Source organism: Psychrobacter sp. TWR1-1-1 (genome assembly GCF_049895865.1).
Lineage (GTDB): Bacteria > Pseudomonadota > Gammaproteobacteria > Pseudomonadales > Moraxellaceae > Psychrobacter > Psychrobacter immobilis_A.
This window is the reverse complement of sequence record NZ_JAFCTE010000006.1, coordinates 115,344-173,014: the sequence shown is the minus strand read 5'-3', so window position 1 is coordinate 173,014 and position 57,671 is coordinate 115,344. Positions and strand designations below refer to the sequence as shown.

The 57,671-nt window shown below is 43.7% G+C and carries 46 protein-coding genes and 1 pseudogene (1 of these 47 only partly in view); 27 read left to right on the top strand and 20 right to left on the bottom strand.

Going from position 1 to position 57,671, the window contains the following annotated elements; genetic code table 11:
• Positions 1-7: 7 nt before the first annotated feature.
• Positions 8-1,030 carry a GlxA family transcriptional regulator gene (locus tag ACP69U_RS08130; RefSeq protein WP_087813783.1) on the top strand — a complete coding sequence of 341 codons (1,023 nt, stop codon included), beginning with the start codon at positions 8-10 and terminating at the stop codon, positions 1,028-1,030.
• Between the two features lie 47 nt (positions 1,031-1,077).
• On the opposite strand, the gene ACP69U_RS08125 is transcribed toward ACP69U_RS08130, so the two are convergent.
• On the bottom strand, positions 1,078-2,355 hold the full coding sequence (locus tag ACP69U_RS08125; RefSeq protein WP_087813782.1) for an LD-carboxypeptidase: 1,278 nt from the start codon (positions 2,353-2,355) through the stop codon (positions 1,078-1,080).
• Positions 2,356-2,609: 254 nt separating this feature from the next.
• Between ACP69U_RS08125 and ACP69U_RS08120 the strand changes: the two genes are divergently transcribed.
• Positions 2,610-3,008, top strand: a complete 399-nt coding sequence (locus ACP69U_RS08120) for a YkvA family protein (RefSeq protein WP_087813781.1) — start codon at positions 2,610-2,612, stop codon at positions 3,006-3,008.
• Between the two features lie 123 nt (positions 3,009-3,131).
• Here ACP69U_RS08120 and ACP69U_RS08115 read toward each other — a convergent pair whose 3' ends face one another.
• Positions 3,132-3,437 (bottom strand): hypothetical protein, encoded by a 306-nt coding sequence (locus tag ACP69U_RS08115; protein ID WP_045445540.1) that lies wholly within the window; start codon positions 3,435-3,437, stop codon positions 3,132-3,134.
• A 91-nt stretch (positions 3,438-3,528) separates the two neighbouring features.
• On the bottom strand, positions 3,529-4,083 hold the full coding sequence (locus ACP69U_RS08110; protein WP_087813780.1) for a hypothetical protein: 555 nt from the start codon (positions 4,081-4,083) through the stop codon (positions 3,529-3,531).
• Between the two features lie 423 nt (positions 4,084-4,506).
• Here ACP69U_RS08110 and dnaQ point away from each other — a divergent pair, with 423 nt between their 5' ends.
• The 9 genes from dnaQ to ACP69U_RS08065 all read left to right on the top strand — a co-directional run bounded on the left by dnaQ (position 4,507) and on the right by ACP69U_RS08065 (position 14,339).
• On the top strand, positions 4,507-6,123 hold the full coding sequence (gene dnaQ, locus ACP69U_RS08105) for a DNA polymerase III subunit epsilon (RefSeq protein WP_314884683.1): 1,617 nt from the start codon (positions 4,507-4,509) through the stop codon (positions 6,121-6,123).
• Between the two features lie 160 nt (positions 6,124-6,283).
• Entirely contained in the window at positions 6,284-7,966 is a 1,683-nt protein-coding gene (locus ACP69U_RS08100; protein ID WP_045451453.1) for a hypothetical protein, read from the top strand.
• Positions 7,967-8,218: 252 nt separating this feature from the next.
• Positions 8,219-9,226 (top strand): NAD(+) diphosphatase, encoded by a 1,008-nt coding sequence (gene nudC / locus ACP69U_RS08095; RefSeq protein WP_314884685.1) that lies wholly within the window; start codon positions 8,219-8,221, stop codon positions 9,224-9,226.
• A gap of 109 nt (positions 9,227-9,335) precedes the next feature.
• Complete coding sequence (locus ACP69U_RS08090) at positions 9,336-10,184, top strand: RnfABCDGE type electron transport complex subunit B (protein WP_314884687.1); 849 nt, start codon at positions 9,336-9,338, stop codon at positions 10,182-10,184.
• Between the two features lie 111 nt (positions 10,185-10,295).
• Positions 10,296-10,991, top strand: coding sequence for an endonuclease III (gene nth, locus ACP69U_RS08085; RefSeq protein WP_314884688.1), 696 nt, complete (start codon positions 10,296-10,298; stop codon positions 10,989-10,991).
• Positions 10,992-11,317: 326 nt separating this feature from the next.
• Positions 11,318-11,914, top strand: coding sequence for a DJ-1/PfpI family protein (locus ACP69U_RS08080; RefSeq protein ID WP_314884690.1), 597 nt, complete (start codon positions 11,318-11,320; stop codon positions 11,912-11,914).
• Between the two features lie 162 nt (positions 11,915-12,076).
• Entirely contained in the window at positions 12,077-13,243 is a 1,167-nt protein-coding gene (gene metK / locus ACP69U_RS08075; RefSeq protein WP_045451444.1) for a methionine adenosyltransferase, read from the top strand.
• A gap of 72 nt (positions 13,244-13,315) precedes the next feature.
• Positions 13,316-13,687 carry a DUF3144 domain-containing protein gene (locus tag ACP69U_RS08070; RefSeq protein WP_390890570.1) on the top strand — a complete coding sequence of 124 codons (372 nt, stop codon included), beginning with the start codon at positions 13,316-13,318 and terminating at the stop codon, positions 13,685-13,687.
• A gap of 319 nt (positions 13,688-14,006) precedes the next feature.
• The gene (locus ACP69U_RS08065) at positions 14,007-14,339 is read left to right on the top strand and encodes a hypothetical protein (protein ID WP_314884692.1); all 333 of its coding nucleotides are present in this window, start codon (positions 14,007-14,009) and stop codon (positions 14,337-14,339) included.
• Positions 14,340-14,462: 123 nt separating this feature from the next.
• Here the strand turns inward: ACP69U_RS08065 and ACP69U_RS08060 are convergent.
• The 8 genes and pseudogenes from ACP69U_RS08060 to ACP69U_RS08025 all read right to left on the bottom strand — a co-directional run bounded on the left by ACP69U_RS08060 (position 14,463) and on the right by ACP69U_RS08025 (position 27,498).
• Positions 14,463-16,126 (bottom strand): annotated as a pseudogene (locus tag ACP69U_RS08060) (BCCT family transporter).
• Between the two features lie 236 nt (positions 16,127-16,362).
• A complete protein-coding gene (locus tag ACP69U_RS08055) occupies positions 16,363-17,991 on the bottom strand; it encodes a BCCT family transporter (RefSeq protein WP_426138257.1) in 1,629 nt (542 codons plus the stop codon).
• A 176-nt stretch (positions 17,992-18,167) separates the two neighbouring features.
• Positions 18,168-19,421 (bottom strand): PQQ-dependent sugar dehydrogenase, encoded by a 1,254-nt coding sequence (locus ACP69U_RS08050; protein WP_314884694.1) that lies wholly within the window; start codon positions 19,419-19,421, stop codon positions 18,168-18,170.
• 189 nt (positions 19,422-19,610) lie between these two features.
• Complete coding sequence (clpB, locus tag ACP69U_RS08045) at positions 19,611-22,208, bottom strand: ATP-dependent chaperone ClpB (RefSeq protein ID WP_045445524.1); 2,598 nt, start codon at positions 22,206-22,208, stop codon at positions 19,611-19,613.
• A gap of 433 nt (positions 22,209-22,641) precedes the next feature.
• A complete protein-coding gene (locus ACP69U_RS08040) occupies positions 22,642-23,232 on the bottom strand; it encodes a L,D-transpeptidase family protein (protein WP_201539871.1) in 591 nt (196 codons plus the stop codon).
• Positions 23,233-23,547: 315 nt separating this feature from the next.
• Positions 23,548-24,339: an SDR family NAD(P)-dependent oxidoreductase gene (locus ACP69U_RS08035; protein WP_372862318.1), complete on the bottom strand. Its 792-nt coding sequence runs from the start codon at positions 24,337-24,339 to the stop codon at positions 23,548-23,550.
• Positions 24,340-24,428: 89 nt separating this feature from the next.
• Entirely contained in the window at positions 24,429-26,153 is a 1,725-nt protein-coding gene (locus tag ACP69U_RS08030; protein WP_426138256.1) for an AMP-binding protein, read from the bottom strand.
• A gap of 214 nt (positions 26,154-26,367) precedes the next feature.
• Positions 26,368-27,498 carry a DNA topoisomerase IB gene (locus ACP69U_RS08025; protein ID WP_314884696.1) on the bottom strand — a complete coding sequence of 377 codons (1,131 nt, stop codon included), beginning with the start codon at positions 27,496-27,498 and terminating at the stop codon, positions 26,368-26,370.
• A 181-nt stretch (positions 27,499-27,679) separates the two neighbouring features.
• Here ACP69U_RS08025 and ACP69U_RS08020 point away from each other — a divergent pair, with 181 nt between their 5' ends.
• A complete protein-coding gene (locus ACP69U_RS08020) occupies positions 27,680-28,132 on the top strand; it encodes a GNAT family N-acetyltransferase (RefSeq protein ID WP_087813767.1) in 453 nt (150 codons plus the stop codon).
• Between the two features lie 100 nt (positions 28,133-28,232).
• Here the strand turns inward: ACP69U_RS08020 and ACP69U_RS08015 are convergent, their stop codons facing one another.
• The 3 genes from ACP69U_RS08015 to ACP69U_RS08005 form a co-directional block, all read right to left on the bottom strand.
• Positions 28,233-28,517 (bottom strand): pyrimidine/purine nucleoside phosphorylase, encoded by a 285-nt coding sequence (locus ACP69U_RS08015; RefSeq protein WP_087813766.1) that lies wholly within the window; start codon positions 28,515-28,517, stop codon positions 28,233-28,235.
• A 66-nt stretch (positions 28,518-28,583) separates the two neighbouring features.
• Positions 28,584-29,679 (bottom strand): peptide chain release factor 2 gene (gene prfB / locus ACP69U_RS08010; protein WP_314884699.1). Its coding sequence is split into 2 segments (ribosomal slippage): positions 28,584-29,606 and positions 29,608-29,679, totalling 1,095 coding nucleotides; the frame shifts between segments, so codons are not numbered across the junction.
• A 116-nt stretch (positions 29,680-29,795) separates the two neighbouring features.
• Positions 29,796-30,497 (bottom strand): HAD family hydrolase, encoded by a 702-nt coding sequence (locus tag ACP69U_RS08005; protein ID WP_087813764.1) that lies wholly within the window; start codon positions 30,495-30,497, stop codon positions 29,796-29,798.
• Positions 30,498-30,765: 268 nt separating this feature from the next.
• Between ACP69U_RS08005 and ACP69U_RS08000 the strand changes: the two genes are divergently transcribed.
• Positions 30,766-31,215: a hypothetical protein gene (locus ACP69U_RS08000; RefSeq protein WP_087813763.1), complete on the top strand. Its 450-nt coding sequence runs from the start codon at positions 30,766-30,768 to the stop codon at positions 31,213-31,215.
• 102 nt (positions 31,216-31,317) lie between these two features.
• Here the strand turns inward: ACP69U_RS08000 and ACP69U_RS07995 are convergent, their stop codons facing one another.
• Entirely contained in the window at positions 31,318-31,854 is a 537-nt protein-coding gene (locus tag ACP69U_RS07995; RefSeq protein WP_087813762.1) for a gamma carbonic anhydrase family protein, read from the bottom strand.
• 437 nt (positions 31,855-32,291) lie between these two features.
• Here ACP69U_RS07995 and carA point away from each other — a divergent pair, with 437 nt between their 5' ends.
• From carA to ACP69U_RS07955, 8 genes are all read left to right on the top strand, one after another.
• A complete protein-coding gene (gene carA, locus ACP69U_RS07990) occupies positions 32,292-33,524 on the top strand; it encodes a glutamine-hydrolyzing carbamoyl-phosphate synthase small subunit (protein WP_087813761.1) in 1,233 nt (410 codons plus the stop codon).
• Positions 33,525-33,730: 206 nt separating this feature from the next.
• Positions 33,731-36,985, top strand: a complete 3,255-nt coding sequence (gene carB, locus ACP69U_RS07985; protein ID WP_426138255.1) for a carbamoyl-phosphate synthase large subunit — start codon at positions 33,731-33,733, stop codon at positions 36,983-36,985.
• Between the two features lie 395 nt (positions 36,986-37,380).
• Positions 37,381-37,857: a transcription elongation factor GreA gene (gene greA, locus ACP69U_RS07980; RefSeq protein ID WP_045445504.1), complete on the top strand. Its 477-nt coding sequence runs from the start codon at positions 37,381-37,383 to the stop codon at positions 37,855-37,857.
• A gap of 494 nt (positions 37,858-38,351) precedes the next feature.
• A complete protein-coding gene (locus ACP69U_RS07975; RefSeq protein ID WP_314884703.1) occupies positions 38,352-39,320 on the top strand; it encodes a hypothetical protein in 969 nt (322 codons plus the stop codon).
• 184 nt (positions 39,321-39,504) lie between these two features.
• Positions 39,505-40,119, top strand: a complete 615-nt coding sequence (locus ACP69U_RS07970) for a hypothetical protein (protein ID WP_140412957.1) — start codon at positions 39,505-39,507, stop codon at positions 40,117-40,119.
• Positions 40,120-40,237: 118 nt separating this feature from the next.
• Positions 40,238-41,506: a putative DNA modification/repair radical SAM protein gene (locus ACP69U_RS07965; RefSeq protein WP_087813757.1), complete on the top strand. Its 1,269-nt coding sequence runs from the start codon at positions 40,238-40,240 to the stop codon at positions 41,504-41,506.
• Positions 41,507-41,563: 57 nt separating this feature from the next.
• Entirely contained in the window at positions 41,564-42,436 is an 873-nt protein-coding gene (locus tag ACP69U_RS07960) for a TIGR03915 family putative DNA repair protein (protein WP_314884705.1), read from the top strand.
• A gap of 149 nt (positions 42,437-42,585) precedes the next feature.
• Entirely contained in the window at positions 42,586-43,935 is a 1,350-nt protein-coding gene (locus ACP69U_RS07955; protein ID WP_426138254.1) for a glycosyltransferase, read from the top strand.
• A 164-nt stretch (positions 43,936-44,099) separates the two neighbouring features.
• Here the strand turns inward: ACP69U_RS07955 and ACP69U_RS07950 are convergent, their stop codons facing one another.
• A complete protein-coding gene (locus ACP69U_RS07950; protein WP_087813755.1) occupies positions 44,100-44,858 on the bottom strand; it encodes a cupin domain-containing protein in 759 nt (252 codons plus the stop codon).
• A complete protein-coding gene (locus tag ACP69U_RS07945) occupies positions 44,833-45,573 on the bottom strand; it encodes a gamma-glutamyl-gamma-aminobutyrate hydrolase family protein (protein ID WP_087813754.1) in 741 nt (246 codons plus the stop codon). Before ACP69U_RS07945 ends, ACP69U_RS07950 begins: the two co-directional genes overlap by 26 nt.
• Positions 45,574-46,052: 479 nt before the next feature.
• On the opposite strand from ACP69U_RS07945, the gene ACP69U_RS07940 reads away from it, so the two are divergent.
• The 6 genes from ACP69U_RS07940 (at position 46,053) to ACP69U_RS07915 (ending at position 54,099) form a co-directional block, all read left to right on the top strand.
• Complete coding sequence (locus tag ACP69U_RS07940; protein ID WP_087813753.1) at positions 46,053-47,396, top strand: glutamine synthetase family protein; 1,344 nt, start codon at positions 46,053-46,055, stop codon at positions 47,394-47,396.
• 1 nt (position 47,397) lies between these two features.
• Positions 47,398-48,774: an NAD(P)/FAD-dependent oxidoreductase gene (locus tag ACP69U_RS07935; protein WP_426138253.1), complete on the top strand. Its 1,377-nt coding sequence runs from the start codon at positions 47,398-47,400 to the stop codon at positions 48,772-48,774.
• A gap of 195 nt (positions 48,775-48,969) precedes the next feature.
• Positions 48,970-50,463, top strand: a complete 1,494-nt coding sequence (locus tag ACP69U_RS07930; RefSeq protein ID WP_020443104.1) for a Na+/H+ antiporter NhaC family protein — start codon at positions 48,970-48,972, stop codon at positions 50,461-50,463.
• Between the two features lie 119 nt (positions 50,464-50,582).
• Complete coding sequence (gene aguB, locus ACP69U_RS07925) at positions 50,583-51,452, top strand: N-carbamoylputrescine amidase (protein WP_087813752.1); 870 nt, start codon at positions 50,583-50,585, stop codon at positions 51,450-51,452.
• Positions 51,453-51,520: 68 nt separating this feature from the next.
• Positions 51,521-52,636, top strand: coding sequence for an agmatine deiminase (gene aguA, locus ACP69U_RS07920; RefSeq protein ID WP_087813751.1), 1,116 nt, complete (start codon positions 51,521-51,523; stop codon positions 52,634-52,636).
• Between the two features lie 83 nt (positions 52,637-52,719).
• A complete protein-coding gene (locus ACP69U_RS07915; protein ID WP_314884711.1) occupies positions 52,720-54,099 on the top strand; it encodes an NAD-dependent succinate-semialdehyde dehydrogenase in 1,380 nt (459 codons plus the stop codon).
• A 95-nt stretch (positions 54,100-54,194) separates the two neighbouring features.
• Here the strand turns inward: ACP69U_RS07915 and ACP69U_RS07910 are convergent, their stop codons facing one another.
• From ACP69U_RS07910 to ACP69U_RS07900, 3 genes are all read right to left on the bottom strand, one after another.
• Positions 54,195-55,637, bottom strand: a complete 1,443-nt coding sequence (locus ACP69U_RS07910) for an APC family permease (RefSeq protein ID WP_045445480.1) — start codon at positions 55,635-55,637, stop codon at positions 54,195-54,197.
• Between the two features lie 310 nt (positions 55,638-55,947).
• Positions 55,948-57,210 (bottom strand): 4-aminobutyrate--2-oxoglutarate transaminase, encoded by a 1,263-nt coding sequence (gene gabT / locus ACP69U_RS07905; protein WP_426138252.1) that lies wholly within the window; start codon positions 57,208-57,210, stop codon positions 55,948-55,950.
• A gap of 190 nt (positions 57,211-57,400) precedes the next feature.
• A protein-coding gene (locus ACP69U_RS07900; protein WP_314884712.1) for an NAD-dependent succinate-semialdehyde dehydrogenase crosses the window boundary here: on the bottom strand, positions 57,401-57,671 show its end. Its footprint extends 1,205 nt past the window's final position; only the last 271 of its 1,476 coding nucleotides appear in the window; its start codon lies beyond the right edge, outside the window; its stop codon occupies positions 57,401-57,403.

Sequence of the window (57,671 nt, the reverse complement as noted above, 5' to 3'; positions counted from 1 at the left end):
AACATCTATGCCTTATTTCAAACCCTTTAAAGTCATCATTATCGGATTCGATGGTGTGCTCGGTAGCGCATTGACAGGTGCGTTAGATTTATTCTCATTTACGGGTGTCAGTTGGCAGCGATTTTTAGATGAGCCAGTAGAGCCACGGTTCAATGTGCAGATAGCAAGCGTTGGTGGCGTAGATATCAGATGTAGCAACCGCTTAATCATGCAAGCGCACTGCGATATTCAGGACGTGGCCGAGTGCGACTTGCTATTGATTCCGACGATTGGTGATTCAATTGATAAGGCACTGAGCCAAAATGCAGATTTGATACCCCATCTAACGCGGTTGGCAGACACCAAGTCAGATATAGCCAGCAACTGTAGCGGTGCTTTCTTTTTGGCAAAAGCAGGATTATTAGATAATAGAATCGCCACCACGCACTGGGGTTACGCCAGTAAATTCAAAGCGGATTTTCCGCTCGTTGATTTACAAGAAGACCAGTTTGTCACTCACTCAAGGAGCAAGTCAGATAGCCAGTCGGGTAATATATTTTGTGCGGCGGGCGGTAGTGCATTTTATGATTTGGGATTGTTATTAATAGAGCGTTACTGCGGACGTGAGATTTCTACTCAAGTAGCCAAAACCCAAATCATCGATAGTAAACGAGGCAATCAAAACAGCTATACCAACGTAACGTTGCACAAACCGCATTCAGACCAATTGGTAAAGCAGGTACAAGAGTTCATTGAAGAAAATTTTTATCAGACTATTCAGGTGAGTGGGTTGGCTGCCATGGTCAATATCACCCCGCGGACATTAAACAGACGCTTTCAGTCTGCTGTTGCTATGCGCCCGATTGAGTATATTCAAGCAGTCAGAATTGAGCAGGCAAAACGCCTACTAGAGTTAGGCAATGTGACCATAAAATCGCTTGCCGAACAAGTGGGCTATGATGATATTTCATCGTTCACACGCCTATTCAAACGTGCAACAGAGCTAACCCCCAAAGAGTATCAGGATAAGTTTTCGCGGTTAGCGATTTAGTCATGGCAATGCATAGTAGTTAGAGATTAGTGCTTAATGTTTAACGTTTAAGCAGTTTGCCATAACCCTTCTACTTGGATAGCATCAGCCTTGATGGTTGGGTAATCGCTAAATGCCAACTGATAGCCACCAGCTGTATTGGAACTAATTTGACACTTTGTGCCTAGTGGAAAGCTGTGTTTTTGTCCAATATGACCAAAACGCATGCCGCTATAAATCGGTAATCTTGTCAGCTGATGCAATTGACGAATCACCGTAGCCACATCATAACGCTTGTCATAACTGTCCTCACCTGCACCTGACAATGCCCCAAATACAATCGCTTGCTGACCTTTAAACGCACCAGCCAAATACAAATCATATAACATGCGCTCGATACGATAAGGTTGCTCACCCACGTCTTCTAAGAATACAATACCGCCATCCATGCGCGGCAAATACTCACTACCTGCCAGCGCTGACACCACGCTTAGATTACCACCCCAAATCGTGCCCGTTATTGCTTTGGGCTCAGCACTTGTTAGAATACTGGGTAAATTGGGACTGGTTAAAGACGCGTCTGATATATCAATAACCAGATTGGGATTGGTTAGTGCTTCAACAAACTGTCGACAGCTGACTTGATCAGGGACAGTTTTTCCAAATTCACTATAGAGCATCGGTGCTGCAAGCGAACTCATATCACCTTCTGCCAATAGCGCACACTGAATAGCAGTCACATCACTAAAGCCCGCCAGTATCGTGCCGCGCTCCTGCATAATACGTCCTAGCGTCAACCAATCAATCATCGGTAATATGCGCATTGCACCATAGCCGCCGCGCACGCCGAGTAACAATTTTGGGGCGGCTATTGCACCAGTAGCGAGGTTTTGCAGGTCACTCGCTCGCTGCGAATCCGTACCAGCAAAACGCAGATACTGCCGATTGGTAATCGTAGGATTATTGACGTTAAAACCCGCACAGGCCATACGCTCCAATGCCAATTGATTGCGGTCATCGCTACCCCCAACATTGGAGCTGGCAAACAGCCGCGTCTCAATCGTTGGCGTAATACAGCGTGTTTGCGTGAGTGACGGCTGTGATGATGAACGCTCATCCAATAACGCGGTTGGCAGATCATCCTTGGTAAGTTGCATACTATGATTTTTCTCAATGGCATCGGAGGCCAGCGACTGAGTCATATTTTGGGTTATTAATAACCCTGCCCCTGCGCTGAGACCTACTCGACGTAAAAACTGGCGACGATTCAAGTCGGCTGCCGCTTCAATCGCTGTATGCTCATTGTTGTTTCTATCATCTGTTAATAACTGACTCTTGAAAACCATCTCTCTCTGCCACCTTATCATTTTTATTTTGATATACTTTTGCATCATATTTATTTTTGCAGTCTACTTGCTTAAACCACACAGCAGCATATTGTAAACGCTTTTTTGGCTATGATAGTTGCCCAACCCTTGCCACTATTTAATTTTTCGCCATGCTAGCCATGAGACATACCAAAAACCTAGCCCTATTGGCACATTCCGCGACTTTGTTGTAGTATGAGAATACCGATTTCGGTTAAATAAGGATAATAATAATGGCTGAGAAAACGACTGATAAACAGAAAAAAGAGGACATATTGGATACTGATTTAGAGTACCTCATCAACGAAGAAGAAAAACTGCAAGAAAAGCTAAAAGACAGTAGCCATCTTGAGCGTTTTGCCAAAGATTTGATGCTATTCATGAGCTTGATTAAAGACTATTATCAAGGAAACTATCGCGATATTCCTTACAAGACCATTTCAGCAGGTGTGGTTGGACTGCTCTATACTCTCAACCCAATCGATATCATTCCAGATTTCATACCCTTTATCGGTCATATTGACGATGCGCTAGTCCTCACCTTTTGCTTGAAGTTGGTCGAAAAAGATTTGCAAAAATATCAAACTTGGAAGAAAAAACAAACCGCTACTGACTTAAAGAAAAACAGGTAACTTTGTACAAGCTATCATCCTGAAATGATCATTATAAAAAATAATCGTTATAAAAAACCACGACTGACAATCAATGTATCAGCCGTGGCTTTTTTATTCATTAATAGCAATTATTTATGTGAGTTAATCTGGAACATCATAACGCGCTTTTTCTGGATTGAGACCGAACGAATAGACAAAGGTTGCAACGAGGCTATTGATAATAATAAACGGCAAATCGATAGCAGCATGCCCAAGCGCATAGCGACCAATCAGCCACGAAACAATCAGCATAATAATAAAGAAACCGCCTAAATACGCCAAAATTGCAGGATGCTTTAGATTGTAAGGTTGCTCAGGTTCAGGCTTCTTATCAAGCACATAGGTTCTGATTGCCCAACCAGCCGCATAAGAAAATCCGCCCAATACCACGTAACTAAAAAAATTCATATTGCTTAACTCTAATGACATACGGTTTATAGCAAAACACTGTTTAAAACAAAACTATCGATCATAAATTCTGTTTATGAGCCGTGCTTGCTTAGAGGCTCTCATTAACATTATCAATCACAATATTGGCATGTGGATTGGCTAAAATATCGGTATTAACATCATCACACTCGACACGATAGATGGTATTGGCACCGCGATAAATATAGGATAAGTATTCACTGTCTAAGAGTGGATCGATATTGGCATAGGCAGGCTTCACATGAGCCAGTACTAGCACTCGATCAGGACGCCCAATGACCGCATCGACATTGTCAGGGTCAATAGAGAAAAACTGCGGAATGTCGCTATTTTTAATCACTTCTAGCGGCTCAGCGTCATCCCAAACGCGCTTCGCACTTGCCGGCTCTTTCATCTGCATCACCCACGAGCCATCCTGTTGACTCACTTTTATTTGGGCAGGCTCGTCATGACTAACCGTGTAACAACCTTCAAAAACCGATAAGTCTGTCACCGCTTCGACCATTCCAGTATCAGCTTGAATGTTGCTATCGTTGCAAGCACTTAAAAATAGTGCGCTGCTCACCGCTATGCCGACTGGTAAGCGCATCAGCCTTTTATAAAAAATGTTTGAGCGTAAGGACATAATAGGGTTATCCTGCATTCATGCATTAAACTTTTATGAAAATTGTCTTAAAAAAACTATCTTTAAACAGTGATGACGACAATCTTAATATTAACGTGATTTTCTAGGGCATGTTTTCATCAACTATTGGCACTGTCGAATGATTTGCGCTACTAATTGACGCCAGCAAACTGCTGTTTTTTCTGCTGCGTAGTCAATACCGTTTGATACTGTGTCGCAACACAGCTCATTTTAACAGAAAATAGCAAGGTTACTATTATGATCTGTGCTTTTGGCGACTTTGTGCATTACGATTGCCCACATCAACGATAGATTTGTTATACTCATTCCCAAAATATAACGGAAGCGCTGGTGTAAAAACAACGCGAGCAAAATCCCTCCAACCCTCCCTATGTTTATCAATTTTTAGGTCAATAATTTTTTATGTCAGACAATCGCACCTCAGCGCAGCCATTCAACACCAGTAACGCGATGAATCCGTTGGCCGCCAAATCAAACACCACCGTCGCCTATACGGATGGTGCCTGTAAAGGCAATCCGGGCGCTGGTGGCTGGGGCGCACATCTCATTTTTAGTGATGGACGTACACAAGATTTGTACGGCGGGGATAAAGAGACGACCAATAATCGCATGGAGTTGATGGGCGCGATACAAGCATTGACCCATAGTCCGCATGAGCACAATCTCGAGATTTGGACAGACTCAAGCTATGTCAAAAAAGGCATCACCGAATGGATAGAGGGTTGGAAAAAAAGAGGCTGGAAAACGGCAAGTAAAAAACCCGTCGCCAATCAAGACCTTTGGCAGCAATTAGACAAGCTATGCCAGCAGCGCGATGTTGACTGGCATTGGGTAAAAGGTCACGCAGGACATGCAGGCAATGAAAAAGCGGACGAGCTGGCAAACTTGGGCGTGACGTCCAGCAGTGAAGAATTATCGAGCATAGAGCCGCAAGACACAGCTAAAAAAAAAGGGCAAATAATGCCTAATACAGCGCAAAATGCTGCTCACGATGACTGGCTAAGTTTCGATCCACTGGGTCTGGATATGACAGATGATGAGCTTGACGAAGATGTCATAGACACTGATAACGATACAAACCCTGCCGATGATATGATGAGTAAAGATGCTGTAACAGAAGCCGATCGCTATCAACATAATGCTAGCAAACCAATGAGTAAAATAGAGATGCCGGAAACCCAAACGTCTATGACTGATGCGACGATAAATGATCATGTGCCCGCTACCGTTACTGGCATAGAAGAAGCTAATACACCAAAATTCGACGGCGACACCAGCCGTGCCAATCCGTATTTCATACCGCTGCTACCCAAACCTATCCATCGTCATGAGTCTGATCGCCAGCTCATTATGGATACTGAAACCACAGGTCTTGATCCGTTAAAAGGCGACCGTATTATCGAAGTCGGTATCGTGGAGATGATCGGGCGTAAATTTACGGGTGAAAAGCTCCACGTTTATATCAATCCACAGCGCGGCATGGATGATGAAGTCATTCGTATCCATGGTATTTCTGAGGCATTTTTGACCGACAAGCCTACCTTTGATCAAGTTGCTCAGTCGCTCTATGATTTTATGGACGGCGCAGAAATCATCGCTCATAACGCCACCTTTGATATGAACTTCTTAAACATGGAGTTTGCCAAAGTTGGTATGAACGACTTTGCTGAGCGCGTACAAGTGACTGACTCGCTGGTCATGGCAAAGCAGCAATATCCGGGGCAAAAAAACACCCTAGATGCTTTAGTGCGTCGCCTAAATGTGGGAAAGCAAGATCGTACTTTTCATGGCGCCTTACTTGATTCAGAGATTTTAGCAGAAGTTTATCTGGCGATGACAGGTGGGCAGGTTACACTCGCTATCGAAGAAGACACGCAAACAGATGGTGGGCAGACAGCACACGCCAGTTTTGCCAATTTAGCATCTTTATTGCTAGAATCCTCTATGGATGAAAATACCAATCAAGAGTGGTATGCCGCGCTCGCAGAAGCGTATCCTGAGCTAAAAGCCAATATGTAGTCGCCGTATAAGCTGATGATATCAATCTTTGAGCAATAACATTTGTATAATATAGGCTTGATTATTGTTATATTAAGCGTTAAAACATCACCAGCAAGTGCTTTTTCGATCATCATTTAAACCATCGCCATTCTCATCAGTACATTATGGAAAAACACCTATGAACCAGTCTGCGCAAATGAAGTTAACGGCCCCAACGCTTAGTGTTACTGATTTCAATCTACCATCGCTACATTTGTTGCATGATGAGATCATCGTAACCTTAAAAGATACTGAGATTCATCTGAGTGAATTTAATGATGATAATAGTCAAGCCCCTTTATTATTAGATTCTATCACTGTGCTAAAGCAGCTGTCTTGCATCTTTGAGCTGATATCTTTGGTTGGTGCAGAGGCTTTGAATACCGCTATTGTCAATGGTTTACAGCGCCTCTATGATAATGGTGATAATAACGATACCAGCTTGATTATGGACTTATCAGAAGCCATTATGACATTGGATCGCTATATCGAGTTTGTGCTTTTGACAGAGTCGGTAGAGCCAACCTTGTTACTACCTGTCATCAATAAACTCAACGCTCACGGGCAAGAAACCCCTATCACAGCAGACTATTTTGCAGCCTTTGGTAGCAGTAGTGTCATCATTGCCAACCCTGAACAAAACTTCCAACCACTTGACGAGCTTAACCTAGACACTGAACTACTAACTTATGCTTATCGTAGTGGTCTTGGAGTCGCTCTGCTCAATCAAGATGGCAACGTTAGCCCAGACGATCAGCAGAAACTTGACGCCATGAGTGCAGCGTGTGCTTTGATAGCATCAAACACCAGCAGTCTATTTTGGCAAGCGGCCACCGCAGCTGTCACTGACATTGCCACGATATTACCGCTAAATCTGAGTCAAAAACACACACTGATTTATTTAGAGCAGCAATTCCAAAGCTACTTGCCTGTGATGGACAAACGTTTTGCTGATTTGGTCAGTTTTGCTTGCCAGCGTGACAGTGATGCCGCGCAACGACTGCGTGAGCAATACGCCAGCAACCACTTGGAAAGCGCACAACTTGAGCAAATGAAACGTTTCTTATTCGGTCCTAATCGCGCCCTGACCGATACGCTGAACACCATCATTCAGACCCAAATTAATACCATCAAAGAAAATGTTGATAGCTACGCACGCGGTGATTCATTGAACCCTGTCGATATGCAAACCGCACAGATTATCGAAGAGCTAACAGAATTGAGCTCAGCGTTACGCTTGCTTGGTTTATCAAATGCAGCCAATAGTCTCAGCGTAGCAGCAGAAGCTGTTAGTCATTGGCAAACGCCCTCGCCTGATGATTTCGATCACTTGCTGTTGGCATTAATGCATGCGGAAAACGCCACCATTGCAATGGCAGAAATGCACACACCAGGGGCCATCTATTTGCCACTGAATAACCCGCATATCTCTTTACATCAGCTCAATACGGCTAATGATACTTTAATACAAGAAAGTCGTTCCGCTATTGCCAGTGCAGAACAAGCCATTAACGATTATTTGGCTGAGCCAGAGCGCGATATGCTCAATATCCAGAACATACCTGAGATGATGCGCCAAGTGGCAGGGGCTGTGCGCTTCTTACAGCTGCCAACACCTGCCAGCATGCTCAGTCAATTGGCCAATTATCTTCAGCAACGTATCGAAGGTGGACAACGTATTGAAGACAATACGCTTGCCTGTATCGCTGATGTCATTATGGCCGTCGATCATCATCTAGATGGTTTTGAACACAATCGTCCGGTCAGCAAACAAGCATTAGATGTGGGACAGCAGAGCTTGAGTCATCTACTGGCAGCCTAATTTCTATCACGCTTAAGTACTAAAATGATATTTAAATGGCGGCTTTGCTGCCATAGCCCTTCATTTATATATAGTCAATCCCATATAATCTGGATATAAACAAGGTGAGTGAAAGCACTACAAAAAATAGTAGTGCTGAGCGAGCCTGACTGACACCGTATCCGAATGATATAGGATTGACTTTACTTCAATTAAAAAAAGTCTGTATCAACACTGATGCGTACTGACCGTAACCGGTTTGGAATTTTACCTATGACCAGCGCTTTTGTATTTAGTGATGATACTGTTTTATGCCGCCAGCTACCTAATGGATGGTGGCCAGTGCAGCTTGAATTACCCCCATCTGCTACACATTCAGACGAGGAGACCCAGCTTGCTTATCAAGTTGGTCATATCACGCTACTCGAAAGCCTAGCACCGCGTCACTGGTCGCCTGATGTCAATCCTACTAGCACGAGTGTAGATACTCTGAAGTATGCCGATATTCTAGAAAGTGCCGACAGTTCGATTGATACTCCCCACACCTTTACTGCGCAAGCGGCTAGCGCCATTACTTATGACTATGCAATTGCACATCATATTGCATTGCCTATCATCGCTGAGGGCAGTGGCAATGCTTTTGTGCCTTACCGCCAGCTGATTACTCAGTTGCCAGTGGCTTTGTCCGATCAGCTTAGCCAAGCGATACAGTTATTGCGTTGGCAAACAGATACACAGTTTTGTAGTCGCTGTGCTGCCCCAACCATTCATGCCAAACGAGATGAGCGTGCCATGGTCTGTCCAGTGTGCCGATTGCGCCAATACCCACGTGTACAACCCTGTGTCATCACAGCTATTACTCGCCCGAATCCGCAAACCGGTGAAATGCAGATTTTGCTAGCCCATCATCATCGTTATGGACAGCGAAAAACAGCGCCTCATTTATTACAGTCGCCACAACCGTTACTATACGGTTTGATTGCAGGCTTTGTAGAAGTGGGTGAAAGCCTAGAACACGCGGTGGTGCGTGAAGTGGCAGAAGAGGTGAATATCAGCCTATCAGATATTCGTTACGTCAGCAGTCAGCCATGGCCATTTCCGTCTAATTTAATGCTAGGCTTTCGTGCTTCTTACGCAGCTGGCGAAATTGTTATCCAAGAAGATGAGCTGTCGCACGCCGATTTTTTTGATCTATCAAATTTGCCAAAAATACCCTCAAAAGGTAGCATTGCTTACGCGCTGATTGCACAAATTGCCAATGAGCAAGGTATTTTGCTTTAATCTATAATATCAATGCAGCATTTATCAATATCGTTATTATCCTATTATTCTAATGTCAGCGCTCAGAGCACATTTAGCACTTAGCACTGATATTAAGGTTTTAAAGCATATGCAAAGCACCACTAGTAAAAATAGCACCCACATCCGTCTCACCAATTTGCCAATCTTGTTCGAAACTTTGGATATAGAGCGCTTACCTGCGGACATACAAGCGAAAATCTCACATATTGATGCTTGTCTACCGCAAACACAATGTGGACTTTGCGAGCACCCAGACGGCTGCTTGCCCTATGCCGCCGCTATCGTGCTTGACAATGAGCCATACAATAAATGTGTACCCGGTGGTCAACCCGTTACCAACACCATTGCTCAAATTATTAATATAGATAGTCATGAAGCGATACTTAGCGCTGCGCCTTCTCAGTGGCCAATAGATGCGATCTCTGAACGTCCGACTGAGGTACGTGCGGTGATCCGTGAAGATGATTGTATCGGCTGCACCAAATGTATACCTGCCTGCCCAGTCGATGCTATTGTCGGTACTGGTAAGCACATGCATACTATCTTTACGGATTTATGCACGGGCTGCGAGCTTTGTATTGCTCCTTGTCCAGTTGACTGCATCGATTTGGTCACTGTTGAACGGGAGCTGTCTAGCTCTGAACGTACCACAGAGCAAGAAGATTTAAGACAGCGCTATCATACTCATTTAAGACGCGTCACCGAGCAGCTGGCTGATAGTAGCAATAGTAGACCTGTGGTCAGCATGGTTGAAGCAAAACTGAACAATGCCGCTAGTCAATCGTTGAACATCAGCGAAGCGCAGGCAAAAAACACCATTGCCGCAGCGAAGCTTCGTAGTAAAATTAAAAAGCTAGAAAAACAGCTAAGTGTCCGTCCAAATGAGAGCAAACAAGTAGAGCTTGACGCATTGCAAGTGGAGTTAAGTCAGCTTTAACAGCGTAATTATCATTTGTTAGACAGTCTACCCAACATCGCTAAAATGAATTTATTCCGATATCTTGTATCAGTTATTAACTATCAATAGCCAAAAAATAGTAAGAATACTATGAGTAAAACCGTCAAACATAAAACTGCCGATACCCCACCATCACGGCGAATGCCCAATCGTGACGTGCGTCCATTTTTTGAAAAGCTGGCAGCGACGATTGATGAGCCGGTTACGGAATTGAATTATAAGAGTAATTTTGAGCTGCTGATCGCGGTCATCTTGTCTGCGCAGGCGACGGATGTGAGCGTCAATATTGCCACCAAGCAATTATACCCCGTAGCAAATACACCTGAAGCAATATTGGCATTGGGTGAAGACGGTCTAAAATCTTATATCAAAAATATTGGCTTATATAATGCCAAAGCCAAAAACGTCATCAAAACTTGCCATGATTTAATTGAGAAATTTGACAGCACCGTCCCTGATAACCGCAAGGACTTAGAATCTCTTGCTGGCGTCGGGCGCAAAACCGCCAATGTGGTGTTAAATACCGCCTTTGGTCAACCAACCATGGCGGTTGATACTCATATCTTTCGGGTAGGTAATCGTACAGGACTTGCCACGGGCAAGAACGTCTTGATCGTTGAAAATAAGCTGGTCGAGCGTATCCCAGAGGACTTCATCGTGGATGCGCATCATTATCTTATCTTACACGGGCGCTATACCTGCCAAGCCCGTACACCCAAATGCGGGGCGTGTCCTGTTTATGACGAATGTATGTTTAAAGACAAAGCCAAGTTTTTGGAGTTATAGTTTTTAGAACGATCGCTTTTAGAACGATAACTGCTTTAGGGCGTGTCCTCAATTCAATCGATTACTTTCTAAATGGGCTAAAAATAGCTAAATTTTGCCAAACATCGTCAAATAGCTTCTTAATATCTCGATATTATGTGCGCTACTTTCCTTGTTTGACGGCAATTTATCTCATTTTTATCACTATTTTTAAAATGAGGACACGCCCTAGTTATAAAAGGTTTAATTGATCTACTTTATATAAATAAAATATAAATCTCGTGGTTACAAGACGCCATAGACCGCCACTTACTTTTGTAAATATTATTTAAAAATCAGGAAGCCAGATGCAGACACTGACCGCGCTATTATTCGATGATTTTGAGACTTTGGATCTATTTGGACCTATCGAGATGTTTGGCTGCTTACCTGAGCATTATCGTCTGCAATTTGCCTCCTTAAACGGCGGCATTATCCATAGTAAGCATGGCGTTGCGATGCAGACAGTCGCTGTCAGCGAGTTAGCGCATCAGACTGATATCGTATTGATGGTTGGCGGCATGGGTACTCGCCAGCAAATCAATCACCGACCATTTTTGCAGACGTTAACAATCTTGGTTGACCATGCTGATTGGGTACTTAGCGTTTGTACGGGTAGCGCATTGTTGGCTAAGGCTGGCGTCTTAGATGACAAGCGCGCAACGTCTAATAAGCTGTCATGGCAATGGGTGATAGCGCAATCTGACAAAGTCCATTGGGCCGAGCAAGCACGCTGGGTTGTTGATGGCAAATTTTATACGTCCTCAGGTGTCAGTGCAGGTATGGACATGGCGCTTGGTTTTATCGCCGACAGACATGACATCGATACAGCGCGCCAGATCGCTCACTATACTGAATATCGCTGGCAAGAAAATAGCGAGATTGATGACTTTTACCATGGTTAATCCATGCCTAGTTACTTCTTAGTATTATCCATCGCTAGAGTTTTACCTCGATACACGGTAAAATGTGCTAATTTTTTTATTCGTTTTCGCCTTTTATTTTTATATACATTTAATAATGACTGAGTTCGTAGAATACAGTCCCTGCAATTAAGCGATCCCATTATGCGTGAATACAACTTATTTACCTCAGAATCTGTGAGCGAAGGTCATCCTGATAAAATGGCTGACCAAATATCAGATGCCATCCTTGACGCCATCTTACGTGAAGATTTGCATGCACGCGTGGCATGCGAAACCTTGGTTAAGACAGGTGCTGTGATACTAGCGGGTGAAGTCACCACGACGGCAAATATCGATGTTGAGCGTATCGTGCGTGATACCGTAAACGGTATTGGTTACCACCACTCAGACTTAGGCTTTGATGGCGAAACATGCGCGGTCATCAATATGCTCGGCAAACAATCTCCTGAAATCGCTCAAGGTGTCGATCGTAGCGACCCTGAAGAGCAAGGCGCAGGTGACCAAGGTCTTATGTTTGGCTATGCCAGTAATGAAACTGATGTCTTGATGCCAGCCCCTATCGAATTTGCTCACCGCTTGATGGAACGCCAATCTGAGCTGCGCCGCGCAGGCGAGTTGCCGTGGTTGCGTCCAGATGCCAAAGCACAAGTGACCTTAAGATATGATGGTAGCAAGCCTGTTGCCATTGATGCCGTGGTGCTATCAACGCAACACGATCCAAGTATCTCGCAAAAAGATCTGCAAGAAGCAATAATGGAATCTATCATTAAACAAGTATTGCCTGCTGAATTATTGCATGCTGGCACGCGCTATCATATTAACCCAACGGGTAAGTTTGTGATTGGCGGTCCTGTTGGTGATGCTGGATTGACAGGTCGTAAAATCATTGTTGATACGTATGGCGGTATGGCGCGTCATGGCGGCGGTGCATTCAGTGGTAAAGATCCATCGAAAGTCGATCGTAGTGCTGCGTACGCCGTGCGTTATGTGGCTAAGAACATCGTTGCGGCAGGACTTGCTGAGCGCTGTGAAATACAGGTTAGTTATGCCATTGGTGTCGCTGAACCAACCTCTATCTCTGTCAATACTTTTGGTACGAATAAAATCAGCAATGATGAAATCATCCGTCTGATTCGCACCCATTTTGACCTGCGCCCTTATGGCATTACCCGTATGCTAAACTTATTGCAGCCAATGTATCAGCAAACGGCGACTTTTGGTCATTTTGGTCGTCCTGGCTCTGAAACTGCATTTACGTGGGAAAAAACAGACAAAGCTGAGATCTTAAAAGCAGACGCTGGTTTGTAAAAATATCACGTTGCACCCCTTACAAACCTTCTTTATAAATTTAAAATTACCAACACTTATTAGGAGTCGCTTATGTCTCAAGACAATATGCAAGAAAGCAACATTCAAGAAAGCAATGTTGACGCTAACATTGAGATTACCCCTGAAATGCAGGCATTTTACCAACGTGCTGATGCCATTATTGGTATCGCAAACAGTCAGTTGGGTTCTGAAGCGCATTCAGGACAAGTAGGTGCATCACTACTTTATGCAGCCGCACGTTATAGCGCATCTGTTGCCTCTATCGGCTTTGTCAAAGGCGATGACTTTGCCAAAGAAAAAGATGATATCGTTGAATTTTATGTCAAACAGTATCGCCAAATGCTGAGCGACAACCTGACTGATTATGCGCAGAACTTTGATAAATATGTTCAGCTTAATCAAGATGACAAAGCAGCCAAATAGTTCTATCGCCTTTAGCTGGCATTTATAAAACTGCTGGTATAGTCGGTTCAATTTAAAAGTAGTACAAGGCAACCGAGTGTAGACGTATATTTAATACTTCAAGCGAGGTTAACGCAGTAATATTTTTATAGTGGAATGACTATAGTGATGCTCAAACCCAAGCTTAATCATAGGCTTGGGTTTTTTATTAATCATGATTTGGTAGATGACTGCTGATAAATAGGCTACTATCAATTAAAACCACCTTGTTCATCACATGGTTACAACCAGCTATCGATAACAGGGACTTACCGAACACTATTTATAAGGACATATGATTATGAACCACTTATTCAAATCATGGCGATTATACCTGTCATTATTAGGGTTATCAGTCACTATTGCCTTAGCTGGCTGCAATAACATCCAAAGCATCGATACGCCTGACACCGCCCCTATTCATAGCACTGGGCACAGCCAACAGAACAGCGACAACCCTTTCATCAAGTGCCCACCTTACAACCCTGAGCAAACGATGTGTACCGCGCAATATGATCCTGTGTGTGTCAAAGTAAAAACCAGCTCAGGATTTAGTTATCGCACTGCGGGCAACTCATGTTCGGCATGTGGCACAACGGCGGCAGTAGGTTATGTTAAAGGACAGTGCTCATAACTTTGCTTCATAACTTTGTGTAAATACTTTATATCAAACTAAAAAAGGCAATTAAATCATATAAAAAATCACCCGCTTAATCATAGGCGGGTGCTTTTTTATTATTTTTCAGATCAATAAAATCTAACCTTCAGGCTTTTCGATATCAGGTGGGCCTGTCAGTAAATCTTCATCACGAAATTCATTGGCTGAATTATGCTCTGCTGACTCTTCGGTGACAAACCATTGCTGGTTGCGATACAGTATCAAACGATCTCGACTCAAGCCGCGTAATAAGGAGTACATCATAACGACTATCACAATCGCAAAAGGGAAACCTGACACAATGGAAGCCGCTTGTAGCGCACTCAATCCACCTGCTGCTAATAGTACGGCAGCGATGACACCCTCTGTACCCGCCCAAAATAGGCGTTGAATTTTAGGTGGATTGGCATCGCCACCTGAGGTCAACATATCAATGACGAAACTGGCAGAATCCGATGACGTGACAAACCAAAGCACAATCATCACTACGATAAGCAAGTTCAAAGCTGACGTAAATGGATAAGATTCCATCAGTTTAAAGATGGCACTGCCAGTATCTGCTTGGACAGCCTCAATCAAGCCAGGACTAATGAGATTGGGATCAGCGGCTGCCATTAATTCCATATTAACGGCTGAACCACCGAAAGCGGTGAACCATAAGAACAAAATAGTAATAGGAATTAATAACACCCCTAAGATAAACTCACGAATGGTTCGACCACGAGAGATACGAGCCACAAACACACCAACGAAAGGCGACCAGCTTATCCACCATGCCCAATAGAAAATCGTCCATGATGCCTGCCAGTTTTCTTGACCATCATACGATTCTGTCCAAAGACCTAATGGCACAATTTGATGCAAATAATTGCCAATATTTTCTACAAAGCTATTAAAGATAAACTGGGTCGGGCCTAAAATAATCACAAAGCTGAGCAATATCACAGTAAATAATATATTGGTATCACTTAAGCGCTTAATCCCTTTATCTAGCCCCATAAATAGAGACAGACCTGCCAACATAGTGATTAAGGCAATCAAAATAATTTGCACTGTAATATTATTGGGTATGCCAAATAACGTCTCAAGACCTGAGTTAATTTGCAATACCCCAAGACCTAAAGTGGTCACTACTCCAAACATCGTACCAAATACCGCTAGTGTATCGACCGTATGACCCCAGCCACCATAGATTTTTTTGCCCAATATAGGATATAGTGTCGACCGAATAGCCAGCGGTAAGCCCACTCGGTAATGGAAATAAGCCAATGACAACGCGACCATGCCATAGAGCGCCCACACATGCAAACCATAGTGCAAGAACGAGATATTCATCGCTTGCTTGGCGGCAGCTACTGTTTCAGCTTCTCCTAACGGCGGCGCCATAAAATGATACAAGGGTTCAGCCGTACCCCAATAGAGCAGGCCAATACCGATACCCGCGGAAAATAGCATGCCAATCCAAGATACTAGATTGTATTCTGGTTTCTCATTTTGATGACCAAGCCTGATATCGCCATATCGCCATAACGACTAAATATCATGTAAATACTCATCACCAACGTTAAGTTGACCACTACAATAAAGAACCAGCCAAAACGCAAAGACACGAATGCTTTTGCATGACCAAACAACAGTTCTGCTTGCTCATTAAAAAGAGCACCAAAAATAATGAACACAAGAATTAATAACGCTGAAGTTAAAAACACAGGTTTACTTACCCGCGGAAAAGGGCCTAAGCGGCCAACTTTTACATGATCCATTTAGTCATCTCAATTTTTGAAGGGGCTCACCTTAACAAGATACTGCACAACTATCAAATCGAATCAGACACTTTATAGCCTTGCTATTGGTTAGCAAATAAAAAAATCCTAAGATAACGATGCATCTTAGGATTTCAAATCACAATTGTTATATTGTGTTTTTACGTAAAAAAAGAAGAAGCTAACTGCCTGATTCATTTCATAAAAACAGTATTAAGGCTGATATATATAATCTGCTAATCACCTTTCACGATTTTAGGTGGTCCTTTTAACAAATGCTCATCAGTAAACTCATTGGCTGAATTATGATCTGCGGATTCTTCGGTAATAAAATGCTGCTGAGCGCGATACAGTATCAAACGATCTCGGCTCAAACCACGAAGTAACGCATACATCATCGCAAATACTACTAAAACAAATGGCAGTCCTGCAACGATAGCCGCTGCTTGTAACGCACTTAGTCCACCAGCAGCAATGATACCTTCCGTACTTGCCCAGAATAAACGCTGGATTTTTGGTGGGTTGGTATCACCACCTGCGGTCAACATATCAATCACAAAGCTTGCTGAATCGGATGAAGTCACAAACCAAAAGACAATCATAACGACAATCATTAAGGTGATTGGTTGTGCCAATGGATAAAATTCAACCAATTTAAAAATTGCACTACCAAAATCCGTTTGCACGGCTTCTACCAATCCTGGACTGGCCATAGCGGGATCAATAGCAGCTAAGAGCTCCATATGAATAGCAACGCCACCGAAAGTGGTGAACCAAAAGAACAAAATCAGCATGGGAATCAATAAAACACCCAGTATAAACTCACGAATAGTACGACCACGACTGATACGCGCGATAAATACGCCAACGAACGGTGCCCAACTTACCCACCATGCCCAATAAAATATCGTCCATGATGACTGCCAATTTTCTTGACCTTCATACGATTCACCCCACAGACCTAGCGGTACAACTACCGAAAGATAATTGCCAACATTTTCAAGATAGCTATCAAAGATAAAAAGCGTCGGCCCTAAGATGACCATAAACCCGAGTAGGATTGCCGTCAGTCCGATATTAATATCGCTCAAGCGCTTAATACCTTTGTCTAAGCCCATCATGACGGAAAAAGCAGCTAAAATAGTAACGAAAACAATCAGACCGATCTGTATCGTTAGATTATTAGGAACACCAAATAGTCGCTCAAGTCCTGAATTAATCTGCATAACGCCAAGACCAAGCGACGTTACCACACCAAACATCGTACCAAATACCGCTAAGATATCAACGGCGTGTCCCCACGAGCCATAGATTTTTTTGCCCAATAGAGGATAAAGCGTTGAACGAATCGATAACGGCAAGCCACGGCGAAAGTGAAAATAAGCCAAAGACAATGCAACAATCGCGTATAGCGCCCATGCATGTAATCCCCAATGCAAGAATGTAAAATTTATGGCTTGCTTAGCGGCTTCTATCGTTTCCGCTTCTCCGAGTGGTGGTGCCATAAAGTGATACAAGGGCTCAGCCGTCCCCCAATACACCAATCCTATACCAATACCAGCAGAGAACAACATCCCTATCCATGAGAACAAACTGTACTGTGGCGTCTCAGTTTGTGCACCTAGACGAATATCGCCATAACGGCTCATCGCGAGATAAATACAAAGCAACAATGCTAAAATAATAAATAACCAGCCGAACTTATCTGTAATAAAGTTCTGCAAAAAGCTAAATAACACACCAGCGGTTTCAGTAAAGAAAGCACCAAAGATAATAAATCCAATAATAAGTAGCGCTGAAATAATAAACACAGGTTTACTTACCCGTGGAAAAGGGCCTAACCTGCCAACTTTTACATGATCCATTTGTTTGTTAGCCTTAGTTTTTTAGGAAGAATACCTTAACAAGATACCTCTCAACTATCAAATCTAATTAGCTATTTACGTTTTTCTTATTGACAGAAATAGACCAAAACCATTTATCAGCCTAACCTACAATAGTGCAAACGCTTGGAAAGTTGAAGAGCAATGGCTACTAATCACTACTGCGGAATCAATTGTAATAATCCACTATTATCGCCATCTTCTAATACCCAAACTTGTCCATCTACATTTAACACACTACGAATACGCTCGCCCATATCATAGCGATAGCGCTCAGTCGCGTGACTATTTTCATCAAAATCGACGACTATCAGCGCTTTAGATGATAAGCCACTAATGAGCGCATTACCTTGCCACGCTGGGAAATCATTATATTTTCCAGCGTTATAAATACTCATCGAGGACGGCGATATCACTGGCGTCCAACTAATTTTGGGCGACGTAAACTCAGGACGCGTCTCATGGTCAGGAATATCAGTGCCTGTATAGTTACGCCCATTTGAGACGCTTGGCCAGCCGTAGTTATGACCTTTTTCAATGAGATTGAACTCATCACCGCCCCGTGGTCCCATCTCATGCGCCCAAAGCCTACCTTTTTCATCGAACGCCATACCCAATACATTACGATGTCCTATACTCCAAAACTGCGCGGCAATGTCATTGCTATTATCTACAAAAGGATTGTCTGCTGGAACAGAACCGTCAGGGTTTAGGCGTACTATTTTACCCAGATTTACACTCATGTCTTGTGCTGGTGTTTTTTCTTGGCGCTCGCCTGAACTGATATATAAATATTTTCCGTCAGGCGAGAAAAGCAAGCGATGACTATAATGCCCCTGCCCTTTTACTTTCGGTATTTGCTCCCAAATGGGCGTAAGATCCTGCAAACGTGGCGTGGCTGTATCCAATCCTATCAATGTCGCTTTGATGACTTTAGCGCCAAATTTATTATTATCAGTGTCATTCCCTGCTTCAACGTAGCTCATATAGACATGATTAGAAGTAGCAAAATCTGGTGCAAAAACGATATCGCCAAGACCACCTTGCCCACCATAAGCCACTTTCGGGATACCACTGATGGCTGTCTTGGCACCTGTTGCCGTATCAACAATGAATAACTCGCCTGTCTTTTGGGTGACAAGTAATTTAGGGGGCTCATTATTAACGGTAGGTAATGCTGTCATTGCCCAAGGCTCATCAAACGTAGCAGTTTTTTTGGTGATAAAGGTGGGCTTTTCGGTACTTGCTAGCGATTCACTAGCAGAGGCTTGTCCTTCTCTATAGTCTGTCAGGTCTTCATGGGTATTGACGGCAGTTTGATTGGAGCAAGCAGGAGCACTAAACAGCAGTGCGCTGATCATTATCGGTAACATTAATGGCGTGCTTAGGTGCTGCATACTGATGATCGTCATTTTGTCGTCTCCGTAACTGTTGATGTCTTATTCCTAGTGCTTAATTTTTAGTGCTTAGTTTATTTATAACATAGTCAAAGCACTCAAACCGTAAATAATAATGGCGCACAAAAAAACCCCTTACCTGCCTGTAGAAAAAATAGGCAAGTAAGAGGTTGGTTTTAAACCACGGTCAGTTAGGGTTAGATATTAATTCATGCTACGTTTCTCAAACACCAACTTATCATCTGCGCCGACATCGACTTTGATGATATCTCCTGCGCCAAAATCACCAGCCAATAGCTTCAATGACAATGGATTTTCAATTTCCTGTTGGATCGCACGTTTTAGTGGACGTGCGCCATAGACAGGATCATAACCAATCGCAACCAGTTTGTTCATCGCATCAGCTGATAGCTCGATATCCATCTCACGCTCATGCAAGCGCTGGCGCAAGCGATCCAACTGAATCGCAGCAATACCTGACATCTGCGACATACCGAGCGGATGGAATACCACAATCTCGTCGATACGGTTGACAAACTCTGGGCGGAAATGCTGCCCAACTGATTCCATCACCTCAGCTTTGATATCTTCGTAACTTTCACCGACCATCTCTTGGATTTTGTGCGAACCCAAGTTACTGGTCATAATGATGACCGTGTTTTTGAAGTCCACCACGCGACCCTGTGAGTCCGTTAAGCGACCATCGTCCAATACTTGTAGCAAGATATTGAACACATCAGGGTGCGCTTTTTCAACTTCATCAAACAAAATCACACTATAAGGCTTACGGCGTACCGCTTCGGTTAATGCGCCACCTTCTTCGTAGCCCACATAACCTGGAGGCGCACCCACCAAACGACTGACACTGTGCTTCTCCATATACTCACTCATGTCGATACGAACAATCGCATCTTCAGAGTCGAATAAGAAGTTCGCTAGTGACTTGGTTAGCTCCGTTTTACCGACACCCGTTGGTCCTAAGAATAAGAACGAACCTGAAGGGCGATTCGGATCAGACAAACCAGCACGGCTACGGCGTACCGCATTGGCGACCGCTTCGACTGCTTCATCTTGACCGATGACACGTTCATGGAGCTTTTCTTCCATCGCTATCATCTTGTCACGCTCGCCTTGCATCATTTTACTGACTGGAATGCCAGTCGCTGCCGCTACGACTTCGGCAATTTCATTATCCGTGACTTTGTTACGTAGCAGTTTTACACCACTACCTTCGCCTGTCTGCTCTTTTTGTTCTGCCAAGTCAGACTCAGTAATGCGGCGCTCAAGCTGCGGAATCGTTTCATACTGCAGCTTACTCATAGTCTCGTAATCACCTTCACGACTGGCTTTGTCATAGGCGATACGCGCTTTATCCAGCTCGTCTTTTAGCTGCTGACTGCCTTTGACCAAGGCTTTTTCTGCTTGCCAAATCTCATTAAGGTCAGCGTACTCTTTTTCTAGCTCTTCAATTTGTGCATCAAGCACTTTACGCTCGGCTTGCGCACCAGCGTCTTCTTCATTTTTGAGCACTTCGCGCTGCATTTTCAACTGAATCAAGCGACTATCAAGCTTACCTAAGGCTTCAGGCTTGCTGTCCATCTCCATACGTAAACGACTCGCCGCTTCATCAATTAAGTCAATCGCTTTATCTGGCAGCTTGCGATCGGTAATATAACGATGGCTCATCCGCGCAGCAGCAATAATCGCGCTGTCTTGGATATCAACACCGTGATGCAGCTCATAACGCTCTTTTAGACCACGCAAAATCGCAATGGTGTCTTCGACCGTTGGCTCATCGACCAGTACTTTTTGAAAACGACGCTCAAGAGCCGCATCTTTTTCGATGTACTGGCGATACTCATCGAGAGTTGTCGCACCGACACAGTGTAGCTCACCACGCGCAAGCGCAGGCTTTAGCATATTACCGGCATCCATCGCACCATCGGCTTTACCAGCACCTACTAAAGTATGCAACTCATCGATAAATAAGATGACATTGCCTTCTTGCTTTGATAAATCGCTGAGTACCGCTTTGAGTCGCTCTTCAAACTCACCACGGAATTTTGCACCCGCAATCAATGAGCCCAAATCTAACGACAACACTTCTTTGCGGCGTAGTCCTTCTGGTACGTCACCATTGATGATTTTTTGTGCCAAACCTTCAATGATAGCCGTTTTACCAACACCTGGCTCACCAATCAGTACTGGGTTATTTTTGGTACGACGCGACAGTACTTGAATGGTACGACGAATCTCTTCATCGCGACCAATCACAGGGTCAAGCTTACCAAGTTCCGCCTGCTCAGTTAAGTTAATGGTATATTTATTCAGCGCATCACGCTGATCTTCAGCATTTTGATTATTCACGGTATCATCACCTCGCAATTGCTCAATGACTGTTTTTAATTTACTCGCTGTTACGCCTGCACTCTCAAATATCTTTTTGGTTTCACCTTGCTCAGCGAGCGCCAACATCACCCATTCAGTGGCGATAAAATCATCGCCTTCTTTTTGTGCTTGACGGTCTGCCAAGTTCAAAATTTTAACCGAATTTGGGTTTAAATTTACATCACCTGTTGGCTCACTAATCGTTGCTTGATTGTCGAGCGCCTTTGCCACACCATTCTTTAGCGCAGGGATAGACGCGCCTGCTTGTTGGCAGATAGATAAATTAGACTCATCCTGTAGCAATACTGCAAGCAGATGCACAGGATCAATACCTGTATGGTCACGTCCCAATGCTAGGCTCTGTGCTTCTTGAATGGCTGATTGTAGTTTCTGGGTAAATTTTTCGAACCTCATAATTGTGTCCTTTTATAATTAGTATTATCAGTCAGTGGATGCAACATAAAATACCGAACGCGCAGCATTTAAACATAGCGCTTATCGTCAATTTTATCGTGCTTCAATCACCGTTAGTTGTTATATATATAAGGTATAACATACAAGATTTCAACCTACTTGTGCAAGTTGTCAATCAATTTCTATGACTTATTAGTAAATACTGAAAAATAGTAAGATTTTATATAGGTAAAAACCTTACCCATAGCAATGATATTATCACAAACTATCAATAGGCACACTAAGAGAGTATTTCAAGAGGATAAATAAAAAACAACTAAAAGAGAAGCTTGCTCAACAATGAAAGGCAAACAAGAGACAGCTATAGCAGAGATTTTGATGCGCTAGTAACTGCTAGAAATTTACTACACGATAGTCAGCATTAACATAACGCTCATTCTACAATTTCTATCGATGTGCCAACCTTAACTGCCGCCATAATCTCATCCATCTCATTATCAGTGACCGCAATGCAACCATCGGTCCAATCACGTTGTTGGTTAATCCACGCTAGATGACCGAAGCCGTTCATCTGCCCATGAATCATAATATCGCCACCAGGATGGACGCCGCGTGATCGTGCCCGAGCTTTGTCCGCAGCATTGGGGTAGCTTATATGGATGGAGCGATGGGCAATAGAGTTCTCATTCTTATAATCTAAGATGTACGCCCCCACGGGTGTGCGCTCATCGCCTTGCTGCTGTTTATGACCAACCGGACTATCTCCTAGCGCAATACGATAGGACTTAATGACTTTATCACCACTCAATAGCTGCAAAATACGGTCGGATTTATCGACAAAAACTTTATCGATAACCACCGTACTAGAAATAGGCTGACCATTATTGCCTGTACTTTTTGCATCCGAGGAGGCTGTTTTGACATACCCTATCGCACTGGTGCTCATAATGGTTGTCAGTCCCAGTCCTATCACAACGAACAATCGACGCGGCTTTTTGCTGAAATGTAGAGAAAAAAATGACATGGGCTTTAATAACTCCGTTTGGCGTTAAAGAGTGAAATGGCAACATACCACGCTATCAACTTATCAAAGTACCATACCAGTTTTTGTGAAAATTTCATGGATAACATTAGGGCGTGTCCTCAATTCAATCGTTTACTTTCTAAATGGCCTAAAAATAGCTAGATTTTGCCAAACATCGTCAAATAGCTTATTAATATCTCGATATTATTTGCGCTACTTTCCTTGTTTGATAGCAATTTATCTCATTTTTATCACCATTTTTAAAATGAGGACACGCCCTAGGATCTTTTGAACATAAAAACTTCGTTAATACCATTACACCATACGAATCGCGCCATCTAAGCGAATGACTTCTCCATTGAGATAGGCATTATCAATGATATGCATGACCAACTTGGCAAACTCATTGGGATTGCCCAGACGCTTAGGATAAGGTACGCCCGCCTCTAGTTGTTCGCGCGCTTTTTCAGGGATAGTCTCCATCATCGGTGTGGCAAAGACGCCCGGCGCGATAGTCATGACGCGAATACCATGACGTGCCAGCTCACGTGCTAGCGGTAAAGTCAGACCGACGACACCTGCTTTTGACGATGAATAGCTTGCTTGTCCTACTTGCCCATCGAAAGCGGCAATAGAAGCCGTATTAATAATGACGCCATTATCAGCGTTCTTCTCTACAGAGCTGTCTGCGTTATTGGCATTTGCTACACGCTTTGCAATACTGGCTGCGACCAAACGCGCGACATTAAAAGAACCGACAAGATTAATATTGACGCCGCGACTAAAAGCATCGAGATCTGCTGGGTTATTATCACGGTCCAGCAGCTTTTGTACCACAGCGATGCCCGCACAGTTGATAGACCCTTGCAAACCGCCAAATTTTTTTTCAGCTGTATCCACAGCCGCTTGCACCTCATCACCACTGGTCACATCACAGCGTGTAAAGCGAACGTTATCGCCTAGTTCCGCCACCAACGCTTGACCAGCTGATTCATTCAGATCTGCGATGACGACGTTACCACCTTGCTTGACAATAGCACGAACCACTGCCTCTCCCAAACCTGATGCACCGCCTGTGACCAAAAAGCTCTGTTGTTCAATGTGCATAATTATTCCTTTTATTAATGTTTTTACTGTTATTTTTATCAGTCATCGATTTTTATCTTAACCTGACAATATGAGTGCATTGCGCTTTATTAAGCTGCAGATAAACTGCGCAGCAAAAAGCGCTGAATTTTACCACTTGGGGTTTTTGGCAACTCTTTTACAAACTCAACCTCACGTGGATAAGCGTGAGTTGATAAACGTCTGCGCACCAAATCTTGAATCTCTTTAGCAATCTCGTCTGTGCCTTCGATACCGTCTTTTAGCACCACATACGACTTAATGGTATGACCACGCACTTCGTCTGGCACGCCAACTGCCGCTGACTCTGCGACTGCCTCATGCTCCAGCACTGTGTTTTCAACATCGGTTGGTCCAACGCGATAACCTGCGGTAATGATAATGTCGTCATCACGCCCTGAAAACCAATAGCTGCCATCACTGTGACGCTCAACCACATCGCCTGTTAAATAGTAATCATCAGCGAAAGCGTCTTTTTCGTTCCAGCTATAGCCGCGGAAATAGAATGCGGGCGATTGACTGACCACTACGGCAAGCTGTCCTTGTTCGCCATCAGCTAATATATTCATATCATCATCTAATACAACGAGTGTATGCCCCGGTAGCGCCATGCCCATCGAGCCAACTGGACATTCATGTGCCAATGCATGGTGCTCACAGCAAGTCATACCCGTTTCGGTCTGCCCGTACTGATCGCAGACTTTACAGTTTAAATAGGTTTCAACCCAATTGACCACTTCGGTATTCAAGGTCTCGCCTGCTGAATTGGCACAGCGCAATGATAGTTTAGCCTCATTGTCATTATTATTGTCATGGTGAGATTTTTCAAACACGCCACTCGATTTCATCATCCGAAACGCTGTCGGTGATGACGCCAAATTACTAATCTTATGACGTACCATAAAATCACGAGTATTTTGTGCATCAAAGCCAGCTTCATTAAAATACGTGGTTACCCCTAATAACAAAGGTCCTGTAATCGCATAATAAAGACCGTATGCCCAGCCTGGATCAGCCATGTTCCAGTAATTATCATCCGCTCGCAAGTCAATCGCATAGCGCATGTAAAGATAAAACGCTGAGAGCGCGCTTAATGGCACACTAACGCCTTTTGATTTGCCAACCGTACCTGAGGTAAACATTTGCAGAAAGGGTGCATCAGTATCTAATGAAACCGCGTCTACCGTTTGCGACTGCGTTGCGACCTTTTCAGCGTAGCTATCATCACCCCAGCTTTGCGCATCTACCTTGCTACCAACCAGCACCATTTTGGTTTGTTTGGCCAAGTCGTCAAACTTGCCACGATTTTCTTGATTGGTAAAAACCACTTTGGTATTGGCTTTGTCCATACGATACTTAATCGAATCATAGCCAAAAGCAGTAAATAACGGCTGATAAACCGCACCGATCCGCCAAGTCGCGAGTACAATGGTGAGCAGCTCAGGAGTGCGAGGTAGCATGGTCGCCACTTGGTCACCAACTTGTACGCCATAAGACAACAATAAATTGGCGACTTGTGCGCTTGCCTTATCAAGCTCAGCAAAGCTCATGCGCGTTATGTTGCCAGCGGTATCTTCATGAACTAATGCCAAATTATCGCCGCGACCATCACGCACATGACGACCACAACATGCCATATAAGCGTTCAAGCGATCGTCTAAATGCTCGCCAAATATCTCTGTTAATAGCGCGTTCATATCAAAATTATGATAGTAATCGCTGTAGCTCATTAGCGGGTGTGCAGTATAATTTGAAGCGGTATTTACGACTGATAGGTCTGTAGAAGAGGTGTTCATAAGCTAATCCTTTAGCAATAGCAGGTAACGGGCGAAATAAGAGCATTGTCAGCAGAAAAACAGGCATATCCTAGCAACTGTTTTTTCTGCTTGTTCGCACATATCAATGTGCATAGACTCTATTAGTAACGCATTTTAATATTTATTTCAATACATAACGTATCATTTTTATAATTCAATCACAAACTCTTGATGGAACTTTATTTCAAAGCACTCAGCAGCCACTTAAAAATCCCAGCAGCGCCTTTTCTTCATAACTTTGATGCTGTTTAGTACGTCCACGGCGCGCTTGTTTATAAGATTCAAAGAACTGCCCCGCCAAAAAGCGCTCTATAATAATGGGATTAATATAAGATATTCGGCAGACAGCAGGGGTATTGCCCAGCTCATCAGCGACACTTTTTACCATAACAGTCACCAGTTGCTGACGTTCTTTGCTCTCAGGTTCACTGGATAAAATTGCTTTGCCAGACTTGGTTTGTAGCTCATCATAAAGATAGCTTGCTGCCAGCACACTGGCCATCCAAGTACGAAAGTCCTTTGCGCTATATAAATTACCGCTATACATCTCACTGTCACGACCATGACCGCTAGTATGCGTGCGTAGATAGTCGTTGATATCGCTACTGTCGACGACTTGTTTATGACCCTTGTCATCCAAATATTTAAAAATCTGATAACCAGGTAACTCAGAACATGCCTGTACAATCTCAATCAAACGCTCGTCTTGCAGCTCTATATGATGCTCTTTGGCACTTTTACCGACAAAATCAAACGCCAGTCCGTTATCAGTTTCGCTCACGTGCTTACTGCGTAGAGTACTCAAACCATAGCTCTTATTGAGCTTGGCATAGCGGCTGTTGCCGATACGAATCAAGGTCGTTTCTAATAGTTTGACCACTGCTGATAAGACATTTTCACGGGATAATGATTTGGCTTTCAAGTCTTTTTCGACTTGCGCACGCAGGTTTGGCAACGCCTCAGCGAAGCCTATCATGGCATCGAACTTGGCTTGGTCACGTACGCGATCCCACTCAGGGTGATACAGATACTGTTTTCGTGCTTTGTCATCGCGCCCCGTCGATTGCAAGTGCCCTTTATCATCTTGGCATATCCAAACCTCTGACCACATCGGTGGTATCACTAGCGCATCAAAACGCTGTCGCAAGGCTTTGTCTTTGACCGTTTTGCCTGTGGCGTCTTTATAAGTAAACCCGCGCCCCCAACGCCTACGCGTAAACCCAAGCTCATCATCACTGACATAGCGCAGATTAGCAAGGCGAGCGAGTTTTTCATAATCATGGCGTATGTCATGCGTGGTTGTTTGGTCATTTAGCGTCGCCATAATACATACTCGATTGATAAAATAGTCGTTTTAGCATAATGAATTGCAATGGTTTTTGCTGTTTATTTGCCACGAGCAAAGTGTAATCAATGTATAAAAAAACACGCTTAAAAGGGTTCTAAATAATGGGCTTTTGAGCCATAATTTGATAACAATCACAATTTAATTTGAATAAAACACAATGAAAAACACCTCTATAAAGATAGCAGCACTATCTAAAGACGATTACGATGTTTGGCTCAACTTATGGCAAAGCTACCTGACGTTTTATGACACTCAACTGCCATCAAGTACCACCCAAAACACGTGGCACAGTTTACTGGATAGCGATGTACCGATTTATGGTTTTGGTGCTTGGCAGGACGACAAGTTAGTAGGTATCACCCATGTGGTGCTACACCCCAATACTTGGAATACCACTGAATGCTGTTATTTAGAAGATTTATACGTCAATGAACAGGTACGCGGACAAGGCTTAGGACGAGTACTGATTGAAAAGGTGTATGAGTTCGCTCGTAGTAAAAACTGCAACCGTGTGTATTGGACAACACAAGAGGGCAACACCACGGCGCGCAAACTCTATGACGCAATCGCCACTCAAACAGACATGGTGCAGTATCGTAAAAACCTATGATTTGTACTACCTGTCTTATGACTTACAATGAATGAGCAAATAAAAAACGCCAAGCGTTAAACACTTGGCGTTAATCTGTTGACTACTACTCTAAAAATAATTATTTACCATAAATACATAAATAAGCCGTTTCTACTGCCACTTTTACTTGAAACTTCTGATTGGCTTCAACGGTAAATTGCTCACCTGCATTAAAGGTTTGCCACTCATCACTTTCTGGCAATTTGACCGTCAATGCACCACTGACCACGCTCATGGTTTCAAATTCGCTGGTACCAAACTCGTACTCGCCAATTTCCATCACCCCAACTGTTGCAGGCTTAGTTGCCGTTTGAAAGGCAATAGAAGTGACTTTATTATCAAAATAACTGTTAACGCTTGGCATAATTTTCCTTAATTAAGTGTTGGTTGATATTTTAAATTTCTTTAGAGCGGTCGTTATCACTTGGCTTTACAATCCGGCTTTTAAGCTCGCTTCGATAAACTGATCGAGATCACCATCGAGTACCGCACCAGTATTAAAGGTTTCAACGCCAGTACGCAAGTCTTTGATACGTGAATCATCAAGCACATAAGAGCGAATTTGACTGCCCCAACCGACGTCTGACTTGCCATCCTCGACCGCTTGCTGAGATTCCATGCGTTTTTGCATTTCAAGCTCATAAAGCTTAGCACGCAGCAACTTCATCGCCGTCGCTTTGTTCCCATGCTGGCTACGCTCGTTCTGACAAGTGACCACCACGCCACTTGGCTCGTGGGTGATACGTACCGCAGAATCGGTCGTGTTCACATGCTGACCACCCGCACCCGATGAGCGATAAGTATCGATACGCAAATCTGCTGGATTGATGTCAATCTCGATATTATCATCAATTTCAGGCGACACAAAAACGGCAGCAAACGAGGTATGACGACCGTTATTGCTATCAAATGGTGATTTACGGACTAAGCGATGCACGCCGATTTCGGTACGTAACCAACCAAAAGCGTAATCCCCTTTAATCTCAATCGTTGCTGATTTAATACCAGCCACGCTACCAGAAGACACTTCAATAACTTCAACTTTGAAGCCATGCGATTCCGCCCAGCGGGTATACATACGCAACAGCATCTCTGCCCAATCTTGCGCTTCAGTGCCACCACTACCCGACTGGATATCCAAGTAGCAGTTATTAGGATCCACCTCACCACTAAACATCCGGCGGAACTCTAAATCAGCAACGCGTTTCTCCGCATTGTCGAGCTCTGCTTGCACATCCGCCAGCAAGGATTCATCCTCTGCTTCTACCGCCAGCTCCAGCATGGTAGACGCATCTTCCAATGTGCTCTCAAGCGACACCACAACATCGATGACGCCATCAAGCTGGCTTTTTTCTTTATTAATTTTAGTCGCACGCTCTGGATCATTCCATAGCTCGGGGTTTTCTAACTCTAAATTGACTTCTTCTAAGCGTTCTTGCTTACCATCGAAGTCAAAGATACCTCCGCAAGTCCTGCCCACGCTCTGATAAATCTTTGATTCGTTCTTGATACGGATTGATTTCCATAAGGTTTCCTGTCTTTTTAAATAAATATCTCACTGATATGGCGCTATTTTAAATGAGATTGACGATAAATAGTTGGCTAATTATGACTGGCTTTATATTAAATAACGTTAAATAGCCTAAATCGACCAATCCTCAACCGCCCAGCAATGGGCTAACGCATGCGCATGCAGCGCGTCATCAGGTGACACACAAATAGCCACATCCGCCCACTCAAGCAGCGGAATGTCATTTTTGGAATCTGAATAAGCATAAGTTTTATCAAACTCAACACCCGCTGATTTTTGCTTATCTATCCATTTATTAAGATGATAAATCTTACCCTCTTTAAAGTTTGGCTTGTCGGTAAGTTTACCCGTATAGCGCTCATTTTTTATCTCAAGCGGCGTTGATAGCACATTGGCACCTTCGATACCAAAACGCTTGGCAATGGCTGATACTACAAAATCATTGGTCGCAGAAATAATCACCACCTCATGACCTTTTTCAACATGCTGACAAAGCACTTCCATCGCTCTTGGGCGTATGTGCGGCTCAATTTCACTTTTAATATAGTCTTCTCGTAGCTCATGCAATCTATCCATTGGCAAGCTACTTAAAAACTGCGCCACAAATTCATTATATTCCGTCGCATCAAGCGTACCTTCGATATAGTCTTGGTAAAACTTTTGATTGGCCGTTCGATATTGCGCTTCATCGACGAGGTCGTGTTTGACGATATACTCGCCCCATAAATAGTCGCTATCGACGTCGAGCAAAGTATGATCTAAATCAAAAAGTGCCAGCTCTTTTGGAGAAAGTTGTACTTGTGTTGCCTGCATAATGAGACCTTATTATTGTTTGTTGAAAGACAGAAATACAACTGGTTTTTAATAACTTCCGCTTTGGAGATAGATAATGATATGAAAAAATTTCTCAATAATTTTTCGTGAATGCTACTGCTTACCAAACAAAATTATGGTAAATTTATTTATATAACTTGTGGTTAGGGCGTGTCCTCACTCTGAACGAAAGCGCCTAAATGGGCTGAAAATGGTGATGCGCCCTAGTATCTGTTTTGCTTACTTCATCATAAAAATAGAGAATCGCATGGAAGCGCCTGATGTCAAAACTGTCTTGCCAAGTAAAACGCGTCGCCCTGCCCGTTCGATCAGAGAAATCAGACAACGTCAGCTGGGTAAAAGCTATCAATCACCTTTCGACCGTATACTGTATGCGCTCTTAAATGGTGTCATGTACGGAGTTGGTGGTTTACTGATCGATCTTGCTATCGTGGTTATTCGCTCAATAGCTGGTATAGGTAATGGCGACGTTTTTTGGTTATTCACCCCATTTATGTTGGTCGTAGGCGCAATCATGGGTTTTATCGTTGGTAAAAATGCTGGCGCTGAAAGCGTCAATGCGCTCAACATCAACGAAACAACCAATCATAACGCTTACCTTAATGACTACTCTATACGCCACGATATTTTTCGTGGACTGATTATTGGTATTATCATTTTTGCCATTATTTGGCTAGTCATGATGCTCATGGCATAAATTGTTAGCATAAAAAGCCTCTATGTAAGGATGGTTTGCCTGATTCATATAAAAACAACAGATCAATATCAGACAATTCATGGATTCTTTATAAATTTTTGCTTAATCAGGCATGGCTACTTCTGTTAAGCCCGTTTTAAATTTTTGACAACGCTCCGCATAATGCATCGCTGATAATTTCAACATCGCTGCTTGCTCGTCCGTTAAGGTTTTGACCACCTTTGCAGGCGCACCCATGACGAGTGAGTTGTCTGGAATCTCTTTGCCTTCAGTAACCAATGCCTTAGCACCAATAATGCAATTTTTACCAATCTTGGCATTATTCAATACCACTGCCCCAATACCAATCAAGCTATTATCACCAACTTCGCAGCCGTGCAGCATCGCTAAATGACCAATGGTGACATAGTTGCCGATTTTGACCTCAATACCTGCATCAGTATGAATGACACTGTTTTCTTGCACATTGCTATAATCACCGATATGAATGCGCTCATTATCACCGCGAATCACTGCCCCAAACCATACGTTAGCTTGATGACCCAAATAGACATCACCTATCACTCGTGCTGAGTCTGCGACCCAACCATTAAAAGGTACCGCGAATTCGGGCACCTTGTCTAAATATTGATAAATCATAACGGCTCCTTGTTATATATAGTAATGAAATAGGTCAATCATGAAAATTAGTCATGAAAACCAATCATGAAAACCAGATATCTCGATTTGCTGTCCATTGTGGCAAAGCCAAAAGGGAAAATCCAGCGCTATTAATGGCTAATAATTAAAGGCATACTTTTCAATCTAAAAATCGGCTGGCTATCTGCGGGCAGATTGTATATAATGCGCAAAATCTGTGCCTAAGCGAGCGGACATGATGCAAGTTACCTATTCACTATCTAGTGGGTTTTGTAGTTTCCATCAATAATGTCTTCTCGCTTTTTTGTGGAAAAATTTTGGGTTTAGCTGTTTTTTAGTATCCATTAATAGTAATTTTTGCGATACAAAAAACCATTTCTAATCTAACATTTAATCATGAAAATCATGGCACTCACCAATAACAGCGGAGGCAACCCTTGAATTCATCGGCAGAAATACAAGCAATTTTGGCATTAGCAGACGGTACGATTTTTCGCGGTGTGAGTATCGGCAGTCTCGGTCATCGTGTCGGTGAGGTGGTGTTTAATACAGCCATGACAGGGTACCAAGAAATCCTAACCGACCCAAGTTATGCGCGCCAGCTGGTCACCCTAACCTATCCGCACATCGGCAATACTGGTACCAATAGCGAGGACACTGAGTCTGGCAATGGTCATCAAGTATGGGCCGACGGTCTTATCATCCGTGATGCCACCATGGTCACCTCAAACTTCCGTAACTCAGAATCACTGAGCGACTATTTATCACGTAACGATACCGTCGCAATCGCTGAGATTGATACCCGTCAATTGACTCGTCTACTACGTAATAAAGGCGCACAAAATGGCTGTATTATGACCGCCTCAGACGGCGAGACAATCAGCGCTGCTGACGAGCAACAAGCCATCAAATTGGCACAAGAGTTTGCTGGTATCGAAGGCATGGACTTGGCAAAAGAATGCTGTACTAAAGAGACGTTCGAATGGACAGCAGGTACGTGGGATTTATCAGATACCCTACTTAACCGTGATGCCATTGGCAGTCATGATAGCGGTACAGGCGGATTTTTCAAGCAACTAGGTACGCATATCGAAGCAAAATACAATGTCGTCGCTTATGACTTCGGTAGCAAAACCAATATCTTGCGTATGCTGGTTGACCGCGGCTGTCATGTAACCGTCGTTCCTGCACAAACGCCTATCGCAGATGTGCTGGCGATGAACCCAGATGGTATCTTTTTATCAAACGGTCCTGGCGACCCTGCAGCCTGCGACTATGCTATCGATGCCGTACGTCATATCATTGAAAAAACTGATGTGCCAACCTTTGGTATCTGTTTAGGTCATCAGTTGATTGGTCTAGCTAGCGGTGCAAACACCATTAAAATGAAAACCGGTCATCACGGTGCCAACCATCCAGTTCAAGATTTAGCGACTGGCACAGTTATGATTACCAGTCAAAATCATGGCTTTGCGGTTGATGAAGACACGCTGCCTGCTAATGTTAAATCGACCCATCGCTCACTATTTGACGGTACCAACCAAGGTATCGAGCTAACTAATAAGCCGGTCTTTAGCTTCCAAGGTCACCCAGAAGCCAGCCCAGGTCCGCATGACTGCGCGCCACTGTTTGATAAGTTTGCAGATATGATGGCAAAGTCTAAAGCTTAAGCAGTTAATCAGCTTTTAAGTATCAGTCATTAGCAAGCAGTAAGTATTCGTTATACAGCTTAGATCACGCATGATGGTTTAAGCTGAGCCACGCAAAATATCGTTTTATTAAAGTGTTGCTTTATTAAAATATAGCACTGTTCAAATACGATTTTAGCCGAATATAAATCAATTAAAATATCATACTAACGAAGGTAGCCCTAACTATGCCAAAACGTATCGACATAAAAAGCATTCTTATCATAGGCGCAGGTCCTATCGTCATCGGTCAAGCATGTGAGTTTGATTATTCGGGCGCACAGGCCTGTAAAGCGCTAAAAGAAGAAGGCTACCGCGTCATCTTGGTCAACTCAAACCCTGCGACTATCATGACTGACCCTACCATGGCGGACGCGACTTATATTGAGCCAATTACTTGGCAGACCGTTGAGCAAATCATTGCCAAAGAACGCCCTGACGCAATCTTGCCAACCATGGGTGGTCAGACGGCGCTGAACTGTGCCTTAGAATTAGACAAACACGGCGTCTTGACCAAGTACAACTGCGAATTGATTGGCGCGACCAAAGACTCTATCGAGATGGCAGAAGATCGCAACTTGTTCGATAAAGCAATGAAGCGTATCGGTCTTGAATGTCCACGCGCTGAAACCGCTGAGACCATGGAAGAAGCATTTGCGACCCAAGAAAAAATGGGCTATCCGTGTATTATTCGTCCGTCGTTCACCATGGGTGGTTCAGGTGGCGGTATCGCTTATAACCGCGATGAGTTTATTGAAATCTGTGAGCGCGGCTTCGACTTATCACCAAACCATCAGTTGCTTATCGATGAATCGTTAATCGGTTGGAAAGAATACGAGATGGAAGTGGTTCGTGACAAAAACGACAACTGCATCATCATTTGTGCGATTGAGAACTTTGATCCAATGGGTGTACATACCGGCGACTCAATCACGGTTGCACCAGCACAAACTTTGACCGACAAAGAATACCAAATCATGCGTAATGCCTCATTGGCAGTACTGCGTGAAATCGGCGTTGAAACAGGCGGCTCAAACGTTCAGTTCGGTATTAACCCTGATACGGGTCGCATGGTTGTCATCGAAATGAACCCACGCGTATCACGCTCATCAGCATTGGCGTCAAAAGCCACTGGCTTCCCGATTGCTAAAATCGCGGCGAAATTAGCCATTGGTTACACGCTAGATGAATTGCAAAATGACATTACAGGTGGCAAAACGCCAGCCAGCTTTGAGCCTGCGCTTGATTATGTGGTCACAAAAATTCCACGTTTTAACTTTGAAAAGTTCCCACAAGCAGATAGTGTTTTATCAACCCAAATGAAATCGGTTGGTGAAGTGATGGCGATTGGTCGTAACTTCCAAGAGTCGATGCAAAAAGCATTACGTGGTATGGAAACTGGCAATGATGGTTTTGATGAGCAAATTGACTTATCGAAAGTTAGCATTGAAAAGGCACGTAGCGAAATCACCAATCGCTTAACCATTCCAACGCCTGAACGTATTTATTATATTGCCGATGCTTTCCGTATCGGTATGAGCGTCGATGAAGTATTTAACCTAACCAAAATCGACCCATGGTTCTTGGTACAAATCGAAGATATCGTGAAAACTGAAGCAACGGTGAAAGCATTGGGTTTTGGTGGTTTAACTGAGAAGAACTTACGCAGCTTTAAGCGTAAAGGTTTATCAGATTTGCGTTTAGCAAAACTCCTTGGTGTCTCACAAAAGCAACTACGTAAAAAGCGTTGGGACTTAAACGTCTATCCAGTCTATAAGCGCGTCGATACCTGCGCGGCAGAATTTGCCACCAGCACCGCCTATATGTACTCAACCTACGATAGCGAATGTGAAGCCAACCCAACGAATAACAAGAAAATCATGGTTATCGGTGGCGGGCCTAACCGTATCGGTCAAGGTATCGAGTTTGACTATTGCTGTGTACACGCAGCCCTTGCTATGCGCGAAGACGGCTACGAGACCATCATGGTCAACTGTAACCCTGAAACCGTTTCAACCGACTATGACACCTCAGACCGTCTGTATTTTGAGCCAATTACGCTAGAAGACGTCCTTGAAATCGTCCGTATCGAAAATCCTGATGGTGTGATTGTGCAGTTTGGTGGTCAAACACCATTAAAACTGGCCCGTGCCCTTGAAGCTGCTGGTGTCAAAATCATCGGTACTAGCCCTGATGCGATTGACCGTGCTGAAGATCGCGAGCGCTTCCAACATATGATTCAGCAATTGAACCTTATTCAACCAACCAATGCTTTAGCGACTAGCTTAGAAGATGGTTTGGTCAAGGCAAAAGACGTTGGCTATCCGCTAGTTGTACGCCCATCATATGTACTTGGTGGTCGCGCGATGGAAATTGTCTATAACGAAGACGAGCTAAGACACTACTTGCGTACGGCGGTACAAGCATCGAACGAAGCGCCCGTACTATTAGACCGCTTCTTAGACGATGCGATCGAAGTCGATGTCGATTGTGTTAGCGACGGTACAGACGTCGTGATTGGCGGTATCATGCAGCATATCGAACAAGCAGGCGTGCACTCTGGCGACTCAGCCTGTTCATTGCCACCTTACTCGCTATCTGATGAGCTGTGCGATGTGATGCGCGCGCAAACGGTCGCCATGGCAAAAGAGCTTGGTGTTGTCGGCTTAATGAACGTACAGTTTGCCGTAAAAGGTGAAACGATTTATATCTTAGAAGTGAACCCTCGCGCTGCCCGTACCGTGCCGTTTGTCTCTAAATGTATCGGTACTTCTTTAGCGCAAATCGCGGCACGCTGCATGGCTGGCACCTCACTAAAAGACCAAGGCTTTACCACTGAAATCGTTCCGGCATTTTTCGCGGTCAAAGAAGCGGTATTCCCGTTTGCTAAGTTCCCTGGAGTTGATCCAATCTTGAGCCCTGAGATGAAATCAACAGGTGAAGTAATGGGCGTCGGTAAAACATTTGGCGAAGCATTTTATAAAGCCATTATCGGTAGTAATGAGCGTCTGCCAGGTCTACCGACCGAAGGCGAAACCAAAACTGTTTTTATCTCAGTACGTGATAGTGACAAAGCACAAATCGCCCCTATCGCTCGCCAGCTTGTTGACTTTGGTTTTAACATTGTATCAACCACTGGTACGCAAAAAATATTGAGCGACGCCGGTATTGAGTGCAAGCAAATCAATAAAGTTACCGAAGGTCGACCGCACATCGTCGATGCCTTGAAAAATGGTAAAATCGACCTTATTATCAATACCACTGAAGGCAAACAGGCACAAGAGGATTCATTCTCTATCCGCCGTAGTGCCCTGCAAGGTAAAGTGTTTTATGTGACGACTTTAGGGGCGGCAGACGCGGTTTGTAAATCTTATGCCATTGACCTACCGTTTGAGGTCTATAAGCTACAAGATTTGCATGAACAAGCAAAGACTATTGCTTAGCTCTATTGACTTAGCAGCATAATTTCAGTAGATTAAGCATAACGGCAACGCTCGTTTAACAGCGGATGCAAAACTTGTTATCGATTTTTATATAACAATAGGGCTTTAAAAAAACGTACGGCTTAAAAAAGCAGTACTTTAAAAAAATAAAGTTTTAAAAAGATAGACCTAAAAAGCATAGTGGCTAAACTGCGACTATGCTTTTTATTACGTAAGGTTAAAGTGCTTTGTTTGTCAGTGTATCCATGCTCACAGATAAGCGCGTGTTTAGTTGTTACGCAGTCTAAACCTCATTCTTTTTATATCTTCACATACTCATTGCAACAACACTGACACCATCTCACTATTCACTAAGAGTAGGAGATGGTGTGGTGTTATTGGTTTAAGGAAAAAACATGCAACGTTATCCCATGACTCCGCAAGGACATGCGGCTCTAGAAGCCGAATTAAAACAGTTAAAAAGTATCGACCGTCCACGCATCACTGCTTCTATCGCTGAAGCTCGTGAACACGGCGATTTAAAAGAAAATGCTGAATATCATGCTGCTCGCGAACAGCAAGGTTTTTGTGAAGCGCGTATCCGCGATATCGAAGCCAAACTTGGCGGCGCGCAAGTGATTGATCCTGCAACATTGCCAAAAGATGGTCGTGTGATATTCGGCGTGAGCGTCGTTATCGAAAACATGGACACCGGAGAAGAAAAACAATACAAAATCGTTGGTGATGACGAAGCAGACTTTAAAGCGGGTAAAATCTCAGTCAATTCACCGATCGCACGTGGTTTGATTGGTAAGTCTGAAGGCGATGAAGCACGTATTGAAACGCCAAAAGGCGTGGTCGAATACGAAATTATGAAAGTGATTTACGACTAATTTTCCTGATTTGATAAATATCTGGATAGAAAGCCTTTGATAGTAATTCTTTGATAAAAAGCTTTTGATGACAGCAGTATTTTAACGCGAACAAGCTAGAAATTTGCTTAGCAAATGAGCGTAGAAAGTAGTACACAACCTCATTATGAATAGAGCAGAAGTTACACAACGCTGCTTTTTTAGTCTGTTTGTTTTAGCGCATAATTGCTCGAGTATAGATACTGAGCCTTGTGACTATTACAAATGTCTTATTACAAGTATCTCATTATAAGCATTAGACATCAGTGCTTAGCAACTGACTAAAATAATGATGGAGAGATAGCGAACGTTGGCTATCATTAGTATCTTTACCCTCGTTATTTGACATGGTTTACATGCTCATTTGACGGGGGTTTTTCTTTTCTAGGTTTTGTTTTCTAAGCGTTATTTTTTACGCTTTGCTTTCTGCTACTACATTAGCGGCTTTATTTACTGTTATTTTAAAGGAATCTATTATGACCATATACATCGATATGCCAGCGTTACTGACTATAAATAAGAAGGCGTTTACCCAGCAGAGCCTCGTCAAAAAAAGCGTGTTAAGCACTGCTATTCCAACAATCTTAGCAGGCGCTTTATTGACGGTATCTACCGCACATGCTGCGCCTGAGATCGCCATCACTTCGTCTGCTGGTAGTAGCACTACCGTCGTTGAGCAGTATTCTGACGGTAAAACCGCGACCATTACAGCGACACCTCACGGCATCACTATGCAAGACGGCATGCCTTATGCGGTGACTCAAGTAACTAACGTTCCACGCTATACGGTTCGCCAAGTCGCCAGTAATGGTGCGAACAATACGGTCGTCACCCAAGGCAGCACCACAGTTACGAGCGTACCTGTGACTAACCAGATGACCAATCAAACCAGCAACGTTGATGTCATAGCCGTGCCGACGACTAGCGTGACACAAGTATTGCCTGTGACGACGGCTACCCAATTGCCAGTCATCAATACGCCAACGACAACCATCGTGACGAACCAACCTGCAACGACGCAAATAGTATCTACGTCTTTAGATGCTCTGCAACTTACACCGACCTTTAGTACGCCTGACGTGGTGAATGCACAAACCAAAGTGATGAAAATATTAAAAAACAAAGATGGTCGCGAAGTGGCTGTACCTGCGAACCATATCGCACCTGGCGACATCATCGAATACCACACCACTTATACCAATACCACGGCACAACCCGTCACTGACATCAATGCCATGGTGTCACTGCCAAATGGCGTGCAATTGGTATCATTGAATAGCCCACTACCAACGCTTGCGACAACAGGCGGCGACAGTTATCAGACTATCCAACAAGTTGGCAACACTGTAGTTATCAAAGAAAATTACTCTGGACTCAAATGGAACTTGGTTGACCTTCCTGCTAATGCACCGCAAACGGTTGTTATACGTGCGAAAGTTCAGTGAAAATTAGATTTTAAAGTTTAGATTTGAAAGTATTGTTATTTAATAAATCTTAAAATTAATAAAAGGTCTTGCCGGCTAATTTCTTAGTCAGCAAGACCTTTTTGATGAGCGTACCTCATTCCTTAACAACCAACCTTTTGCTATAGTGCTATTAACTCAAAACAAATATCCGGTCATTATTTCCATGTATAAATTTACTCCTCTCTCTACATTGGTTTTTATTATTTACGGTTGTATTTTGAGTTCTATATCTTGGGCTGAAGCTGCCGAACCAGAATTTGATGCTAGCTTTTATATGTCGAAAATTTGTACTGCATATATAACTAAGAACGATAATGAATATTGTGATGATGGTTACATCCTTAAAAGCGAAACATTAAATAATGGCGAAGTGATAGAAACCGTGCTTATGGATGACATGGGTGGCTACGGCTGGAACCATACTTCGCTCAAAAGAATCGATAAAGATACTTATCATGTCTATATCGGCTGTGGTAGTCCATGCGGCACTAATATACTATTTGGTCGTGGGGATAAAAAACAAAATTTTGACCTATACTTTGACTTTGATACAAAAAGTCAGTGTAGTGTTGAGTATAACAATGACCAAAAGCTCTGGGTTGCCCGTCATTTTTTCTCCGATAAAGAGGTAGCTTTACCTTCAACTCATGGCAATAGTGAATCTGCGATTTATCCCAAGTACGATGCTGAGTTCGATGAAAAAGGACGTCTGATTATCAAAAACCACTTCTCAGAGGAAGTGGTTCAAACGTTGCCTAATCCCTGCTCTCATAATTAAAAAATCTCATAAATAGCACGACAACAGTTGTCGCATTAAATCAATATTTCTTCAATAATTCCAGTGACTTACAAGCCAATTTGCTAAAATAATAGCTAATAAATGAATTGGTAATCTTATGGCCACCATCAATTATGAACGACTACAAGGCAAGCTCAATATTTTAGCGGATGCTGCTAAATATGATGTTTCTTGCTCATCATCGAGTGGCACGCGCAAAAACCAAGGCGGTGGCCTGGGCGATGCTTCTGCAACTGGTATTTGTCACAGCTACACTGAAGATGGTCGCTGCGTCAGCTTGTTAAAAATCCTCTTAACCAATCATTGTATTTACGACTGCGCTTATTGCACCTCGCGTAAAAGCAATGACACTCCGCGCGCGGCTTTTAGTGTTGAGGAAGTCGTTGATTTAACCATGCATTTTTATCGTCGTAATTATATCGAAGGGTTGTTTCTGAGCTCAGGTATCTTTAAAAGTGGCGATTATACGATAGAGCGACTGGTTGAGGTCGCTAAGATATTGCGGACACGTGAATGCTTTAATGGCTATATCCATTTAAAGACCATTCCGGGTGCATCTAAAGAGCTGCTATTAGAAGCTGGTCTGTATGCTGACCGCTTAAGCGTTAATATCGAGATTCCGACCAAATCAGGTCTAGCACTGCTCGCCCCAGAAAAATCACATGATGAATTAAAAGCACCGATGGAAACGGTTAAAACTGAAATTATTACGATCAAAGAGAGCCGTAAAACGCATAAAAAAGCGCCGAAATTTGTACCAGCAGGTCAAACCAGTCAGATGATTGTTGGCGCGAGTAACGAGACTGACTTGCAAGTAATTCAGTTATCGAGTCATTTTTATAAACAGTATGATTTAAAACGCGTTTACTACTCTGGCTATGTACCGATGTTGTCCGACAGTCGCTTGCCAGCGATTGGAACGCCAGTGCCGATGATACGTGAAAACCGTCTGTATCAAGCGGATTGGCTGATGCGTTTTTATGGTTTTGGTGCGCATGAAATCGTTGAACCAGACTCGCCATTTTTGGATTTGGACTGCGACCCAAAACTGGCTTGGGCAATCCGACACCGTGAGCATTTTCCGGTCAATATTCAAACCGCAAGCTATGAGATGATTGTGCGTATCCCGGGCATTGGTACTAAGACGGCTAAAAAAATAGTAAAGGCGCGCAAGTTTAATCAGTTGACGCTTTATCATCTGAAAAAGATGGGCGCGGCGGTCAATCGCGCCAAATACTTTATCGCAACGACTGGTAAAAACGAACATTTAGCGCATTTAACGCGTGATAACTTCCGGCAATATGTATTGGCACAGACTCAGACCAAGTATAAAGACCAGCGTAATGGGCAAATGGCGCTGTTTTGATAAGTGCGGTTTTAATGAGTACGGTTTTAATTGGAGCTATTTTAAATAGGAATATAGATGTCACAACTGCTGCAAAATAATGACTTCGTTGTCGGTCACTTAACGCCCAGCATCGTGCTTTATGAGCCAATTTTTGAGGGTTGGCTGAGTGCGGTATTTTATGTCTATGCCAATAAACTGCAAAACGATGATTCTCTACAGTTAATCGCTCAAGACTGCTATGTACCTTCATTAATCGCACAAGCGACTAGCGTTACTACTGATGAAGACAATGCCGAACGCGTACTCACCAAGCTGCATAAGTTATTAGGTCGTTCAGGTATGCGCAATATTCTCTGGGGATTTTTATCCGAAAAAGACAATATCGGTACGACTCTATTTCAAGTGGTCAAATATGCCATCGATTATCCTAGCCGCCATATTATGGAAGACTTGGGTAATCTCAATGTCTTAGAGCTGGTGCAAACGGTCAAGTCTGTTGGTCGTGAGAAACATCGTATGGAAGCCTTTGTACGTTTTGAGCATACTACTAACGATATCTATTTTGCGCGAGTGGAGCCTGATTTTAATGTCTTGCCTTTGATTGGCGAGCATTTTCGTCAGCGCTACCAAGACCAACACTGGGCGATTTATGATTTGTCCCGTGGCTATGGCATTTATTATGATAAAAGCAAAAGTACGCCTAAACGCCCCGCTGCCCTGCAAACCATCACTGATTTAGATAATGCCGTGCTGCGCAATCCTGCCAGCATTCATAGCGAGGATGAGCAGCGCTATCAAAAATTTTGGCAAGGTTACTTTACCAACGTCAATATCAAAGAGCGTAAAAACCCACGTTTGCATAAGCAATACTTGCCGCAGCGCTATTGGAAATACTTAAGCGAAAAACAAGTACTTCCCAATGCTGAGCATTTACAGAAACGTCGCTAATGACTTTTATCCTTCGATTCAAGCCTTTATGCGTCTCTCTCTTAGAAACTCGACCATATAACCTTATCTTTTTATCTTGATGGTTGAGTTTTGGCGGCTTTTAACTGACAATAGCCACTTGTTATTATCAACTGGTCACCAATGCCATTATGAAAGTTATGCGCTTATTATCGTCTTTAAAGCATGATGAATCCGAGCGCGGTATTTTTCATCTTGGGCGCGCATTGGTCAAAAACGGCCATACATCCATCATCGTCTCTAGCGCCGATGAAGATAATGATCTGGTCAAACGCCTCAAGCGTGATGGCAATAACTATCATCAGCTGCATATGAATAAAAAGTCTTGGCTGTCGTTACTACAAGTCACGGCGCTGCGGCGTTTAATTGAAGAGTACGATCCTGACGTGATCCATGTGCACTCACGCACACCTGCATGGATACTGCATTTGGCATTGCGCCGCGCCCGCGTCAAGCGGATACCAAAGCTAGTGTCAACCATGTATGGTTTTTATCCGATTAATAAATACTCACAAGCGCTGCTTGATGTCGATACCATCATCACGGTCTCTGATAGCGTCACCAATTATCTAAAAAAAGGCCTGCGCCGTGAGGATTTAGAACCCAAAGTTATTAAGCGTATTTATCGTGGTGTCGATACGCGCCGTTATCCGTATCGACACAACCCTTCTGTGTATTGGCTGCGCCATACCTTTGCCGAATATCCTGAACTTGAACACAAAAAATGGTTGGTTTTTCCGACCATTATTGGCAATGAATATGGGCAAGAATGGCTGATTGATATCTTGGGTAATCTCCAAGAACAATTTCCCAATATTCACGTCATTATTATGGACGATGATTACCGCGAAGGTGATGTGGCGCATGAAGATTTTCGCCAACGCAGCAATACGCTTGGACTGTCTGAGCGCATTACTTATGTAGGCAGCAAACGTAATGACATGCGTGAATGGCTCTCAGCCGCCAATATCGTCATGGCGCTTGCGAATGAGCCTGAATCAATCGGCATCAACGCCTTACAAGCGATTCATTTAGGTACACCCGTTATTGGTTGGGATCAGGCCGCATTTAGTGAGATTTTACAACCGCTATATCCTCAAGGGCTGGTCAAAAAATACAATGCCAATGCGCTATGTAAAGCCGTGAGAAATCAATTAGAAAGCATCACACGCCCTGAAATGACCAATAAATTCACCATGCGTGAGATGATTGAAGAAACCCTCGCTGTCTACCAAGGTTTATATGACGACTCACTCGCAGAGGAACAAGCTGCAAGCGATGCCGCTGCTGTCAAAAGAATTAACAAGACGCTAAAAAAATCCTCTAAACCCACTAGTAAGAAGCCTGAGTCTGCTTATGTCCCGCTTGCACCAGCCGATAAACAAACCAAAGTAAAGCTTATCAAAGAAAAACCTAAAGCGATAAGCACCTCAAATCCGCTTACTGACTCAGAAACGCTTCAAGATCATAAAGACCTGTAAGCCTACCACTTTATTACTCAGATTAATATCTAACAGCCTGCTAGGGCGTGTTTTCACAATGACTTATTTCATACAAAAAAAACGCGGCTTCTATTTTTAGAAGCAGCGCGTGAAATCACCATGGCTATTTAAACATCAACTTAAATGGCTATTAAAATGCTCACCTAATAAGTCGTCGGGGTGTGCGCACTAACAATGCGAGTCACGCCATCAGTAGGGTTGATAAAAGTATGCGGGCGAATGGTATCAATCACGTAGCTATCCCCTTGGTTTAAGAGATACGTCGTCTCATCGATACGGATAAGAATTTTGCCTTCAATAACGGTGCCAATCTCTTCACCTTCGTGGGCGATTTTTTCTTCCGTTGAGCTGTTCGGTTGATACACTTCAATCAAAAAACCCAAATTCTTGGTGGTACTACAGTTATATACCTGTCTTAGTGACACTCTGCTACTCGGTTCGCTCAGCTCCAACAAATCCTTTGGCGTTACTACAACTCTCGCCTTTGGTTCCTTCCATTCATCACTAAAAAACGTGGTCAAATCAGAACCCAATACCGCCAAAATTGCCTTTAGCGTATTCACTGCTGGACTGACTTTATTGCGCTCAATGGAGCTAATAGAAGTATTGGTTAATCCCGACAATTTCGCAAGCTTACGTTGCGAGTAGCCTTTTGCGAGACGCAGCTGATTGATCTTTTTACCGATATCCTCTTCTGGCGACTCGTCATTTTCGGCTGACATCGCTGTCTCAGAGTCTGTCAGCTCATCTTCATCATCACCACTGATGTCGTCATCTGTACCGATATCAGCCGCCTTATCGCTGGCAACATCAGCGTCAATGCCGTTATTAATATCAATATCAGTGCTGGCATTGTCTACATTGCCTTCAGTAGTGCTATTCAGTTTGGGGTTTGCTGGCATAGTGAATGAATTCCGTGAATAGAAATTTGGACAAGTCGTCTTGTGCATAATTTAACTCAGGATGCCATTGTACACCAATCATAAATGGATGTTGCAACAAGCTGATGGCTTCGACCAAACCATCAGGCGCTAGAGCCTCAACTGATAAACGCGCGCCTACTTTATGGATTGCTTGTTTATGTAGCGAGTTAACGTGCCATTTTTCACCAAAGGCGGCAAGCCTGCCATTTGGTTGAATAATCACGTCATGAACTGGCTGATACTGCACTTCAAGTGGCTGAGTATTGTCCTCTAAATGTGGCTCATAAAACCTCTCTACTTCCCGCCAATCAGGATGTAGCGTGCCACCAAAATGCACATTCATCTCTTGCAAACCTCGGCAAACCGCTAGTAATGGAGTGCCAGTCTTGTCTGCATAATCCAACAATTTAAAGCTCAGCTCATCACGACCCAAGTCTTGTTTCGCTTCGATGTGCGTCGCGCCATAACGCGTTGGTGCCACGTTACTATAACTGCCCGTTAACAAAATCCCATCTGCGATATTCAGTAGCGCTTCAAAGTTTTCGCTATCGGCAGCAGTGTTTGGCAGCAGTATGGGATTGCCACCATAAAAATTCACGGCATCGACATATTTTTGATACACCGCTTGTGCTGGCTGCCCATCAACCATCTTATGACAAGAAACAATAGCAATAATAGGTCTAGAATTTTTCATACCGTCTTCCCTAGTTATAACAAATAGACCTCATCGTCTATATTGTTCAATCCTTTATTTAGCTAAAATTTAACACAGCATCTCATAAAATGTAAACTATAAATTTCAATATTACCGATATTAATAATAAAATCGAATAAATGCATTAATTTGAGATAATTTTAAATAAAAATTGACAACTATATTTTTCACACCTATATTGGAAGTCATCAGCGAGACATTAAACAAGGGTTGACGTTTATATCTCGATGTTAAGGGCTAAGAACAGCGAAATCTAAAGAATTCATATTATTAATAAAATCGGTTTTGAGAAATATAAAGAGAAACCTAAAGAGACACATAGAGACTGTTTAAATAAGAGGTAATCAATCGCTGTTTTACCAAGCATTGGTTATAAATATCACTAAAAGACGATGCGCCAGCAGTATCCGTATTGACAATAATCCCAGTAATTCTAAAAATTCATAGGAAGAATAGACATGACGACAACCAATGGAATGGTCGAATCTGCAAACAACACAGAATACGTTTATGTTGCGGCAGGTGATATTAATGGCTTACTTCGTGGTAAGCGCATCCCTTTCAATCAAATGGAAAAAGCAGAAAACGGTGCGATACGATTGCCTTTATCTATTTTGGGCGTTGATATTTGGGGTGCTGATGTCATCGAGTCTTCTCAATGTAATGGCGATATAGATGCCATTGCCCGTCCTACTGGTCGTGCCGCCTACCCACTTCTCAACACCAGCGCGCCTTCATCGCTATTGCCCGTTTGGCTTTATACAGAAAATAACGAACCTTATTACGGTGATGCCAGACACGTTTTGGATTACATTGGCAAAAAATTCAAAGCGCTTGGTTTGACTCCAGTGATGGCCACTGAGCTGGAATTTTATTTGGTTGACTATACTGAAGGCGAAACCCCAAGACCACCTATCCGCCCCAAAAGCGGGCTAAGACTGAATAAAACCTCAATTTTGAGTATCAATGATCTATTACAATTCGATGAATTTTTAGACGAAGTTTATGCACAGTGCAAAAAGCTCGATATCCCAGCAGATGCCGCGTTGGCAGAGAATGGCTGTGGTCAGTTTGAGATTAATTTATTACACGTAGACGATCCACTAAAAGCCGCTGACGATGCGATTTTGTTCAAACAGGTCGTCAAAGCCGTCGCTGCTCGCCGTAAACTCACCGCGACATTCATGGCAAAACCTTTTGGTCTACAGTCGGGGAATGGTTTTCATGTGCATTGCAGCTTATTAGATAAAGACGGCAATAATGTCTTCGATGATGGGTCAGATGAAGGCTCAGATATCTTGCGCCATGCAGTCGCCGGATTGTTAAAGACCATGTCAGATTGCACATTGTTATTTGCCCCACATGTGAATTCTTATCGCCGCTTCACACCCGGTACGCTAGCGCCAAACAATGTGTCATGGGGTTATGAAAACCGCACGGCGGCAGTACGTATTCCTGGTGGTGACTCAAAAGCACGCCGTATCGAGCACCGTGTCTCTGGGGCAGACGCCAATCCTTATCTGGTCTGTAGTGCGGTCCTGGCAGGTATGCTGTATGGCATCGAAAACAAGCTAGAAGCGCCAGAACCCATTAATAGTATTACTTACGACGAAGCAGAGCTTAAGACCTTGCCACTTGACTGGCTGTCCGCCATCCGCAAATTTGAAAGCAGTGATGTAATTGATTCGCTGTTCCCAAGCGAGATGATTGAGCTGTTGATCGCGGTCAAAAAGCAAGAAGCCAAACGCTTTGCTCAGCAAGTGACCAACCTTGAATACCTCACCTATTTACAGGATGTTTGATATGTCAAATAGCAACTCAAGTAGCAATTTAAACGGCAATGCAGCAACGAACCAAAACCTATCCTCGAATAACACGCGTAATATTCCGCATTATTCAGACAAAGGACAATATCCTGATAGCTATTATGCAGCCAGTCGTAATCCTAAGCCGGATAGACCAACACTAAAGAATGACATCCAAGTGGAGATCTGTGTGGTTGGCGGCGGCTATAGCGGTTTATCCACGGCCCTGCATCTCATTGAAACCGACCATGAAGTCGTGGTACTGGAAGGCGCGCAAATTGGTTGGGGCGCATCAGGGCGTAATGGCGGTCAAATTGTCAATGGTCTAAATGCGAGCCTACAAAAAATCAAAAAGTCTTATGGTCAAGAAAATGCAGACTTCGTCGGTCAGCTCGTGACCCGCGGTGGCAAAATCATTCGTCGTTTTGTTAGAGACTACGATATCAGCTGTGATCTCAAAGAAAAAAACATCTTTGCGGCATTAAATAATGGGCAGCTAAAAGATTTACAAGAAACGCATGCACTGTGGGAGAGCCATGGTATGCATGATAGAGAGATGCTCGATAAGCGCGGTATCCAAGAGCATATAAAATCAGATGCCTATGTGGGCGGAGTCATCGATCACTCCGGTGGACACGTCCATCCATTGAATCTTGCCCTAGGTGAGGCAGCGGCCATTGAGCAAGGCGGCGGCACCATTTATGAAAACACCTTAGTGGTTGATATTGAGTATGCTGACGATGCTATCAAAGTCATCACCGAGTTTGGCACCGTGACTTGTAAGCAAGCGGTGCTATGCGGCAATGCCTATCTCAATAAAGTTATCCCTAAACTGACTGACCGTGTTATGCCTGTATCGACGCAAATTATCGCCACCGAGCCGCTGGGTGATTTAGCAGACCAGTTACTGCCAACCGATGTTTGTGTCGAAGATGTCCGCTACATTTTGGATTACTATCGCCTCTCAGCAGACAAGCGCATGTTATTCGGCGGTGGTACAGTCTACGGTGGTCAAGACCCCGCCGACATCACAGCTAAAATTAGACCAAATATGACGAAAATTTTTCCAGAGTTACGTGATGTAAAAATCGACTATGCGTGGAGTGGGAACTTTGCGTTGTCTTTTTCCCGCGTACCACAAATGGGCAAACTACATGAGCGAGTATATTTCGCCCATGGGTATAGTGGTCATGGCGTGACAGGCTCGCATCTATTTGGACAAATATTAGCCGATGCCATCAATGGTAAAACTAAAGAGTTCGATGCTTTTGCACAAATTCCTTGGATTCCGTTCCCAGGTGGTCGAGCGCTGCGAGTCCCTTACTCGGTTATGGGCTCATGGTGGTATGCGCTAAAAGATACCACTGGCATGTAAACGCATAAAAGCTTTGAATAATAAACATTGACTAAGGTGTTTTTATTTTAAAAGCGGTCGTTACAGTGATCTATCATAGCAACGGATTGTTGTGATAGGGCCCGATAGACAGTTGATTCGCTACTGTCTGTCGCGCGTCAACCATAGAATAGAGCTTGTTTAAAAAAACAATGAGGTTTTACAGGGAGCGTAAATATGAACATGAAGCTAAATGATGCGGTCGAAGGACAGTATCATAATAAGCGAGTATTTCTCACCGTCATAGTAGCCGTCGTTATCTATCTGGCTTTTGCTTGGCTATCTACCAGCCGTGCCCCAGACCAATCTTGGGGCGCCTTATCTTTACTACCAACATTACTAGTATTAGTCACTGCCATTGTCTCTAGGCGACCATTCGAATCCATGATCGCAGGCTGTGTCGCTGGCCTCGTGATGCTCAATCCTTTTGATTTGGTCTCCCCTTTTGCAGACAACATGTCGATGGTGCTGGGGAATGAGACCATTATTTGGATTGTTCTGGTCTGCGGTCTGATGGGCGGTCTCATTCAACTGCTTGAGATCAGTGGGTGTCTAGATGGCTTTAGTGAATGGCTACAAAAAATCATTAAGTCGCGCCGTCAGTCATTATTGGCCACCTTTGCTTTGGGCGTGGTGGTTTTTATCGATGATTATTTAAACTGTCTAGCCGTATCAACCTCCGTCAAAAAACTCACTGACGTCTATAACGTTTCTCGTGAGAAGCTTGCTTATATCGTCGATTCAACCGCCGCACCGATGTGTATTATCGTGCCTATTTCTACTTGGGCGGTCTATTTTGCCGGTCTTTTAGAAGAAAACGGCGTGGCTGGCGATGGTGAAGGTATTGGGCTTTATATCAGCGCGATTCCTTATATGGCGTATGCTTGGTTTGCACTTTTGATTGTATTCTTGGTCGCCTATGGCATTTTGGGTGACTGGGGACCGATGAAAAAAGCCGAGGCACGCGCCAAAGCGGGTAATCCTGTTCCTGAAGCATTTGTCGAAGAGCAACTGATCTCAAACGTCCAAGCCAAACGCAAGCTATCGTTCAAAGCCAATATCGCAAACTTCGCTTTCCCAATGATTTTGTTAATTGTCTCGACGGTCTACTTCGAAATCGATCTCTTACGCGGTGCATTATTGACCTGTTTTGTGACCGTCGTTGTCTATTGGATGCAAGGCATTTTAAGTTTTGAGACGCAAGTTGAAGCCATCTTTAAAGGCTTTAAAGTCATGCTTTATCCGCTCTCAACTGTCATCGGCGGTTTTTTCTTAAAAGCCATCAATGATGAGCTTGGCATGACCTCATATGTGATTGAAGCTATCACGCCTTATATGACGATTATTATTTTCCCTGCCGTCATCTTTGCCGTCATGGCTTTCTTAACTTTTGCCACATCATCAAGCTGGGGGCTGTATGTCCTTGCCATGCCGATTGTCTTTCCAATCTCTATTGCACTAGGCGTTAGCACTCCTCTTATGATTGGCGCATTGTTATCAGCATCATCATTTGGTAGCCATGCTTGTTTCTTTAGTGATTCATCGCTACTTGCCGCGCAAGGCGCTGGCTGCTCCCCCATGCAGCACGCTTTTACCCAGTTCCCCTATGCCATGCTCGGTGCGGGTTTATCCGTCGTCACCTTCTTAGGATTGGGTTATATGATGGCTTAAGCCAACCTTAACGCTATTATTGTAATCATTGACTAACGGGCAATGAGAAATTATTCGTTAGTCAATAAAAACAAGCCTTTTATATGGTACTCACTAATAAATACGATAAGGATTTAATCATGCGAAATGTTACCGTTGCTACGACTCAAATGGCATGTGGTTGGGATATACAACAAAATATTGCCACTGCGACTGAGTTGGTCACCAAAGCCGCCAACGCTGGTGCCAATATCATTTTGCTACAAGAGTTGTTTGAAACGCCTTACTTCTGCCAAGTTCATGACTTTGATTACTTTACCCTTGCGACCACAGTTGAGGATAATGCGGCCATCAATCACTTCAAACAGTTGGCTAAAGACTTAGAGGTAGTATTGCCGATTAGCTTTTATGAAAAATCAGGCAATACCTTTTTTAATAGCGTGACCGTGATTGATGCCGATGGCGAGATACTTGGCACTTATCGTAAAACGCATATACCAGATGGCATTCCTTATGCCGAAAAATTCTACTTTACCCCTGGTGATACAGGATTTAAGGTTTGGCAAACCAAATATGCCAAAATCGGTGTCGGTATTTGCTGGGATCAATGGTTCCCTGAGTGTGCTCGTAGCATGGCATTAATGGGTGCAGAAATACTGTTTTATCCGACTGCGATTGGTAATGAGCCAACATTGGACATCGACTCAAAAGGCCATTGGCAACGCTGTATGCAAGGTCATGCTGCCGCTAATCTCATGCCAGTCGTAGCAGCCAATCGTATTGGCACTGAAACCATCAGCCAAAATGGCAACGACAGCACCATGCAATTCTATGGTGGCTCTTTTATCACGGATGGTCGCGGTGAGATCATCCAAGAAGCATCTAAAGATAAAGAACAGATACTTAGTACGACTTTTGACTTAGATCAACTGGCTATCGAACGTCAGCAATGGGGCGTTTTCCGTGATCGTCGTCCATCGATGTATGGCACGTTGCTAACTCATGGATAATACGGTCTCTATATTTTTAACTGACTCTCACTATTTTTATAGTCGCTTGAGTGCGATAAGGTGATTTTATGTCCATATTACTGACTGATACGACACCACAACAAGACGGCTTTTACATGCCAGCAGAATTTGAGCCTATACAAAAAATATGGATGGTATGGCCATACCGTACTGATAACTGGCGACAGCAAGCCGCTCCTGCTCAGAAATCTTATGCTGATGTCGCATTGGCAATCAACAGATTTTGTGAGGTTGGCATATTGGTCAATCCTGATAATTACCAATCATGCCGCGATAGTCTACCTGCTGATATCGACGTCATATCCATGCCCAGCAACGATGCTTGGGCGCGTGATACCGTCCCGACATTTTTAATCAATGATAAAGGTGAGCTACGCGCTTGTGATTGGACATTCAATGCATGGGGCGGCAACTATGACGGGCTATACTCGCCGTGGGATGACGATGATAAGCTGGCTGAACGCTTATGTGACCATCTAGATATCAAACGCTATCGAACGGATGACTTTGTGATGGAAGGCGGTGCATTTCATGTCGATGGTGAAGGCACGGTTCTGACCACACGTATGTGTCTGCTCAGCCCTGGGCGTAACCCGCACCTGACCGAAGATCAAATTGAAGACAAGTTAAAAGCCTATCTTAATGTGCAAAAAGTACTGTGGATTGATGACGGTATCGATCCTGACGAAACCACTGGTCATATTGATGATATTGCCTGCTTTGCGCGCCCTGGTGAAGTGGTTTGTTTATACACTGATGATTCTAAGCATCCATTTTATGAAGCAACGCAAAAAGCCTATAAACAGCTATCTAATATGACCGATGCCAAAGGTCGCCGCCTAAAAGTCCATAAGCTTTGCTGTACCGAGCAATCTGTTACTTTACCTGAGAACTATGATATTGAACAATCTGACGATGCCAAGGCGCGTCAGACTGGTGATGTTTGTATCGCCTCGTATGCCAATTTTTTAATTTGTAATGAGGCTATCATCGTACCGCAATATGATGATAAAAATGATTCATTAGCCATCGAGCAGCTTGAAAAAGTATTTCCTCAGCATCAGGTAGTGGGAGTACGCACAAAGGAGATTGTCTTTGGCGGTGGTAATATTCACTGTATTACTCAGCAGCAGCCAAAATCATCAATTAAAAGCATTAACTAAAATCATCAATTAAAAACACACGCATAAAAATATAGACCCAAATGGATTTTGAACCCAATAATATTTTAAAAAAGGACATAGCTATGAGCGATTATCAAGTTAATAACCCAGCCACTGGCGAAGTAGAAGCCACCTACCCTACGGCAACTAAGCAGGACATCCAGAACGCTATTGCACAAGCCGATACCGCTTATCAAGACTGGCGTCAGGTTTCATTGGATGAGCGCAGTGCCATACTTCATAAAATTGCCGATATCTATCTTGAACGTCAAGACGAGCTGGCTCGTATCGTCGCCAACGAGATGGGCAAGCCCGTTGCACAAGCAAAAGGTGAAATCGGTCTAGTTGCCGATATCTATCGCTATTATGCAGACAACGCTGAGCAGCTACTAGCACCTAGTACCATTGATGTTGACTCAGGGTCAGCTTCGGTAGAGAAACGTCCTGTGGGCGCTCTATTAGGTATCATGCCGTGGAACTACCCGCACTATCAAGTGGCACGTTTTGTCGCGCCAAACTTTATGGCAGGCAATACCGTTATTCTAAAGCATGCACCGCAATGTCCTAAGACTGCAGAAGCCATCGCTGATATCCTAAAAGATGCTGGCTTACCTGAGGGTGTCTATAACAATGTGTTTGCCACCAATGAGCAAGCAGCGACTATCATCGAAGACAGCCGCGTACAAGGCGTTTCGCTAACAGGCTCTGAGCGAGCTGGGCAAGCGGTTGCTAAAATAGCAGGCGGCGCGCTGAAAAAAGTCGTGCTAGAGCTTGGCGGCTCAGACGCCTTTATCGTTGCAGCTGATGCGGATATCGAACAAGCTATAAAAGGGGCTATTTCTGGTCGTTTTGGCAATACAGGACAAGCGTGTAATGCTGCCAAACGCCTTATCGTCGTCGAATCTGTGTATGATAAATTCGTTGAAGGGTTTACTAATGCCGTAAGCAATATGGCACTCGCTGATCCACTTAATGAAGATACTTTCATTGGTCCAATGTCTTCAAAGGCAGCCGCAGTTAACTTGCAAGAACAGCTCGATAGCGCCATTCAAGCAGGCGCGACCGTATTGGTCGAAGGCGGCATGGGCATGGTCAAAGACAAGCCGGGTGCGTGGTTTAAGCCTGCGGTATTGACAGATGTAACTGAGTCTATGGATGTTTATCGTGAGGAGCTATTTGGTCCTGTGGCGGTCGTCTACAAAGCTTGTGATATCGATCATGCCATCAAGATAGCTAATGATGTGCCTTTCGGACTTGGCGCTTCTATCCAAACGCAAGATGCTGCGCTAGCCGCTGAGATTGCTGACAAATTAGAAGTCGGTATGGTCACTATCAATGCGCCTTCTGGTAGCGAAGCCAATACCCCGTTTGGCGGCGTTAAACGCTCAGGATTTGGTCGCGAGCTTGGCACTCTTGGTATTACTGAGTTTTTAAATTATAAATTGATTCGTGATAAGTCGTAATCGATAGAGTCATTTTTAGAAAAATAAAAAGCCTAACATTGACTGTTAGGCTTTTTTTGTAGGACAATTTTATTAAAAATAACCCATCGAAAAAACTATTGCTTAGGTGGATTATCTTTTAACCATAATTGATTGACGATTTTTAATTCACGTAGCTCTTCTGCCATAATTGACTCGCTAATACCTGGATATTTCACCCTTGCATAACCATATAACGCAATACCTAAGACTGTCCAGCCAAAGAAAATCCACCACTCGATAGGGGTTAGCGCGGATGGCATACCTGGCATATACAGCATGAGTATTCCAAAACTTAGCGCAATCGTGACCATGCCAACGAGCTTACCTGCTGGTATTCTAAATGGGCGTACCATATCAGGCTCGCGGTAGCGGAGTACTAAGAATGAGATAGCGACACAGGTATAAGCAATAACGATACCAAAGCCACCAGCATCTACGATCCACACCAGCATTTTACGACCAAACAAAGGTGCTAGTGTCGCCAAGCCACCAATCAATAAAATCGCATTCGACGGCGTCTTATACTTTGGATGCAGCTTGCTTAAAAAGGCGGGCAACATACGTGCTTTTGACATGGCATAAAGTAGGCGGCTACCACCAATCAAGAAGGCATTCCAACTTGATAAAATACCAAGCACACCGCCAATGACTAATAAAATACCTGCCCACTTGCCATGCCAAGCATTGGTCATCGCATCAGCAGTGGCGAGCGTTGAGTTTTCGGCTTGTAAGAGTGGCAAGGTCGTGCCAACACTCCAAGCGATACCCACATACCACATTACCGCAACGACAATCGATAAAATCAAAAATTTACCAATATTAGGACGAGTCAGATCAATTTCTTCTGCCGCTTGCGGAATAACGTCAAAGCCGACAAACATAAACGGCACCATGACAATAACGGCCATCATACCGCCAATACCACCGATAAATGCAGGTGCTTGTACTGAGTTTGAGCCTTCAGGATTAAACATGACTGCGCCAATGAACAGCAACGTACCAACAAATAAGATGCCCAATACGGCCGTCTTTTGAAACCAGGCACTGACTTCCATACCGCGGATATTTAGCCAAGTGACGATGACTGAGCCTAGCATCCCAACGCCCACCCAAGTGGCATAAACATCCCAACCAGCGATGGTCCAGAGATACCCTTGATTGTAATTGGGGATAAAATACTCTACGACTGTCGGCAAGGCAACCGCCTCAAACGCGACCACCGAAAAATACCCAAATAGAATACTCCATGAGCAGATAAAGGAGACATTTACCCCCAGCGCTCTATGCGTATAGGTATGCTCACCGCCCGTAATCGGCATCGATGCGGCAAGCTCGGCATAAGTTACACCAATCAGTATCACTGCCAAGCCGCCTATCAAGAACGCCAGCATTGCGCCCCAAGTCCCCGCAGATAAAATCCAACCACCAGCCAAGACTACCCAGCCCCAACCTACCATAGCACCGAATGCTAAGGCGATAATATCTAGCGTCCCTAACGATTTTTTTAATTCAGACATAACCTGCTCCTTGTCTGTGTGTCATCCGTGTTAACCCTTGACGGTCACACTATTTTTTGTTTAGTGGGATAGTACCCATCATAATTATCATATATACCTTTTGATCGAAGCTGCTAGGCACTACTTGTTTCATATTCAAATAGTACAAACAGCAACGGCGTCTTGACTTGCAAGGCGCCGTTGTAAAAAATGTACTCAAAGCGAGTGCCATATGGGCAATCTTGCTGTGCTATTAAAGATAGCCTTTTAACCAAGATCGAGGCTTGATTAAAAGTGATGTATTTCACTATAAATAAATACTGAATACTTATTAAGCAGTTAGGATACCTTTGATAATATCTAGGCCTTCTTGGAGCACTTCATCTTCAACCGTCAATGGCACCATCACGCGAATGGCGTTGCCATACATACCGCAAGATGCTAATAATAAACCTTGCTCAAATGACTTTGCTTTTAGGTTAGTTGTCGCTTCCACATCAGGCTTGCCATCATTATCGATTAGTTCAAACGCGAGCATCGCGCCTTTATGACGAATATGACCGATGTTGCTTAAGTTTAAGCCCTTTAAGAAAGCTTCGATTTTGTCGCCAATCTCAATACTGCGCTCAAGTAAGTTTTCTTCTTCGATGACTTCCATGACAGCGAGTGCAGCCACACAAGCCAGTGGATTACCAGAATATGTACCGCCCAAACCGCCTACCTGCGGTGCATCCATGATATCGGCGCGACCGATAACCGCAGAGATAGGATAACCACCCGCCAAGCTCTTGGCACTGGTCATTAGATCTGGCTCAACGCCCAACTGCTCGGTGGCAAACAACGTACCCGTACGGGCAAAACCACATTGCACTTCATCAAAAATCAAGACAATGCCATGCTCGTCGCAGATATCGCGTAAAGACTTGGCAAATGATGGGGTGACTTGATGGAAACCGCCCTCGCCTTGTACTGGCTCGATAATCATCGCTGCCACTTCGCTAGGATCGATATCCGCTTGAAAAATCATCTCAAGGCTATGCAGCGCTTGTGCTTCTGTGACATTCAACTCTTCAGCTGGGAATAGCGCATGGAATACAGAGCCTGGCATTGGACCAAAGTTCTTTTTGTACGGCAGCACTTTACCTGTCAAACTCATGCACATTAAAGTACGACCATGCCAACCACCAACGAAAGAGATGATGCCTGGGCGACCAGTTTTCGCACGAGCAATCTTGATACAGTTTTCGACCGCTTCTGCACCAGTGGTTAAAAAGAATGCTTTTTTCTCACCGCTGATAGGTGCTTTTTCACAAAGTTTTTCGGCAAGATCTACATAGCATTCATAGTTGATCATTTGCGCCGCAGTATGGGTAAACTTGTCAAGTTGCTCATGCACGCGCTGGGTAATTTTTGGATGGCTGTGACCAGTATTCAGTACTGAGATACCACCAACGAAGTCAATATAACGATTGCCTTCAACGTCCCAAACTTCTGAGTTTTTGGCTTTTTCTGCAAAGATGGGATAAGCAACGCCAAGTCCTGTTGGTAACACAGCTTTACGGCGCTCAAGTAGTGATTTATTGGTAGTCGTCATAGGAATGTCCTTTTCTTTATTTTTAACATAAGTGCCAATGATTGAATGGCGGTTTTGAGGAATGGTTTATCTAATAGTTAACAATTATTAATTGCTAGTTGCTAGCTATAGAGGGGATTCATGGTGCTGAATCCCGTTCGATACGGTGTAACAATTAAAACCTTAAAAGAGAGCGTATGTCGCTAAACGATTAGCTGACGTCAGAGCACCAGTATTTGGTCACGACATATTCTTCGATGCCGTATTTTGAGCCTTCGCGGCCGAATCCAGACTGCTTGACACCGCCAAATGGGGCGACCTCGGTAGAAATCAGACCCGTATTATGACCAATAATGCCGTATTCAAGACCTTCAGTGACGCGCCATGAACGTGCATAATTGCCACTGTAGAAATAGGCAGCCAAGCCGTAGATAGTATCGTTGGCCTGACGAATAACGTCTGCTTCATCTTTAAAGGTAAAG

Excerpts from the sequence above, each read along its gene's own strand:
- ACP69U_RS08005 (WP_087813764.1), bottom strand. The coding sequence starts at position 30,497 with ATGCAGGCAACACAAGTACAACTTTCTCCAAAAGAGCTGGCACTTTTT.
- ACP69U_RS08110 (WP_087813780.1), bottom strand. The coding sequence starts at position 4,083 with ATGTCCTTACGCTCAAACATTTTTTATAAAAGGCTGATGCGCTTACCA.
- ACP69U_RS08055 (WP_426138257.1), bottom strand. The coding sequence starts at position 17,991 with ATGGATCATGTAAAAGTTGGCAGGTTAGGCCCTTTTCCACGGGTAAGT.
- ACP69U_RS07970 (WP_140412957.1), top strand. The coding sequence starts at position 39,505 with ATGTATAAATTTACTCCTCTCTCTACATTGGTTTTTATTATTTACGGT.
- ACP69U_RS08070 (WP_390890570.1), top strand. The coding sequence starts at position 13,316 with ATGTCTCAAGACAATATGCAAGAAAGCAACATTCAAGAAAGCAATGTT.
- ACP69U_RS07915 (WP_314884711.1), top strand. The coding sequence starts at position 52,720 with ATGAGCGATTATCAAGTTAATAACCCAGCCACTGGCGAAGTAGAAGCC.
- nth (WP_314884688.1), top strand. The coding sequence starts at position 10,296 with ATGAGTAAAACCGTCAAACATAAAACTGCCGATACCCCACCATCACGG.
- ACP69U_RS08035 (WP_372862318.1), bottom strand. The coding sequence starts at position 24,339 with ATGCACATTGAACAACAGAGCTTTTTGGTCACAGGCGGTGCATCAGGT.
- carB (WP_426138255.1), top strand. The coding sequence starts at position 33,731 with ATGCCAAAACGTATCGACATAAAAAGCATTCTTATCATAGGCGCAGGT.
- ACP69U_RS08080 (WP_314884690.1), top strand. The coding sequence starts at position 11,318 with ATGCAGACACTGACCGCGCTATTATTCGATGATTTTGAGACTTTGGAT.
- ACP69U_RS08090 (WP_314884687.1), top strand. The coding sequence starts at position 9,336 with ATGCAAAGCACCACTAGTAAAAATAGCACCCACATCCGTCTCACCAAT.
- ACP69U_RS07945 (WP_087813754.1), bottom strand. The coding sequence starts at position 45,573 with ATGAAAAATTCTAGACCTATTATTGCTATTGTTTCTTGTCATAAGATG.
- aguA (WP_087813751.1), top strand. The coding sequence starts at position 51,521 with ATGTCCATATTACTGACTGATACGACACCACAACAAGACGGCTTTTAC.
- ACP69U_RS07955 (WP_426138254.1), top strand. The coding sequence starts at position 42,586 with ATGAAAGTTATGCGCTTATTATCGTCTTTAAAGCATGATGAATCCGAG.
- ACP69U_RS08100 (WP_045451453.1), top strand. The coding sequence starts at position 6,284 with ATGAACCAGTCTGCGCAAATGAAGTTAACGGCCCCAACGCTTAGTGTT.
- ACP69U_RS08125 (WP_087813782.1), bottom strand. The coding sequence starts at position 2,355 with ATGGTTTTCAAGAGTCAGTTATTAACAGATGATAGAAACAACAATGAG.
- ACP69U_RS08015 (WP_087813766.1), bottom strand. The coding sequence starts at position 28,517 with ATGCCAAGCGTTAACAGTTATTTTGATAATAAAGTCACTTCTATTGCC.
- ACP69U_RS07935 (WP_426138253.1), top strand. The coding sequence starts at position 47,398 with ATGTCAAATAGCAACTCAAGTAGCAATTTAAACGGCAATGCAGCAACG.
- ACP69U_RS07940 (WP_087813753.1), top strand. The coding sequence starts at position 46,053 with ATGACGACAACCAATGGAATGGTCGAATCTGCAAACAACACAGAATAC.
- greA (WP_045445504.1), top strand. The coding sequence starts at position 37,381 with ATGCAACGTTATCCCATGACTCCGCAAGGACATGCGGCTCTAGAAGCC.
- ACP69U_RS08115 (WP_045445540.1), bottom strand. The coding sequence starts at position 3,437 with ATGAATTTTTTTAGTTACGTGGTATTGGGCGGATTTTCTTATGCGGCT.
- nudC (WP_314884685.1), top strand. The coding sequence starts at position 8,219 with ATGACCAGCGCTTTTGTATTTAGTGATGATACTGTTTTATGCCGCCAG.
- ACP69U_RS08130 (WP_087813783.1), top strand. The coding sequence starts at position 8 with ATGCCTTATTTCAAACCCTTTAAAGTCATCATTATCGGATTCGATGGT.
- ACP69U_RS08050 (WP_314884694.1), bottom strand. The coding sequence starts at position 19,421 with ATGACGATCATCAGTATGCAGCACCTAAGCACGCCATTAATGTTACCG.
- ACP69U_RS07930 (WP_020443104.1), top strand. The coding sequence starts at position 48,970 with ATGAACATGAAGCTAAATGATGCGGTCGAAGGACAGTATCATAATAAG.
- clpB (WP_045445524.1), bottom strand. The coding sequence starts at position 22,208 with ATGAGGTTCGAAAAATTTACCCAGAAACTACAATCAGCCATTCAAGAA.
- ACP69U_RS08065 (WP_314884692.1), top strand. The coding sequence starts at position 14,007 with ATGAACCACTTATTCAAATCATGGCGATTATACCTGTCATTATTAGGG.
- ACP69U_RS07960 (WP_314884705.1), top strand. The coding sequence starts at position 41,564 with ATGTCACAACTGCTGCAAAATAATGACTTCGTTGTCGGTCACTTAACG.
- ACP69U_RS07910 (WP_045445480.1), bottom strand. The coding sequence starts at position 55,637 with ATGTCTGAATTAAAAAAATCGTTAGGGACGCTAGATATTATCGCCTTA.
- ACP69U_RS08040 (WP_201539871.1), bottom strand. The coding sequence starts at position 23,232 with ATGTCATTTTTTTCTCTACATTTCAGCAAAAAGCCGCGTCGATTGTTC.
- dnaQ (WP_314884683.1), top strand. The coding sequence starts at position 4,507 with ATGTCAGACAATCGCACCTCAGCGCAGCCATTCAACACCAGTAACGCG.
- ACP69U_RS08030 (WP_426138256.1), bottom strand. The coding sequence starts at position 26,153 with ATGAACACCTCTTCTACAGACCTATCAGTCGTAAATACCGCTTCAAAT.
- ACP69U_RS07950 (WP_087813755.1), bottom strand. The coding sequence starts at position 44,858 with ATGCCAGCAAACCCCAAACTGAATAGCACTACTGAAGGCAATGTAGAC.
- ACP69U_RS07975 (WP_314884703.1), top strand. The coding sequence starts at position 38,352 with ATGACCATATACATCGATATGCCAGCGTTACTGACTATAAATAAGAAG.
- ACP69U_RS08000 (WP_087813763.1), top strand. The coding sequence starts at position 30,766 with ATGGAAGCGCCTGATGTCAAAACTGTCTTGCCAAGTAAAACGCGTCGC.
- ACP69U_RS07995 (WP_087813762.1), bottom strand. The coding sequence starts at position 31,854 with ATGATTTATCAATATTTAGACAAGGTGCCCGAATTCGCGGTACCTTTT.
- ACP69U_RS08020 (WP_087813767.1), top strand. The coding sequence starts at position 27,680 with ATGAAAAACACCTCTATAAAGATAGCAGCACTATCTAAAGACGATTAC.
- aguB (WP_087813752.1), top strand. The coding sequence starts at position 50,583 with ATGCGAAATGTTACCGTTGCTACGACTCAAATGGCATGTGGTTGGGAT.
- ACP69U_RS08120 (WP_087813781.1), top strand. The coding sequence starts at position 2,610 with ATGGCTGAGAAAACGACTGATAAACAGAAAAAAGAGGACATATTGGAT.
- ACP69U_RS07965 (WP_087813757.1), top strand. The coding sequence starts at position 40,238 with ATGGCCACCATCAATTATGAACGACTACAAGGCAAGCTCAATATTTTA.
- gabT (WP_426138252.1), bottom strand. The coding sequence starts at position 57,210 with ATGACGACTACCAATAAATCACTACTTGAGCGCCGTAAAGCTGTGTTA.
- ACP69U_RS08025 (WP_314884696.1), bottom strand. The coding sequence starts at position 27,498 with ATGGCGACGCTAAATGACCAAACAACCACGCATGACATACGCCATGAT.
- metK (WP_045451444.1), top strand. The coding sequence starts at position 12,077 with ATGCGTGAATACAACTTATTTACCTCAGAATCTGTGAGCGAAGGTCAT.